Raw genomic sequence first — 57671 nt, 5'->3', positions numbered from 1 at the left:
TTCCATATTTTCTATTTGCTAATGGAAAAATTCCTAAGATATAATTACCGTTCTTTGGAGCCGGTATAGCTCAGTTGGTAGAGCAGCGCATTCGTAATGCGAAGGTCGGAGGTTCGACTCCTCTTACCGGCACCATTAATAACTTTTTCACCGTTATCTTTCAATCAAATAACCACGCCGAAGAAATCAATCTAGTGAACTCTCATTTTTCGCTCTCCTTCTCTATGGCGGCGCGAAGAACCTTTTCTCGGATTTTCATCGTTTTCCTCAACACAGACCTTCCTCTCCGATAAAATGGTCGGATAGTTCTGAAACCTTTGCGTCAATCTTATGCCGGCTAGTAACCCTGGACTTTACTAAAATATATTTCTCAAAATCTTTTAGCCGGATAGCCCAAACCCCTTATCCAGAGCCCGTTTTGGCCGTTTGAGGTTTAGTTTTATCTTTATTTCTAGGTATAATACTCATATCTAGTGAGGCTCCCTATGCTTTTTCAAACTCTTTCAAATGAACTTCACCCACTGTTAGTTCAGAAAACCAAAAATGCTTCTTACGTTCTCAGGTATAAAAATAAATGGGTAGACGGTGTTTCCAAGCGCATTAGCAGCGAAACAGTGGGAAGAATTCTTGATGAAAGTACGGGTGCCTTTGAATTTAGCGAAAAATTTCTCAACAAGAATCCTCAGTTCCGTGGCCTGAGCTTCTACTGGGATAAGGAACATTGCATTCTCACTTATCGAAACGCTCCGGGTCTCGGGCCTACCACTCAATCAAGGCTGAATGCAGGAGCCTCCTATTTGTTTTTAGAAATAGCAGAACAGGCAGGAATCCTCGAAGATCTCAAAACCGTCTGGGCAGAAAAAGCTGCCGATATTATTTCTCTAGCCATTTACTTTCTTGTTCACCCGCATCTTAATATCGACAGTTATTTTCATACAGCAGAACGGACTTTACTGCCTGGGCAGCCGCTCAGCGCCAAAGGTTGTACAGAGCTTTTTGACTCAATAACTTTCGACGAGTGTAATCAATATCTTAAATTGCGGGCCGCTAGGAGTTCCGAAACTAACAACCCCAATTACTGGGCCTATGACACAACTTCTATTTCTTCTTACTCCGAAACGATACCGCTTGTTAAATACGGCTTTAACAAAGAGCACAATCCTTTGCCGCAGATAGTGCTTGGCATTCTGATGGATTGCAATACCGGGGAACCTATTGACTATCAACTGCTTAATGGAGCTACGGCTGATGTATCCACTTTAAAAAAACTTTTTCTAGATCACTCGAACATTGATGTCGACACAATCAATTTAATCCTTGATAGAGGATTTGATAGTTTTGAGAACCTGAAGCTGCTATATCTTCGGCATACCAATTTCATCCTGGCCGTTAAGTCCAACAGCACAATCATTGCCGATACATTTAAAGCAAATTGGAAAACTCTAAAGGCTCGAAACCCTCTCGAATATATCCCGGAGTACGAATGCTTCGGAAGAGCATGCAAGGCGAACTATAACTTCCAATCCAAAGAGCTTGGTCAGATTGATTCGGAGGTCTACGTTCATATGTTTTACAGCCCGGATAAGGCCGTGAGTGAACTTCATCGAGACGATTTAATCCTTCATGGATGTTTAGAAGAAATTACCGAAAGAGAAAGAAAAAAGCGGATAAATAAGAAACTGGGCGACCCGAGTACTTCTTTAAAGGCGTACTTTAGGAGAGGAGAAAAAAGAAAATGGGAGCTTAAAAGTGAAGAATGGCTAAGCATTCAGCAAAATTCCGGTTTGTTCTACCTGGTATCAAATTCGATATCAAGTCCGCGAGAATGTCTGTTCAAGTACAGAAGCCGAGACGTTGCCGAAAAAGGCTTCAACAACTTTAAAGAACGATGTGCCGGGAGGAGAGCCAGATGTCAGGAACCTTCTTTACATGCCAAAATTTTTGTTATTTATCTAGCTGTGAGTTTGCGCATGATGCTTCGTCATCGTGTTAATCAGACAACAGAAGAAGAGTATCTTAAAACAGAGAAAATTCGGAACATTCCAGATAACAGCGTGCCGGAGATGATCGACGACCTTAACTATGTTGGAGTGACAAAGTGCATGAGAACTTCGCCGGTGAAATATTTCTGGGATCAACTCACTCCCAAGCAACGGGACTACTACAAATTTGCAAGAGTACCGTTGCCCGAGGGAACATTTGTCTTAGATAGTTTTATATCTAGGTAAGAAAAGTTCAGGAATATAGTCTAGGGCCAACAAAGTTTGGGATAAGGGGTTTGAGCGATCCGGCTAAAAGATTTTGAGAGATAGATCTAGTTTAGTAAAGTTCAGAAGCAATATTTCAGAATTTAGGCCTAAAGTCCATGCCATAAACTTTATTTTGATTTTCTTTTGTTTTCTTTGGGCGTCTTTGACTAATAAAAATCTCGATCGATATGAGAAAATCCTTGATTTTCAAGGATTTTACTGAAATTCTGTACTTTGTTTTAGTCTATTTGACGATCTTTTATTTTCGGTTCTGGTGCCCGGGGAGAGACTCGAACTCTCACGCTTGTTGGGCGAGGGATTTTGAATCCCTTGTGTCTACCATTTCACCACCCGGGCAACGATTCGAGAATTTTATCAACGTAAAGTTAAAATTGCAACTTATTTAGCTATTTTTTGTGTTTTTTGTTGTAAATACACAACTTCCCGTTTAAGTCACCTCAAGAACCCGCTTTTTTTTCTCTTTGTTATTCTGTCCATAGTTAGCACTTAAGAGACTCTAAGCTTCGAGAATATGGCAATTAATTGGACTAAATTTGAAGAAAAAAGATTGAACTTTCAGGGTGTCCTGAGGATCTTCATCCTAATTTTATCTCTGATTCTCATTGGCTCCATCTCTTACGATACCTTTGAGTTCAACGACCCCTTCTATGCAAGCCCAATCTATATGGAAATTCAGTTCTGGGTTTGTATCTTCTTTCTCATTGACTTGAGTATTGAGTTCTTTCTAACTAAACATAAGGGACGCTATCTTTTTCGGTACATTTTGCTTTTCTTAGTATGTATTCCGTATCTGACCGTCTTCTCCTGCTTTAACTGGCAAATCCCAAGCGAATTGTCTTATGTTTTTAGATTTATTCCTCTTATCCGCAGCGTTTATGCCTTAGTGATAGTTGTTGGATGGTTCACTTTCAGCAGAACATCAACAATCTTCGTCACTTACTTAGTCATTCTTGTGACCTGCGTATATCTGGGAAGTCTTGTGTTTTATGTTTGTGAAGTAAATATTAACCCTCTTGTCAAAAACTTTAGCGACGCTCTTTGGTGGGCAACGATGGAAGCAGTCACCGTCGGTTCCAATATTCAGGCCGTAACCCCTATCGGAAAAATTCTCTCGGTTTTTGAAGCTGTCTTCGGAATGCTGATGATCCCGATGTTCACCGTTTACGTAACTAATATCGTCGGTACATTCCAAAAAGTCACAACCGACGTCTCCGGTGAGGCTTATGTCAAACAGCTTGAGTCCACCCCATCTCAATCTGTATCAAACCAAAAGACTGACGACAAGCACAAAGACGATAAGGCAGATAAAGATAAGGCAAACTCAGAGCCGACAAAAGATAAAAAAGACAATGGCGAACAAACGCCAAAAAATTAAGCTCACTGCTATATAGGAAAGCGAGCCTGAAAGTCAAAGGTAACTATCTGGGAAATACCAAACGCATCTGATACCATTTGTCGCCGCCGTGGGTGGAAACTGAAACGCCTTCATCAACGAAGCCAAAACGAGAATAAAAATCTCTGAGTTTGTCCTTACATGTCAAAATAACGCCGGTCTTTCCCCTCTTCTTCGTATCCTCTAAAACTTTTTCCATAATTCTAGAAGCAACCTTTTGATGACGGAAAGCAGGATCTGTGACCACGCTGAACAATAAAAGCCATTTGCCGTCCGGATTATGAAAAGAAGTATCCGCAAACATATCGTCCACTAATATTTCCTGATCAGAAACTAAACCGCATATAAAACCTTTAGTTGAACCGCTCTCTTCCATCAGCCAAAAATAATCCGGATACACGGCGACTCTGGAACGAATTCTTTCTTCCGAAGCTGCTTCGGTTGCTGGATAGGACGCGCCTTCAATCCTGGCAAGCTCCGGAACATCATTAATTGTTGCGTGACGAATAAGCATTATTTCCTTCATTACACATTATTCAAAGAGTGAGGGAAATTATAGAGTACACAAAATAGTTACAACCGGTTTCGTATTGTTCACTAGTCTGCAACACTGACGCCTATTGATTTGTGAAGAACTTGGAAGGACATTTATACTTGCCAACGAAAAAGAGGTTTTTAATGTTTCAAAAGATTTGGCAAAAAATTGGAGAACCCCAGGAGAAAAAGGCTTTCGATAGCGTTCTGAGGACCATCAATACCATTTGTTTGGATAAGAGCGGAGATACCCGTTGGGAAGCTCTTTTAGATTTTCAAAAAATTTTGCTTCGGCCGGTTCAGAATTTGACTGTACGCTCCTGCTACCTCTTTGAAGATTCTGCAGAGTTCGTTCCATTTGATTTCAATACCACATTCGGCTTGAGTCAGACTATTTTGGAAGAAAACGGCGCCAAACTCAGCACGCCTCCTGATTCTTTATCTCTGCAAACTTGTGCCGATTTACTGTTCTTCTTGCCGCATCCAAGCTTAAATTTGCTGAAAATGCTTGGTGAAATCGGCAAAGACAACAGACCGCTTGGAAGTTTTCAGCAAACGGAAAAACAATCTATTCTCTGGATCCAGCCTTTAAATATCGGTTTTGCAGTTGGTGAAACATTGCCAATCTGTATTTCTGAATTAAACGAAAACACTTCTCTGCGCCCTCAGGAAGTCCTTGATATCCAATCTTGCCTAGAAAAAATTCGCTTTAACGGTGCTCACTGGGTCGACGAAAACAATGATGTCCTCGGCAAGCCGGTTTTTCCGGAATTCGGTTGGATTTGGGAGATCCATAGAAAAAGCTTGTTCGAATTTCAATAAACGTTCACAAAGAACCGGCACAAAATTCGCTTGAACTCCATGAGAGTCGTCGATTCCTTCTTTAAGTATTCAGTAATCGAGCGCACTGAAAAGAATCCATTGCCTTAATGGCAAACTGAGAGCCGCAAGCTCTCTGCCTACCGGGAGGAGCCGTCTCTAGCAGAGACAGCTGCCAAGATTCATTTCAACTTTTTCTTCTCAAGCCTTCAGAGCACCTTCTTAAGAATTACTCTCGACCTCTGAGAATCGAACGTTTTCCGGTACCTGTTGGTTTGGATACGATACCGGCTTCTTCCATCGCTTCGATAAGCTTAGCCGCGCGGTTATAGCCGACACCCAGCTTTCTCTGAAGATAAGAAATCGAGGCTTTGCCGTCCTCTAAGACAATCTGTACGGCCTGATCGTAGAAAGGATCTCCCTCTCCTCCAGGCGGTCTTGCCGCAATTTCATCCTCAGGCATTCCTTCTTCTTCCGGAGCGTCTGTCACGCCGTCGGTATATTCAGGCTCTCTTTGAGCTTTGATGAAGCTGGTTACGGCATCGATTTCTTTGTCTGTTACATTCGCACCATGCACTCTCTGCAGCGGCGTACTTGGATTCATATAGAACATATCGCCGCGGCCTAACAGTTCCTCTGCACCCGGTTCTCCGAGAATTGTCATGGAATCATAGCGGTTAGAAACCTGGAAGCTAATACGCGACGGACAGTTTGTTTTAATAATCGGCGTAACAATGTCGGTACTAGGCCTTTGGGTAGCCAAAATCAAATGCATACCCGCAGCTCTGGCCTTCTGGGTCAAGCGCATAATAGAACCTTCAACCTGCTTGCCGTTAGTCATCAGCAAATCAGCCAACTCATCGATGATAATGACGATGTAGTGCAGTTTCTTCAGAGGCTCAGGCTGCTCAGGCGTCAGGCTGAACGGATTGGGAATAAATGTACCGTCCTCTTTTGCCTGATCAATCTTTTCATTAAAGCTTGCAAAATTTCTTACGCCCACTGCCTTCATAAGCTTGTAACGCTTGTCCATCTCACGGACCGCCCAGTCCAGAGCGTGGGCAGCCTGGATCATGTCAGTAATAACCGGTGTAAGAAGATGCGGAATCTTTTCGTACGGCGCAAATTCAACTTCTTTCGGATCGATCAAAATCAGTTTCAGCTCGTCCGGCGTATTCTTAAACAGCATCGACAGAATCATGGCATTGATGCCGACGGATTTACCGGAACCTGTAGTACCGGCAATAAGCAAGTGAGGAGCTTTACCCAGGTCAATAGTAACCGGATCACCTTGTACGTTCTTACCCAGTGCAAGTGTTAAGTTAGATTTTCCAAGCTTAAAGGTGTTGCTGCCGATAATTTCACTGAGATAAATCATCTGCACGGCGCCGGGTGGATTCGGAACTTCCAAACCCAGACAGTCGACTTCACGCAAGTTCTCAATAACACGGATGCTCGGCTGTCCCAATCCTCGAGCCAAGTCTTTGGAGACCTTAACAAAACGGCTTGACTGGATGCCGACTCCGGGCTGCACCTTGAAGCGTGTAATGACGGGGCCTCGCATCGCAGATAATACTTTGGCTTTAATCTTGTAAGTAGCCAAGATATGTTCAATTCTGTCGGAGGTAAACGTAACTTCTTCCTCGCTGATTTGCGGGCGATCGTACGGCGGTACTTCCAGCAAATTGGAAGTCGGAAGAACAAAGTCTTCTTTTTGTTCTTGTTCGGGAGGAACCTGACCAGCCAGCAACGCGTCAGTATTTGGAGTCTCTTCGAACTGAAGTTTAGTTTGTTCGGGCTCCGGCGGAATTGGTTCAGTAACCGAGTGATGAGTAATGATGATCGGATCTTTTTTAATCTCTCTAATAGAGCTGCGCTCCACCTTATTAGGTATTGAGGGAACCGGAACTTTACGGGGTGCCACTTTCTTGGCCGGAGCGGTCTCACGATTGTGACTGAGTTTTTCCTCTCTGAGTTTGCGCTGAGCAATCCCCTCCTCTTCGTCCTCTTTTGTCTCTTGTGTCTTTCTAAGCCGCATCAAGACAGATTCGCACCCTTTTCCAATACTTTCCATCAGTTCTATCCAAGAAAAATTGAAAAAGATCCCAAAACTCAATACGGCTAAAACGGCAACGATGACTGTGCTGATATTGAGACCAACTGCAGTTAAAAAAACAGTCCCGACCGCACTTCCAATAGCGCCCCCTGAGGTCCCCGGTAAATCAGACGAAAAAGAATGAAGTCTCAAAAAGAATAAAGTGCTGCTCGCTACGATAAGCAGAAAAAAGGCAACGACCCGCAAGCCATTGGGATATTTATACGGATAAATACCGTTAAAAAACATTTGCCCTGAACGAATCAAGGTAAAGAGAGCCCCAGCAACAAGCAGCCAAGCTGACCAGCCGAACAACAAATATAGAAGATCGGCAACCCAAGCACCGGCAACTCCGAAAACATTGCTGATTCTGGAAAAACTGTTAGCCATGGAAAAGCCCGGATCCATTCCACTGAATGTCGCCAAAGACAGCGTAAGAAAAACTGTCCCGGCAAGAGATAGTACGAACAGGACGGAACCGTAAATTTTCGAAACATTTGAGGGTTCATCTTTACCTTTCCGGCGAAAAACCTCAATGCCTGAGGGCTGGAAACTCTGACTTATCGAATTACTCATTGCGTGCTACCTGCTGCCTGTCCATTTATTATTTCTATTGACAGTACTTATAATCTCTTTCCAATAAAGTTTATATCTTAAAGGAACAAATCAATGTCCACCATTGTTGAACACTCCAAAGTATTAGTTCTCGGTTCTGGTCCTGCCGGTTATACCGCTGCTATTTACGCAGCCAGAGCCAATTTGAAACCTACTCTCATTACAGGTATGGAACAGGGTGGCCAATTAATGACCACTACCGAAGTTGATAACTGGCCTGGAGATCCTGCAGGAGTTATGGGACCGGCCCTCATGCAAAGAATGCTTGAGCAAGCAGAAAGATTCGAAACAAAGATTGTTTTCGACGAAATTCACACCGCTCATCTCAACGAAACTCCAATTCGTTTGTCCGGCAATAATGGCGACTACACATGCGATGCTCTCATTATTGCAACCGGGGCCAGCGCTAAATACCTAGGTCTTCCAAGCGAAGAAACCTTCAAGGGTAAAGGTGTGTCCGCCTGCGCAACATGCGACGGTTTCTTCTACAGAAACCAAGAAGTTGCTATTGTCGGCGGCGGCGACTCTGCTATTAAAGAAGCTATCTACCTATCCGGTATTGCTTCCAAGGTTCATATGATCCACCGTCGCGATAAATATCGTGCAGAACCGATCATGGTCGACAGATTGAAGAAAGTAGCCGCTGAAGGCAAAATCGTCCTCCACGAATTCTGCACTCTCGATGAAATTTTGGGTGATGCTACAGGCGTTACTGCGGTCCGCATCAAGAATGTACAGACCGACAAGACTGAAGACATTCCGGTTATGGGCGTCTTTATCGCCATCGGTCATAAGCCAAACACTGACTTGTTCGAAGGTCAGTTAGAACTTCAAAACGGCTACATCGTAACTAAGGGAACTGCTACTAAGACTTCTCAGGCTACCAGCGTTCCCGGCGTCTTTGCTGCCGGCGACGTTCAAGACCAGACATACCGACAGGCCATTACTTCCGCAGCTTCCGGCTGCATGGCTGCCCTTGATGCCTTAAACTTCCTGGAATCTAACGGAAAGGCATAAAACAACCATGAAAGGTAAAGATCTCTCGTCCCTTCTTTCTTTGAAGGACGAACTGAAAAAGCAGGCTGAAGAAAAGGAGAGGCTTCGTCTCAAAGAAGAAAAACGTAAGAAAGAACGGCGTGCTCAGCAAGTGTTCTTTGAAAAGGAAATGTCAAAGTTGGGTGTTTCCAAACAGACTTACGCTAAAAACTTAGCCAACATTAATCTTCCGAAGCCTGCTCCTTTACCTTTACAGACTCACAAAGATAATCAGGCCGTGCTCGAAGACTCTTTGTCTGATCAAATTGGTATTGAACATCTCTTAGCCAGCGACGATCGAATTTCTTATTTCCAGAAGGGCGTTGCTCCAAATGTTCCGAAGCTTCTTCACCAAGGCAAATGGTCCATTAAAGGCTCACTTGACCTTCATGGCTATACCTCGGATGAAGCCAAACAGCTTTTAGTTTTATTTCTGAATGAACAGAGAAAGGCCGGCCATCGAGCCGTTCGAATCATTCATGGAAAAGGCTTCGGTTCCGTAGGAAGAAAACCTGTCTTAAAAGAGAAAGTTCCCGTCTGGCTCGTTCAGAAAAAAGAGGTTTTGGCTTTTGTGCAAGCCCCTGAACATGACGGAGGTGAAGGTGCGCTGCTTGTTTTGCTGTCCGCACCTTAATTCGTGAAAGATACTGAAAAGTCCGCGAGATGCGGGCTTTTCTTTTAGATGGCGGCGTTTCCTGTTTCACCTGTTCTTATGCGGATAACTTCTTCAACCGGCATCACGAAAATCTTGCCATCGCCAATCTTGTTGGTGCGGGCGGCCTTCATGATGGCGTCAATAGCTAAATCCACAAGAGCGTCATCAACTACACACTCAATCTTCATTTTCGGGAGAAAATCAACTACGTATTCTGCACCGCGGTAAAGCTCAGTATGACCTTTTTGTCTTCCGAAACCTTTAACTTCCGAAACTGTCATACCCTGAACGCCAATCTCTGCAAGGCTTTCACGTACTTCATCAAGTTTGAAAGGCTTAATAATGGCTACTACCTGTTTCACTGTGGACTCCTATTTGATTTCTAAATTTATTCTTCAAATTTATTGGTGATGGGATATCTCCAATCTCTCCCAAAAGCCATACCTGTCATTTTAGGACCAATTGGACCTTGACGACGCTTATATTCGGCTCTTTTCACCATCCTAATAATCTTTTTAGCGGTTTCTTCGTCAAATCCTTGTTGCATAATCTCCTGAAGAGACTTCTTTTCTTCCAGATAAAGCTTTAAAACCGCATCTAATGTCGGATAATCAGGAAGGCTGTCCTGATCCTTTTGGTTTTCTCTGAGCTCAGCCGAAGGGGCTCTCGTAAGAATATTCTCGGGAAATACCGGGTTCGGAGAAACCTTATTGATCCAATGGCAAATGGCATAGACCTCCGTTTTGTAGACGTCTTTAATCACGGAGAAGCCACCTGCTAAATCGCCGTAAAGGGTTGAGTAGCCTACGGCCATTTCACTCTTATTGCCCGTCGAAGCGAGCATTAAGCCTTTTTTATTTGAGATGGCCATCAAAATAACGGCTCTAATGCGGGCCTGAAGGTTCTCTTCGGTCAAGTCTCTGCCATATCCTTTGAACTCCTCTTTTAGAGCGTTCTCAAAAGCCATGTACATTGGTTCGACGGAAATAACGGAATACTTGACTCCTAAGCGAGAAGCTAATTCAGCTGCATCCGTTTTGCTCATATCCGAAGTAAATTGGGATGGCATCATTACGGCTTCAACCTTATCAGCACCTACCGCATCCACAGCAATTTTTAGGACCAAAGCCGAATCAATTCCTCCTGACAGCCCTAAAACAACACCCTTGAAGGAGTTATTTTCTATATAAGATTTAAAGCTCAAGACCAAGCCGGAATACAGATCAGCGATTCCTTGAGAAATCTCAAAGGAGGAGGCTTCTAAGAGTTCTCCGTGCTCCGCTTCCGCAAGCATAGAGGCAGCTTCAAAGCCGGACACTTCTCTGCCCTTACCGTCTTTGGTACGGGTAAAGGAAAAACCGTCGAAGATAATTTCATCCTGGGCACCGCATGCATTGACATATACGGCATCCATCCCTTGAGCGCAGACATTCTTTTCTACGCATTCAATTCTTTGCTCCCTTTTGTATTTCTCAAACGGAGAGGCATTGAGAATCAAAAGGACTTCACTTCCGGCTTTCTTTGCCAACTCCGGAGCTTCCGCATGCCAAATATCTTCACAGATATTGACTCCGAACCTGGTTCCCTTTACATCAAACACGAGAGGTTCGCTGTTTTTTCCTGCGGTAAAGTATCTTCTTTCGTCAAAAACACCGTAGTTAGGCAAATTGCGTTTTTTATAGCGGCCTAATAATTGTCCGTTCTTGATGAGGAAAGCTTCATTGAAAATTTTCTCTCCTTCCTGAACCGGAAGGCCGACTAAAAGATGGATATTCGGAAATTCTTTTGAGCTCTCAACTAATTGTTGTGCTGTTTCAAAACAAGAGAGGATAAAGCTCTTATGGAAAATGAGATCTTCCGGTGGATAGCCGCATAACGACAACTCTGGAGTTACAACGATATCGCAGTCTTTATGCGATAGACAAAAACTAAGAATTTTGTTTTTGTTCCCCTCAAAGTCTCCCAAGACGGAGTTCATTTGAAACAATGCAATGGAAGTTTTCATTTTCTCTTATCCAAAAGAATATCCGTTTATTGTAGAGACTGAGCCTTCTTCTCAGGATTTTTTAGTTGGAATCTTTCAAGAAGCTGTACCTGCAATAAGCTGGACTATATTATCTTTAGCTGAATCGTAAATCGTGACTTTCCCAGCACCTAGACTCTTGAGGCGTTCGGCTATCCGATGGTGAATTGTAAAATAAGCTGCATTTCTTAAAGAGTCTGCAAATTCTTGCCCCAAGCTTTCCCATAAATGGTTGACGGCATCCGTACTGGTAACCAAAACAATGAGAGCATCCGATGGAGACACTTTAGCTTTTTCTGAGGTCGAAAGCTGAAAAGGAACCCGTTCGTAAATTACCGCCTTACTTACTGAGACACCTCTTTCCTGTAAGGCCTCGAAGAGATATCCTCGGCCGGTTTGTCCCCGAACAATCACGACCCTTTCAGGCAAACCCATAGCCTCGAATACTTCGAACAGCCTTTCGCTGCCGCTCACATCCACACTTCCGGACGGAAAAATCACGGGTTTAATGGGTTTATAAAGCGCTTCGATTTTCTTAGCAGTGGGCTCTCCAACAGCCGCAAATTGAGTATCCTTGGGCAAATTTGGAAGTTGGTCATACAGGAATTGAGCCGCCGTCGGACTAACGACTACCAGGACAGCTCCTAAGTCTGCCCCGTTGAGAATAGTTTCCGTGTCAGGAGCGTAAGGTTTACGAAAAGAAAAAGCAGGCCAAACTAATAGCGCATCTTTTGACAAACCAGCCTTTTCCAGCTGTTTAGAAATCTCTTTTGAAGCATTTCCAGGTTTAGTCAAAATAACTTTCTTCATCGAGCATCTCCCAAAACAACTTCTAAGTCAATTGGATAATCGAGGATCTAGGTCAGCTTGTCTTTCGGTATCGGAATGCTGAGCCTGTTTCAGCGCTCTGCTTGCGTTTAATACACAACGGAACTTCCTTGGAGAGAAAGCATACAGAAAAGCCGACTTTAGAAAACTTTGAGAACAGCTCAGGCAAGTTCAGAACTTGGAAACTGAGATGTTCTCAATTCTTTAGAACAAGAAAGAACTCTTCGTCCTTCTATCGATCGAGAAGGAAAAAGCAATGTTATTTTTCTTCTAAAACTTCTTTCAAAAGTTCTTCAGCACCATTTTCTCTAAGGATGCGCAGTGCTTTCTGAGCATTCTTTTCCGGCTCATTTGCCGGACCGAAGACATCGGCCTTTATGTGTTCTCCGGTCTTGTGATTGCCCACCAAAGCGCGTAGGTGCATTTGGTCTCCATCGATTGTTGCATAGGCAGCCAAAGGAACCTGGCAGGAACCTCCCAAGGCACGAGAAACTTCTCTCTCAGCTCTGGTGCAAAGACGTGTTTCTTCGTTGTTAAGGAAGGAAATCAATTCAGCAGTTTCCTTGTCCCCTTTTCGGATTTCAATGCCGATAGCCCCTTGTCCGGGCGAAGGTAAAGATAATGGAGCAGGGATAATCGTCTTAATTCTGTCAGTCATGCCAAGGCGCTTGAGACCTGCCGTTGCCATAACAAGAGCATCAAATTCGCCGTTATCAAGTTTGGCAAGTCTAGTACCCACATTTCCTCTGATAGTTTTAACTTTCAAGTGAGGAAATCTAGCACGAATTATCAGCTCTCTTCTCAAACTGGCTGTGCCGACAACGGCGTTGTAAGGCATCTCTTCAAGGCTGTTATATTTCGAGGAGACGAATGCATCTCTCGGATCTTCTCTTTTAAGAACGGCTCCGAGTTCAAATTCTTCTGGAAGTACCATCGGTACGTCTTTCAAACTATGAACGGCAAGATCTGCCTTTTTCTCAAGCATTGCGACTTCAAGTTCTTTAACAAAGAGACCTTTGCCTCCGATCTTGGAAAGTGTCACATCGAGGATTTTGTCTCCTTTTGTGGTGATACCTAATAGTTCAACATCCAGATCAGGATATTTTTCTTTGAGAAGTGATTGAACAAACTTGGTCTGCCAAAGAGCCAATGGGCTCTCTCTAGTAGCAATAACGCATTTTTTTGAAGTCATATTTCTTTTCTCTTTCAAAGTTGACCAAGTCTAGCCAACCGATTTTAAATACCGCTTAATCTTTTTCGAAGATTGACAATAGTCCGCTCTTCGAAAAAGACCTGCACGGAGGCAGGCCTTAAGCTAGAAATGATTAAGCGAATTTCTTCTGCAGTGGTGGAACAATCTGTTTCTTACGGCTCAAAACACCATCCATCCACATATCAGCATCTGCGCCTAAAGTCTCCGCGATGGATGCTGCATCAGGTCCGACAACCATTAATCTGGAACCTTTCTTGAGAATGTCAGTGATGACCAAAACAACGTCATCTCTTCCTTCTTCTTTAGCCTTGTCCATTTCTTCAATGAGTTTAGCTTTAAGTTCCGGAGTGACCATATCTTCAGCAATGAGTTCCAACTGACCGATGCCAATCTTCTTTTCACCCATTTCGAAATCTTTGAAATCGCGGTTAAGAAGTGCCTTTGGAGTGTCATTGAGATTGCTCTTTGCCTTGAACATTTCCATGCCGAGAGCTTCAATATCTTCAACTTCAGCAATCTTAGCCAGCTCTTCAACGACTTTCTTATCCAAAGGAGTAGCTGTCGGGCTGTTAAAAATCAAAGTATCGGAGAGAATGGCGCACAACATTGCACCGGCGATGTTCTTCGGAAGCTCAACTCCATAGAAGTCATGCATGACTTTGAGGATAGTGTTGGAAGAACCAACCGGCCAAATCCAGCATTCCAAAGGAGAATCGGAACTTACATCACCAAGTTTATGATGGTCAACGATTCCAAGGAGCTTTCCTTCCTTAAAGTCTTCAGGAGCCTGTTTGAGGTCTGCGTAGTCAACCAAGAAGAAATCTTTTCCTGCAACGCTGGAAATGACTTCAGGGGCATCTAAATTAAACTTTTCTAATACGAAAGCTGTTTCAGGCGCAGGTTTTCCTTGAGCAACCGGCTTCACATCGTAGCCTCTGCCTTTGTAAAGATTAGCAGCAGCAATTGCACCGACGATTGAATCTGTATCAGGGTTCTTGTGGCCTAATACGTAGATAGGACAATTTTCACTTTGAATAGGGGCTGTAAAAGCTCCAGGAAATTTAGTTAATTCTGACATTGATATTTCCAAATTTATAGGTGTCTTATAGAGACAGACAATCTAAAAATTTTAGCAGAATTGGATATTTAGTTGAACAAAGGAAACGGCTCTTACGACTCTACTAATTGAGGTTACTGCTCTTGGAATCAAGAAGTCTCCTCTGCAAGAGCTCTTTCAAACCAAAAGCAGGCTTGTCCTTTAGGCTTCTGTTAGAAGAGTTATTTATACGTTTTAGGCATGAATAGTTATGAAAACAAATCATTGGATATTTTTCTCACCGTTCCATAAGATAAGTCCAAACAAGGACTGAAGATTTCATCTTCTTTCAAATGATTTGAATTCAGTTTGGAGATAAAACGGTAATTCAGCAAGCCTTCCTTCAGCTGCCTACTGTTTCACTATTCTCGTTCAGAAAATCTTCAACTTTTGAATAGAAGAGCCGTATCCTTTTTCATTTCCTTGAGGCCAAATCATTTTGGAAGGACGAATGTCATGAAAGAAAACCAGGGAATATCGCGTAGAACTTTACTCTTAGCCACTTGCACTCTCCCTATCTTAGAAAGGTCAGTATTTGCCGCAGATACTTCACATTCAAATACTCAAGACTTGCCTGTTGTGTACTTTGCAAAAAATGTCAGCTCAAACAACTTCATCGACATTTATGACCGATTAAGAAAGGATGCCGGAATTCCTGACCGTGGGGGCCTTACCGGAATCAAGCTTCACGGTGATGATGTCGACAATAATCGAGAACTATGGAAAGCGCTCCAAAAGCATATTCCTAACAGTAAGTTCGTAGAGTGCAACTATGCTTCTCTTTATCCGTCGGGAAGAGGCAATACCCCTGGAAATATTCGAGCCATTACCTCCCAAGGCATATCTCCTACTCAGCTTGATATCCTTGACCGTAACAGTGAATTTACTTTCGTTCCAATTGATGGCGGTAAAGAGCTGAAAGAGATCTCAGTCCCAACAGCACTTTTGAAAGAATACGGTTGCGTAGCCGTCACGGCTAACTTTAGGATTCCTAGCTTCGCCGGATTCTCCGGAGCATGCAAGAACGTAGGTATTGGTCTTGCAAGCGGAGAAGGAAAGACTCAAGTTCACAGTCATAGCGTTCAGCGCGATCCGGGCTTTTTTAGGAGGTTAGCGGATGCCTCCAAAGGCATTCATGATGCGATGGGGAACCGTCTTCTTTTCATCAATGTGTTATCCGACATTTCAGTACAACCTCTGGAAGGAACAAAGGTCAACAACGGCTCGCTCGGCATAATTGGTTCATTAGACCTTCTGGCGGCAGATGAGGCAGCTGTCGATCTCATTTACGGGCTAGCACCGGAAAAATATGACCGGTACTCAACAAAAGTCAAAATCGACAGAGGATTCCTCCAGCTGGAATACTTATCTTCAATTGGAGCAGGAAACAGAAAATATCTCGTTAAAGAAATCTAATTTTTTACTCTTATGACTGTGAGATTAATCTATGAAAAAATTATTAATTACCGCATTGTTAGGTTTAAGTACAGCGGTCTCTTATGCCGAAGGCAAAACTTTGATGATCTTCTATAGTTTCAGCGGAAATATTGAAAAGATTGCCGAAACTGTTAAGGCTGAAACAGGAGCTGATCTGGTTAAGGTCGAACCATTGCAAGAAGGACTTAATTATGCCGCCAATAACTACTCTCTCGGAAGTGATTTAATCGATAGAATTCGTCGAAATCCAAATGATTCGAAATCTTATCCGCCTATTGAACCTATAAAAATAGATTTTTCTTCCTATGACTTCGTCATTATAGGAACGCCTCTCTGGTGGAGTCAGATGGCCGCACCTATGCAAACTTTTTTGTATAACAACGCCAATGAGTTAGAAGGAAAAAAGTTGGGACTTATTGTCTCGAGTGCCAGCAGCGGAATATCCGGAGTTGAACGAGATGCTCACCGACTGATTCCAAAAGGTGACCTTCTTCCACGCAGTTTGTGGATCCGTTCCTCTCAAACATCGTCAGCTCCCAGACTAGTTTCAAATTGGCTAAAAGAAGTCGGATATACAGAAAAGAAGTAGATCAAAACCGAGATCCTCACAAAATTTCCGGCCTTTTTTCTTGTTATCTTTTCCACTGAGTAATATTCAAGAGTGCTGAGGAAAAGTGTGAGAGTGGTGGCCCCAACTGGACTTGAACCAGTGACCAATCGATTATGAGTCGACTGCTCTAACCAACTGAGCTATGGGGCCTGAGAAAAGTTGAGCTTTTCTCGAAAGAGCGTGAATTTTATCAGAAGTCACCGATTCATTCAAATCCAATATTCTGACTGATGGGACTGACTATGGATAACATTGAGTGAATCTTTCAAACCTATCTGTCAGAGAAATTCGACCTCCTCTTCTTTCACTGCCTGAGTAATACTCGAACCGCCGGCAACAAAAAACCGAGAGTTTGATGTCTCGGTTTTTTGTAGTTAAGAGCAATGATTATGAATCACTGCCGCCTTCTAAAAAGCTCTTGAGCTTTTCAGCACGACTTGGGTGACGAAGTTTGCGAAGTGCTTTAGCTTCAATCTGACGAATTCTTTCACGAGTAACGTCAAACTGTCTGCCAACTTCTTCGAGAGTGTGGTCAGTATTCATTTCAATACCGAAACGCATTCTCAAAACCTTGGCTTCTCTCGGAGTCAAAGAATCCAAAACCTCTTTGGTGATCTCCTGAAGGCTGGAATGCTGTGCTGCTTCGGCAGGAGCAACAGTACCAACGTCTTCAATGAAATCGCCAAGATGTGAATCCTCGTCATCACCAATCGGAGTTTCCATAGAAATTGGTTCCTTGGCGATCTTGAGGATCTTGCGGATCTTATCTTCCGGCATATCCATCTTCTCAGCCAGCACTGACGGATCCGGCTCAACGCCGGTTTCCTGCAGAATCTGACGAGAAATTCTGTTCATCTTGTTGATAGTCTCAATCATATGAACAGGAATACGAATGGTTCTAGCCTGATCGGCGATAGAACGAGTAATAGCCTGACGAATCCACCATGTAGCATAAGTAGAGAACTTATACCCGCGGCGGTATTCGAACTTGTCCACAGCCTTCATCAAACCAACGTTGCCTTCCTGAATCAAGTCCAAGAACTGAAGACCTCTATTGGTGTACTTCTTAGCAATAGAAATAACCAATCTAAGGTTAGCTTCCGTCATCTCTCTCTTGGCCTTTCTGGCTTTTGCTTCGCCAGTGGCCATTTGATTGTAGACATCCTTGAGATCCTTCAAAGGAAGGGTAACTTGGTTCTGCACGGTAGCCAGCTGGGACTGCAGCTGCTGGATTTCCGGAAGATTGCGCTGGAGCACTGATGCATAAGACTTACCGGAATTGGCTTCCGCAGTCGTCCACTCCAACTGAGTTTCTTTGCTGAAGAAGTTGTCAAGGAAGTAGTCTCGCGGCATCTTGGCTCTGTTAACCATAATGTCGTAAATACGAGATTCAACCTTTCTGACCCCTTCCACCTGTGTCTTCAGAAGAGTGCACAGACGTTCAACGGTGTTGGCCGTAAAACGTAAGGTAAGAAGTTCTTCCTGGATTTCATTCTGAGCTTTGATGTAAGCTTCGGAGCGATATCCGTCTTTCTGATAGGCTTCTTTAAGCTTCTCATACAAAGCGGTGCAGTGGTCAAGCTTCTCGAGAACTCGTGTCTTGAGTTCGTCGAGCTGACCTGCTGTCATACCGGAAGCACCGATATCGGTACTTTCGTCATCGTCTTCAGGCTGATTGATTACTTCATCATCAAGACCGTCAACCAAACCGTCTACGATCTCGTCAATCTGAATCTGACCGTCACGAACCTTTTGTCCGATTTCAAGAATTTCGGCAATGGTGGTCGGGCACCCGGAAATCGCATGAACCATGTGCTTAAGACCGTCCTCAATTCTCTTTGCGATTTCAATTTCGCCTTCACGAGTCAGCAATTCAACGGAACCCATTTCTCTCATGTAGAGACGGACCGGGTCGGTTGTTCTGCCGAATTCCGGGTCAACGGTAGCCAATGCAGCTTCTGCTTCTTCTTCAGCGGCATCGTCCGTTGCTGTCGGAACAGAATCGCCGATCAGCAAATCATCAGCAGTTGGTGCCTGTTCGTAAACCTGAATACCCAAGTCAGCCAGAGTGGAAACAATCTGGTCAATCTGTTCCGGTTCAACAATATTTTCCGGCATGTGGTCATTGACTTCAGAGTAAGTCAAATAACCTCTTTCTTTACCCATGCGGATAAGTGCACGAAGCTTGTTGAGTCTGTTTTCCTTACTGTCTTCGTCATGATGACTGAAGCTTCTGGAAATAGCCTCTTTCATGGCTTTGTCTTTGGCACCTTTTCCACGGCCGCGGCGTGATGTTGGAGGCACGTAAGCTTCTGCAATTGCCACCTCTTCATCATAGGCGTCGTCATCGGCTTCCCCAACTAAATCGTCTTCGTTGGATTTGGAAGCTCTGGAAGCCTTAGAAGCTTTGGCAGAATCAGCTTTCGGCTTTCTGCCTCGTGTAGATTTTTTAACTACCGGCTCTTCGGCGGCTTCAACTGCTTCCGCAGGCGATTCCTCTTTGACAGCTTTCTTGCGTCCGCGTGTGGACTTCTTCTCTGTTGCTTCTGCAGGAGCTGCTTCAGCTGTCTTTACTGCCGGCTTGCGGCCTCGAGTCTTCTTTGGAGCTGCTTCTGCAGCTGTCTCAGCCGCTGTTGTAGTTTCAGCTTCAGCGGTTTTTACTGCTCTCTTACGGGTAGGCTTTGCTGGTGTTGCTTCAACTGCTGCTGCGGTCTCTTCTTCCTTGACGGCTTTTTTGGTGGTTCTTCTTTTAGGTTTAGTTTCTGCAGCTGCTGCGGTTTTTACGGCCTTTGCAGCCTCAACTTTCTGTGCGTTGTCTTCAGCTGCTTTTGTTGTAGTTGATTTAGTAGAAGTAGATTTTTTGGCAGTCGCCATTCTTTCACCTTCAATTTGACTAATTGTCTTTGCTTAACAAGTTTCTTTTCTAAACGAACACTTGCAGCAATACCTTAATTCCATTCTTTGTCAAAGCTAATACGCATACCTGCTGCCTTTCTCGGCCTTTACTGCTTTGCTCAAGAACTTCCTTAAGGGTTAAAATGCCTCCGATCTTTCGCGATCTCCTGGGCGACAATACTCAGAGATTACCTCTGAAACTTTTGATTGTATCACAAATAAGAATTTATTTAGTAACAAAACATTTCTACTATTGCAAATCCTTGCTGATCTTTTTCGTTAAATCTTGGATTTGCGCTTTTAGGAGCTTGGCTTTGTTTTGATAAACCCTCAAAAGATCCTTATCCTCTTCCGTCAATTCACCCGAGAGCAAGTTCTTCTTTTCTTCCTCTATGTGCTCTAACTCGAATTTAAAGAATATGGTTTGAGTCTCTTTTTCCGCTGCAAAATAATTGGTGCCCAAATCTCTTCCGCGGATTAGTTCTTCTTGAATCAGTTCTTTGCCTTCTTCCAAAGAAACAATCGTCAAGATCAGAGATCTTGCGGCTTCAACAGTCTCTTCAAATTGAGGAGATAAAGGATCCGGGATAGAAATCAAAGAATTTTGAATTGAATAGCCGTCTTCGCTTTCTTTGAAAATGATCGCTATGAGACTAAGAATGGTTTGAGCCGTCTCGTTTTCTATAGTAGAAAACAATTCTGTTGCTGCTTTTTCATAAAGCACAGCCAGCTGAGGATAGAGCACAAAATTTCTCAGAACCGTTCTCAGAAGACGGTTCTTTTCCGGAGCTACTCTTCTTTTTTGGAATCCGTAGTTCGAGTGGGCGGCATTTTGAGGAATCCAAGGCTGGAAACCGCCTCGAAACCTTCTGTCCGGAGCCGAAGCTGCCGCAGGCAAAGAAACTCCCAGCTGTGCTGCAAGAACTCTTACATCATTGACTCCGGCAGCCTTAGCGATATTGCTTAATACCGCACTGCGGTACAAAGAATTAGATATCGAACGAACCAGGGGCGCAGCCGCTGATAAAAACTCGCTCTTATCCTCCGGAACTTTCAGATCAAGCCCCTCGGAGAGGTTATCAATTAAATACGATGATAACGGCTGAGCCTGAGAAAGCAATTTCTCAAATTCAGGGGCCCCATAATTCTTGACATAGCTGTCCGGATCCTCTCCTTCGGGAAGAAACAGAAAGGACGCTTTCTGCGCTTCTTTAAGTAAAGGCAGCGTCAGTTCCATCGCTCTTCGGGCGGCCTTTCTCCCGGCATTATCTCCATCGAAAGAAAAAATAACATGATCCGTGACCTTCAGCAGCCTTTCGACATGCTCCGAGCGAATAGCCGTTCCAAGCGGGGCACAAGCCTCTTTGAACCCGGCCTGAGAAAGTTGAATGACGTCCATTTGGCCTTCAACCACAATTGCACGATTCTTTTCGCGAATAAAGCGCTGAGCCTCGTACAGACCAAAGACTTCACTTCCTTTTTTAAAAATCGGAGTCTCTCCGGTATTGATGTATTTCGGCTCTTCGCTCGTCATGGTACGGGCACTGAAAGCAATAACTTGGCCGCGCACATTGCGGATCGGGAACATCAGCCGGTTACGGAAAAAATCGTACGGTTCGTTGCCGTTCTTTCCTTCTCTTTGCAGACCAGCTTCGATTAAATACTTGGTATTAGCCGAACCAAAGATTTCCGAAAGATTGCGCCAGTTGTCAGGAGCGAAACCAATCCCGAATTTTTCAATAGTTTCCGCCGTCAATCCGCGGTCTGTTATGTATTTAAGAGCTGACGGGTTAGTTTGAAGCTTCGAGCGGTAATATTCTTGAGCTTTACCCATGAGATCCACTAAGCGAGGAGCTTCCGGATTTCTCTTTACCGGATTACCTTCATAGCGGACTTGCAAACCGTTTTCTTGAGCAAGTTTCTCAACGGCCGAAGTAAAGTCCAAGCCCTCGTATTTCATCAGGAATGAAATGGCATTCCCGTGTTCTCCGCATCCGAAGCAGTGATAGAACTGTTTCTGCCTACTGACGGAAAAGCTGGAGGTTTTTTCGTTATGAAAAGGACAACATGCCCATCCGTTCTCGCCTTTTACTTTGAGAGTAATTCGGCGATTAATCGTATCAAAGATATCTACTCTTTCAAGCAAATCTTTTATAAACGATTGAGCAATGAACACGGTGCGTCCTCTGAAAGAAAAGCCTCGAAGGCTTTACCCAACGAGGCTTGTATAGGTGTAAGAAAGAAACTACTGAGCTAATTTCGCTTTGACTAAAGCGCTTACTTTACCCATATCAGCTTTTCCAGCTACTTTAGGTTTAATTAAGCCAATTGCCTTTCCCATAGCAGCCATACCGCTGAGTCCGTTTTCTTTGAGTACTTCATCTACAACAGCTGCGATTTCTTCATCACTCATCTGTTTAGGAAGATAAGCACTTAGAACTTCAATCTCAAAGGCTTCCTTATCTGCCAAATCATCTCTGCCGCCGGCTCTGTATTGCTCAACAGAATCACGTCTTTGTTTGATAAGTTTAGCGATAATTTGTTGGATAGCTGCATCATCAGCAACGATGCGTTCGTCAACTTCTTTCTGCTTAATAGCAGCCATCAGAAGACGGATCGTACTAAGACGTGCCGCTTCATGAGCACGCATAGCAGCTTTCATATCAGCTGTAATTTGATCTTTTAAACTCATCGTAGATCTGCGAAAAAAAGATTAGTAAAGCTTCTTAGGAAGCATCATGCTGCGGAGACGCTTGTAGTGACGCTTGATAGCAGCGGCCTTTTTGCGCTTGCGTTCTGCAGTTGGCTTTTCATAAAACTCACGGGCGCGGAGCTCTGTGAGCAAGCCGCTCTTTTCAATAGTGCGCTTGAAGCGGCGGAGGGCAACTTCAAACGGTTCGTTTTCTTTAACGCGAATAGTGGGCATCTAGCACCTAAACTAAAATTAATTAACTAAAAAGTGTACTTGTTTGAGTCAACTATAGAGATTCAAACTAACTTCTATATGACTCGAAAGTTTGCAATTGTAATCCAAATTCAGAATTTTTTCCTTTGATTCTTTTGAGAATATGTATTTTTTATGTAACGAAGAAGAAAATCACCTTTTGAGAACATTCCGCTCCTTGGACTTTTTTTAGGAGATTAGAATTGACTCTCTTCTTATAAGGCAAAAACATGATTATTTTAGGAATTGAATCCAGCTGTGATGAAACCGGGGTCGCGCTTTATGATTCCGAAAAAGGGCTGCTCGGCGCCGCTCTTCACTCACAAATTGATATGCACAAACTGTACGGAGGCGTCGTTCCCGAACTCGCCAGCCGTGACCATATCAGACGGATCATTCCTCTGCTTGATCAAGTTCTTTCCGAAGCAAATATCTCCAAAAAAGACATTGATGCGGTTGCGGTAACCGAAGGACCGGGACTTGCCGGCGCTCTTTTGGTGGGAACCTCCGTAGGCTACGCTATCGGATTGGCGTTAAATATTCCAGTCATCGGCGTCCACCATATGGAAGGGCATCTTTATTCTTGTCTGCTTGCCGGAGAAGATCTTAAATTCCCGTTTATTGCTCTGCTTGTCTCGGGAGGGCACACCCAAATTATGAAGGTTGCTTCTCCCGGTAAATATGAACTGCTTGGCGAAACATTAGATGATGCTGTCGGGGAGGCATTCGATAAAACCGCTCAGGCGCTTGGAGAATGCTATCCGGGAGGCCCAGCCGTGTCTCGCTTTGCGGAACAAGGGACTCCGGGTGCCATTAACCTTCCGCGTCCCCTGCTTCATGCGGACAACCTTGATTTCAGTTTTTCCGGCTTAAAAACTGCAGTGATGAATACCATCAGATTGGCTGAAGATCCGTCGGCCCAGTCTTTTAAAAATGACCTTGCCAGAGCCTTTGTAGATTCCGTCACAGAAGTTCTCGTCAAGAAAACCGTTAAAGCTCTTAAGAAAACAGGATACAAGTCTTTAGTCGTTGCGGGCGGCGTCAGTGCAAACAAACAACTGCGCGAAGGATTAATTAAAGCTTGCAAGAAAATTGGCGTTAAAGTCTATTTTCCTCCTCTGGCTTTATGCACGGATAACGGCGCCATGATTGCCGCTGCAGCAGCAAGCCATCTTCAAAATATCAAAACCCTCCCGAAGGAGGGCTTCTCAATTAAACCGAAGTGGCAGCTTGAAGGTTTCCAATGATTACTTCGGATTGGCGCAATTAACCGAAGTTGCGCCTAGAGCATCCACCAAAATCTTCGGATCGAGTTTGACGTTGAATCCTCTTCTGCCGCCGTTGATGTAAATGAAGGGCAAGCTGAGAATGCTTTCCTCTACATAGATTGGCATATTCTTTTTCGTTCCGAAGGGAGAGGTTCCTCCGACCTGATAGCCCGAATTTCTTTGGGCAACTTCCGGTTTGCAGGGCTGAATGTGCTTTTTACCGATTTCTCGGGCTAGGTTCTTTGTCGAGACTTCATAGTCTCCGTGCATCAAAACGACTAATGGTTTTTCGTGTTCATCCTGCATGATCAAGGTCTTGACGACATTATGTTCATCAACTCCGAAACATTGTGCAGCTTGGCTGGTACCGCCATGTTCAACGTATTCGTAAATCCCCTCTTCATAAGGGACTTTCTTTGCTTTAAGCCAGGCCGTAGCTGGAGTTTCAGATACTGTTTTCTTTTTAGTCATAATGAACTCAAATGTTTTTTGAACTGTGAAGTTATTCCTTTTCGCGTCTTTTACGCCAAATCACACCTTATTTTGAGATTTTGCTTCCTCAAGATCTTTTTTCCATAGGCCTTTTGGAAGCGGGAACTCTACGTTTTCCTCAACACCTTCCATTGCGATCACCTCACAAGGCTCAAACTCTTTGAGCCTCTCAATAATCTCTTCGACCAAAATCTCCGGGGCACTTGCACCGGCAGTAATTCCAATGCTTTCTATACCTTTAAGCCAAATCGGATCGATCTCAGAAGCGTCATCAAGCAAATAAGCCTTGGTGCCGACCCCTTCAGCTACTTCACGCAGACGATTGGAGTTCGAACTTGTTTTGCTTCCTACAACCAAAATCAGATCAGAACGCTTAGCCAGTTCTTTTACGGCATCTTGGCGGTTCTGAGTGGCATAGCAAATATCCGCTTTCTTGGGCTCTAGCACCCTCGGATATTTCCTCTTCAAGGCATTAATAACAACTTTAGAATCGTCGCAGGAAATAGTTGTCTGACTGACATAGGCAACTTTCTCAGGATTCTTGAGCTGAAGGTTTTCGACTTGTTCGGCTGACTCCACTACTTCGACATGCTGATCAACCTGACCTACGGTTCCTTCCACTTCCGGATGGCCGACGTGGCCGATCATGATGATTTCATAACCGGCTTTATGCATTTTTGAGACTTCTGCATGGACCTTTCTTACCAAGGGACAAGTGGCGTCGTAGATAACTAAATCTCGAGAAGCTGCCTTTTCCGCTACTTTTTTTGGAACCCCATGGGCAGAAAAAATTAAAACGGAGCCATCGGGTACTTCGTCAATTTCATTGACAAAAATCGACCCCTTTTGCTTTAGAGTATTAACGACATATTTGTTATGAACGATCTCATGGCGCACATAAATAGGAGCCCCATGGACTTCAAGTGCCCTTTCAACAATTTCTATGGCCCTTTCTACTCCGGCACAAAATCCGCGTGGCTGAGCTAGTATTATTTTCATCAACCTCTCCAAATGAACCTTTGATTTTAGTCGAGCGGCAGAATCTTATATTTTTTATGAAAAGAGACCGCACAGTTTCATTTGCAACATGATATTTCCGAAACTTTCCAAAGTCTGGCAGGGTGAGGACTCGCGAAGTTTAGAAATTTTTTCCTGAAGTTATGCAAAGTGAAAGAAAACAACGTATAATTTGGTGTTTTAGTCCCTAGCCTATTCACTTTTTGAATCTGCTGAGGGTAAGTTTTAAACAATTTTATTTCTGGAGAGTTAGCGATGGCACGAGTGTGTCAAGTCACCGGCAAAGCTCCAATGGTCGGCAACAATGTTTCGCACGCGAACAACAAAACAAAGCGTCGCTTCATGCCCAATTTGCAATATCGCCGTTTTTGGGTTGAAAGCGAAAACCGCTGGGTCCGTTTGCGCGTGACCAATGCAGCCCTGCGTACAATTGACAAGAACGGCATTGATGCTGTTTTAGCGGACCTTCGCGCCCGCGGCGAAATCTAATCTAAGGAGTTCACCATGGCGAAAGGTATTCGTGAAAAAATCAAATTGGTATCCAGCGCTGGAACCGGCCACTTCTATACAACCACTAAGAACAAACGTAATCAAAGTGGCAAAATGGAAATGAGCAAATACGACCCTGTTGCTCGCAAGCACGTGGTCTACAAAGAAACGAAGTTGAAGTAATTCAGCTAAGATTCTCAACAAAAAACCGAAGCGTCCGCTTCGGTTTTTTGTTGTCCGGAGAGCCTGAGACAAAATCGCTGCCTCTGCTCTTTTTTCCTGACCTACTTCGCAGCCTCTTCAGCCTTTTTCTCAGCCGGCTTTTCAGCCTCTGCATTTTCCGGAGTATTTTGGGTCAAACGTTTGCTTGGCTTTTCTGCTCTTTTCTTCTGAAGTACCGCACCGAAGAAACCATCAGTCTTATTCAAATGCGGAAGCATCACAAAATATTCTCCGAAGCGTTCCTTCTGATAAGGATTGATTTCTACTCCCTGCTTCTGAAGAATATCAAAAGCATCAAGCAGCTCGAAATCTTCATTCTCTTTCAGGAACTCTTCAATCACATCCTGATTCTCGCGCTTCAAAATAGAACAGGTGGAATAAACCAAACGACCGCCCGGTTTCAGCATCTTTGCTGCGCTGCGCAGGACCGACTTTTGAATATCATTAATTCTGTTCAGTTCTTCTTCGCCAAATCTCCATTTCAGATCAGGATTCCTTCTGTAGGTTCCGGTCCCTGAACATGGAGCATCGACAAGAACGCGATCCATCTTGCCGTAAAGACGTTTGATATGCTTGTCGTGTTCATCACGAATGACAACCGGATAAATATTGCTTAATCCGGCTCTTCTCATACGCGGGGCAAGACCGTTCAGACGCTTCTCATTGACATCAAAAGCATAGATTCGGCCTGAACTCTTCATAAGGGCGCCCAGAGCCAGTGTTTTACCGCCGGCACCGGCACAGAAGTCGCAAATCATTTCACCGCGTTTAGGTTGCATCAGGCGAGCAATCAGTTGACTGCCTTCATCCTGCACGTCAACCTTGCCTTCTTTGTAAATAGGCCATTGAGTCAGAGCAGGCTTAGTAAAGAGACGGACGCAGTCAGGACTGTATATGCCCTTTTCTGCTTTGACGCCGTGCTCTTCCAATTCCAGAATAACTTCATCCGGCGTACTCTTAAGGCTATTAACGCGCAAATCCAAAGGAGCGCCTTCCTGCATGGCTTCAAACAAAGCCTTATGGTCGGTGCACTGTACCACCGCCAAGTCATACAGCCATTTCGGCACTTCAGCTTGAATCTCTTTCGGAGCGTCAGAACTCTTAGGAGCAAGCATGTTTTTCAGAGTTTCTTTTTCTTTGCCTAAAATCTGATCATGGATAGCATCCAACCCATGCTGCAGAGCCAACGCAAGCAAACCGGTCAAACGCGGCGCTTTGTCAGGTCTTACCGGATTCATCCTCCAAGTGATCATAGAAAGATGACGCATGGTGTAATAGATGCCTTCAGCAATGAGCGTTCTTTCTCTCGGACCTAAATGCCGTGCATTCTTAAAGTAAATGCTCATCAGAACATCGGCCGGCCCGTCAAGCTTCAAAATAGTTCTTAAAGCTTTGCCCAGTTCATCGACCACTAAAGAAGTGATGCGGACTTGTCCTGGATGCTGCTTCTGCATTCTCGGATTCGGAGCCTTAGTTTTGTCATGCGTTTGACGCTCTTCCGGAGTCATCTTCGCCCAACGTTCTTTCGCCGCTTTTTGTCTGTCAGTTAATTTGCGTTTGGGTGCATCCTGACGCTTATAGCCGGGCTTTCTGGCTGATCTTGGTTTTTCTGTTGCCATTTTTAACTTAGAAAATTGCTAATTGCTCACTGGATTCAAGATCCATCTTGACTGTACCTTCTTCCAGTCGTACCTTTTGACAGGCTACCAGGCGGATTGCTCTTGGGTAGAGTATGTGCTCTTTTTTGAGTACTCTTTCAGCCAGCTTGTCAGGGGTATCTCCTGCTAAAACAGGAACGGCAGCCTGTCCGATTATTTCGCCGCCGTCGAGCACATCGGAAACAAAATGTACCGTTACTCCGTGGATGCGGACGCCCGCTTCCAGTGCTCTTTCATGGGTATGCAGACCGGGAAAAGACGGCAGAAGTGCCGGATGAATGTTGAGAATTCTTCCCGGATACTGACGGACAAAATACGGTGTCAAAACACGCATAAACCCGGCAAGAACAACCAAATCTCCGCGGAATGCTTCAATTTGCTTGACCAGATCTCTCTCGAAGCTTTCTCTGTCTTCATACTTCTTATGATCAACTACTGCGGTCGGAATGCCGACGCTTTGAGCAAATTCCAAACCGGCGGCATCAGGGCGGTTGGAAATGACGCCGACAATGCGAATACCCCAAATCTCAGCCCATTTTTCTTTTGCGCTTGTTTCATAAACTGCTTTAAAGTTGCTTCCGCGCCCGGAAATGAGAACGACGATGTTTTTCATAAAATTGAACACTGATAGTAGAAAGGCCTGTGGCCTTTGATAAGGTAATCTGATCGAGTATACACAATTAGAGGTTCTGAAACTCAGGCTCAAAATTGATGCGTTCCTATTTCCAAAGAAACTTCTTGTTAGAAAAGATTCTTACATCCAAAAATGAGAATCCAAATCGATGCTGGCATAATTGATCGTTACAGTTATTTTTTGAGATTTGAGGAAAATGAAAGTTTTTCGAGGACTGCCAAAACCAGAAGATAGATTGGACTGTGCCGTGGCCATCGGCAACTTTGACGGGGTACATCTCGGCCATCAGGCTTTAATTCGGGAAGTAGTTGAGGCTGCACATGCCAGACTGTTATGCCCGGCGATTCTGACTTTTGAACCTCATCCTCGGGAATTTTTTAATCCGGATGCCGCCCCCGCAAGAATCTTGAGCCTTCACGATAAAGTGGAAGCACTGAAGGGAAGCGGGATCGAACGAGTCTACATTCTTAAATTCGATGAAAAGCTGGCTTCCTTAAGTCCGTATGACTTCGTTAAAGACCTGCTAGTACAAGGTCTGCACGCTCGTTGGGTCACCGTAGGAGAAAACTTTCACTTCGGTGCTAAGAGAGCGGGAGATTTCCACACACTGGAAGATCTGGGAAAAGAATTTCATTTTGAAGTTCATCCTATGCCCATGATTTATCACGGGGAGGCGGCTATTTCCAGTTCCCGCATTCGTCAAGCCTTAGCCAGAGGCGACATTGCTTCGGCAAACTATATGCTTGGACGCCATTACAGTCTTTCCGGAAAAGTTCTTCACGGAAAACAGTTAGGCCGCAAGCTCGGTTTCCCAACGATTAATCAAAGAATTCTTCCACCGTACTCCAAAGCTCGCCCGGCAATCACCGGTGTCTACGCCGTAAAAGCTCACGGCATAGCTCCGCGCCCGATTGAAGGCGTCGCCTGTATCGGAAAAAGACCGACCGTCGATGATCACGGTGAGTATTTACTCGAAACTCATTTATTTAATTTCCATGAAGACCTCTATGACAAGATTGTCAATGTAGAATTCTTTGCGAAGATCCGAGATGAGAAGAAATTCAATTCTCTCGAAGAGTTGCGGGCAGCGATTGCTGATGACCAGAAAAAGGCAAAGCAAATTTTAGGCTTGTCCGTTTAGTTTTTTATTAACCTTGAAGAGCCCGAGGGGGCCAAGGAATTATGTCAAAAGCAAATAAACAGAATTCGGATGCGACCGAAGTAAAAAAATTTCCGTTAAATCTTCCTGATACTGAATTTCCGATGAGAGGCAACTTGCCCAAGCGTGAGCCTGAGTTCATCAAAGAATGGGAAGCTAAGGATGTTTACGGAAAAATCAGAGCTGCACGCAAAGGTGCGCCTAAATTTCTTCTCCACGACGGCCCTCCCTATGCAAACGGCAACATTCACGTCGGACACGCTGTCAATAAGGTCCTAAAGGACATCATCTGCAAAACCCGTACACTCCAGGGTTTTGATGCTCCTTACGTCCCGGGCTGGGACTGCCATGGCATGCCGATCGAAATTCAAATTGAAAAGACTTACGGCAAGAATCTTCCTAAAGAAGAAATCATGGCTAAATGCCGCGCCTACGCCAAAGAACAAATTAAGAACCAAATGGCAGGCTTCAAGCGCCTCGGCGTTCTCGGTGATTGGTCCGATCCATATTTGACCATGCGTCCGAAAACTGAAGCGGAAGAAATTCGCGCCCTCGGTATCATTTTGGAAAAAGGTTACGTCTACCGCGGCCTTAAACCGGTTAACTGGTGCTTCGATTGCAAGAGTGCCTTGGCTGAAGCTGAAGTTGAATATGCGGACAGAAGCAGCCCCGCCATTGATGTTGCTTTCCCCCTGGCTGACGAAGACAAAGCCAGAGCCGAAGAGCTTTTCAATGTCAAATTGACCAAGCCGACCGCAACCGTAATCTGGACAACCACTCCTTGGACAATCCCGGCAAACCAGGCTTTGAACTTCAGCCCGGATTTAGACTATGTTGTCGTTGAAACACCGCATAGAAACTTCATCCTTGCCGAAGGTCTGTATGAAGATGCCCTCAAACGTTATGGCTTAGAAGGAAAAGTTATCGGCAAAGCAAAAGGCTCCGATCTTTATCACCTTCGTTTCAAACATCCCCTTGCCGGTCTCGACAAAGGCTATGACAGATTTTCACCAGTCATCATCGCCGATTACGTTGATGCAACAGCCGGTACCGGTATCGTTCACAGTGCTCCTGCATACGGTGTGGACGACTACGTCTCCTGCAAGAAAGACGGATTAACCAACGACGAGATCCTCAATCCCGTTCAGGCAGACGGCGTCTATGCCTCTTGGCTGCCGATGTTTGCCGGCTTAAATGTTTGGAAAGCTCAGCCCAAGATTTTGGATGCATTGACCGTTGCCGGCAACCTCCTTAATCACGAGACTATCAGCCACAGCTACATGCACTGCTGGCGTCATAAGACACCGTTGATCTACAGAGCAACTAACCAGTGGTTTATCAGAATGGATGAGCCGGTCGCTGACTCTGAAGGGGTCTGCAAGCCTGTTGAAAAAGAACCTGTTCTTCGCAAAGTCGCCTTGGAAGCTGTTGAAGCCACGACTTTCTATCCTGAATGGGGAGAAGTCAGACTCCACAACATGATCGCCAACCGTCCTGACTGGTGTATCTCCAGACAAAGAACCTGGGGTGTTCCTCTGCCCTTCTTGATCAATAAAGAAACCGGCAAACTTCACCCGGATACATTAAAGATCTTGAGAGATGTTGCAGACAGAGTTGAAGAAGGCGGCATCGAAGTTTGGACCAAGCTGAAAGTCTCCGACCTCATCGATAAAGATGTTGATTTGTATGAAAAGTCTACTGACACATTAGATGTTTGGTTTGATTCCGGTACTACTCATATGACCGTCATGAGAGGATCTCACGCTGACAAGCTTGGCTATCCCGCTGACTTGTACCTCGAAGGCAGCGACCAGCACAGAGGATGGTTCCACTCTTCTCTTCTCACAGGCTGTGCCATCGATAAGAGGGCTCCGTACAAAGCTTTGCTCACACACGGCTTTACCGTAGACGAAGAAGGCCGCAAGATGAGCAAATCTTTGGGCAACGTCATTCTGCCTTCTGAAATTGCCGATAAATACGGTGCTGAAATTATCCGTTTATGGGTCGGCAGCTCCGACTACACAGGAGAAATTTCTCTCGGCCAGACAATTCTGAAAGGTACCGTAGATTCCTACCGTCGCTTCAGAAATACTATCCGCTTCCTCTTGGCCAACACCAACGACTTTGATATTGAAAAAGACGTCGTTCCGGTTGAAGAGTTAGCAGAACTGGATAGATGGGCTATCGCAAGAACTCAGCAGCTTCAAGACGAAGTTTTGACTAAGTACGATGCTTATGACTTCCATATGGTTTCCTCCATGCTGCAGCTTTTTGCCAGCGATGATTTGGGCGGTTTCTATTTAGATATTCTCAAGGATCGTTTGTATACAACAGCTGCCGATTCAAAGGCTCGCCGTTCAGCTCAGACCGCATTGTGGTATCTGACCAATGCGTTCTTGAAGATGATTGCTCCGATTCTTTCCTTCACCGCTGAAGAGGCATACTCCTACTTCAATCCTAAGAGCTCCGGAACCATCTTCACGGAAAAATTCGAAGCCCTTCCTGTCATCAGCGAATCCGTTGAACTGCTCAACAAATGGGCTGTCATCCGCGCTATCCGCTCCGATGTCCAGAAAGAAATTGAAGTTCTCAGAGCTGAAGGTAAAGTCGGTTCCTCATTACAAGCGGCCGTGGAACTGAAGGTACCGCAAACCGAATACGATATCCTCCAGACTTTAGGCGACGAACTTCGCTATGTCTTCATCACAAGTTCTGCAAAACTTGTCGGTGTCTCTGACAAACGCGAAATTATCGTTAAGCCAATGACCGAAAAGAAATGCGAACGCTGCTGGCAATATGTAGATAGCGTCGGGAAAGATTCGAATTATCCGACATTGTGCTGCCGCTGCGTAGGCAATCTATTCGGTGTTCCTGAAGAACGTAAATTTGCTTAATTGATGGCTTCAAAAAAAACTAATAATTGGAACTGGACCGCAGTATTCCTGTGGTCCCTCTTTGCTGCGCTGCTTATCGGACTTGATCAATGGACCAAGTACTGGATTCAGCATCGAATGATTGTCAGTGATTCCGAAAGAGTCACTGACTTCTTCAATCTCGTCGTTGCTTACAACACCGGCGCAGCGTTCTCCTTTCTTGCAGATGCCGGCGGATGGCAGCAGCCGATTTTCTTGGTTCTTGCTCTCGTTATTTCCGTCGTCATTCTGTGTCTTATCGCTAAGAACAGCTCAAAGCCCTTTTTGTGCTTCGGACTGTCTCTCGTTTTAGCCGGTGCCATCGGAAATGCCTACGACCGCATGAATTTAGGTTATGTCGTCGATTTTCTGGACTTCCATGCAGTTAACTATCATTGGCCCGCATTTAACGTTGCTGACATTTGTATTTGCGTCGGCGCTTTCATTGTCATTATTTGGGAATTTTTCCGTTCCAAATAATCTTTCCAAGGATGTCGTATGCACATTCTAAAAGGCAAAAAAATACTGCTTGGGATTACCGGAAGCATTGCTGCTTATAAAGCTTGTGAGCTCATCCGTCTGCTTGTCAAAAATCAGGCGGAAGTTCAGGTTGTGCTTACGGAGGCCGCCTCCCATTTCGTCGGCGAAGCCACCTTCGAGGCTCTTACCCGAAGAAAAGTTGCCAAAAATATGTGGGACTCTTCCAACAGCACAATAGCTCATATCGATCTTGTTGATTGGGCTGATCTCATTGTGGTAGCCCCCGCAACCGCCAACTTCATTGCAAAACTTCGGAACGGCATTTGCGATGATCTCCTCAGTTCTTTATGTGCCGCCCGCAAGACACCGATCATCGTTGCTCCTGCAATGAATTGCTTTATGTGGGACAACCCTGCAAATCTGGAGAACGTTGAAAAACTTCAAAGCTGGCCCGGCGTTTCATTCTCGGGTCCGGAAGCCGGCATCCAAGCTTGCGGAGATAACGGCAAAGGAAGACTCAAAGAGCCGGCAGGCATCGCTGAGGACATTATCCGGTCTTTTTATCCGAAACTTCTTTCGGGTAAAAAAGTATTGATTACGGCAGGACCGACTTTTGAAGCGCTAGATCCGGTCCGAGGAATTACCAATTCCTCCAGCGGAAAACAAGGTTACAGCATTGCATCTGCATGCAGCCGTTACGGCGCTGAAGTTCTATTGGTATCGGGGCCCGTGCATCAGCAGACGCCTGCAGGAGCTGTACGATTTAACGTCACGAGTGCCGAAGAGATGAAGAATTGCGTTATTCAGCTCTTAGAAGAGGAAAAACCGGACGTTTTCATTTCTGTTGCAGCTGTGGCCGACTATCGTCCCGCTCACTTTTCTGATAAGAAAATCAAAAAAGAAAACTCTTCGGATTCTTACTCCCTGGAGCTGACAAAGAATCCGGATATCCTTTCCTTAGTCGGCCATTTAGAAAGCAAGCCTCTTTGCATCGGCTTTGCGGCCGAAACCAATGATGTCATCGACAACGGCAGACTGAAGCTTCAGAGAAAAGGTGCAGACTTAATAGTCGCCAATCCTGCCAATGCGATTAATTCTGACTCCAATGACGCCGTGTTCATCACAAAGGACAGTCTAAAAACAGTCGGACCCGGAAGCAAAGAAGCATTAGCCGACACACTTGTATTAGAAATCAACAGACTCTTGAAGGATAGAAACTGTGAACGTTCAAATTAAATACTTAGATCCGCGGGCAAAAGAATTCAAACCCTCCTACGGGACTCCCGGATCTGCCGGAGTTGACTTAAGAGCCATGATTGATAAACCGATTGTGGTCGAGCCTGGAGAAACTTATCTCATCGGCACAGGAATCAGCATCTATCTGCGGGATCCAAACTATGCGGCTCTTGTTCTTCCGCGCTCAGGCCTCGGTCATAAGCACGGAATCGTTCTCGGAAACTTAGTCGGCTTAATTGACTCAGATTACCAGGGGGAACTGAAAGTATCCTGCTGGAATCGTTCGAGTGAAACTTTTACCGTTCAGCCTCTGGACAGGATTGCACAAATGATTATTGTGCCGGTTGTCCACGCTCAATTCGAAGAGGTTGAAGACTTCCAACAAACGGAACGAGGAACCGGAGGATTTGGTTCCTCGGGAATTGGTTAATTTCTTATCAAGAAAGCCGCATTCTGTGACTTCCTGCTTATTCATGCTACTTATTTTGCGGAACTTCTGCCGGAACCTCTTGGGCAGAATCGGCCGTTTCAGCTTTTGGAATAATCGGAGCCTGCTCGATATCTAAAGTCACTTTTTCCTGCGCATCCAATCCAATTTTGACCTTTCCGCCGCGACTTAGCTGACCGAAAAGCAGTTCATCGGCCAATGCTTTTCTCACCGTATTCTGAATCAAGCGGGACATCGGACGAGCTCCCATCTTCGGATCGAACCCTTTCTTAGCCAAGAATTCTTTAAGCTCTTCCGTAAATGTCGCCTCCACCTTCTTCATGTGAAGCTGAGTTTCAATTTCCAGAAGGAATTTATCAACCACTTTTCTTATTTCGTTTGTCCCCAGTGCTTTAAAGGAAACAATCGCATCTAAGCGGTTGCGAAATTCAGGCGTAAAAGTCTTATTAATCTCGATCTGCTCATCGCCGTAATGCGTTGAGTTAAGAAAGCCGATGGAAGATTTGCTCAAATCTCTGGCCCCGGCATTGGTCGTCAAGATCAAAATAACATTTCTAAAGTCTGCTGTTTTACCGTTGTTGTCCGTCAATGCGCCATGATCCATTACCTGAAGAAGGATGTTGTAAATATCCGGATGAGCTTTTTCAATCTCATCAAGAAGCAGAACGGAATGCGGATGCTTGCCGATTTCTTCAGTCAATAATCCGCCTTGATCAAAGCCCACGTACCCCGGAGGCGCACCAATCAAGCGCGACACGGAGAATTTCTCCATGTATTCACTCATATCAAAGCGAATCAGCTTGACCCCCATGGCTGAAGCCAGCTGTTTTGCTAATTCCGTTTTACCGACGCCTGTAGGCCCGGCAAACAAGAAAGCTCCGATTGGCCTATCCGTCTTGCCAAGACCGCTCCTAGAGAGTTTTATCGCGTCTGAAATAGCTTCAATAGCCGGATCCTGGCCGTAAATTACATTCTTCAATGTCTGAGCCAAAGTCTTCAATCGATTCTTGTCGTCTGAAGAAACGGTCTGGGGAGGTACCCTCGCCATCTTTGTAATGACTTCCTCAATATCCGCCTTGGTAACAATGTTGCTTTTGCCGTCCGAATGCAATCTCTTTCTTGCGCCGGCTTCATCGATTACATCGATGGCCTTATCCGGAAGTTTCTTGTCGGAGATAAAGCGATCGGAGAGTTCAACTGCAGCGACAATGGCCGAGTCTTTGTAAACCACATTGTGATGTTCCTCAAACTTGCCGCTCAAACCCTTAAGAATTTCAATTGTTTCCTTGACTGTCGGTTCAGTCACATCAATCTTCTGGAAACGTCTCATCAGAGCCGAGTCTTTGCTGAAGATTTTTCTGAGTTCGTCGTAAGTCGTGGCCCCAACAACACGAAGAGTTCCTTTTGCGAGATGAGGTTTCATCATGGTCGCGGCGTCCGATGCACTGCCCTCGGTAGTACCTGCACCTAAAATCTGATGGATTTCATCAATGAAAAGAATGGTTTTCGGCTTGGATTCAACTTCCTTGATGAGGTTTTTCATTCTTTCTTCGAAATCGCCGCGGTAATGAGCGCCGGCAAGCATGGAGCCGACATCCACGGAATAAACTTCGAAGTCGGATAAGAATTTAGGAACCTCGCCTTTTACGATCTTGTAGGCAAGTCCTTCTCCAATTGCAGTCTTACCGACACCGGCCTCACCGACAAGAATAGGATTATTCTTCCTTCTTCTTGCCAGAACCTGGATAACTCTTTCAATTTCTTCGCTTCTGCCAATCAACGGATCGATGCGCCCTTCTTTAACCTCATTGTTTAGATTCAAAGCATAGGTGTCTAAAGCGGATTTTCGTCTTTTACTTTCTCCCGCATCTTCCTCGGCCTCTTGTGCTCCGAGTTCTTCGCTCTCGGCCAAGATAGTTTCGATGTATTCGGAGAGAACGTTTCTATCGATACCGTGCTGATTAAGAAGATAGACCGCTTCGCTGTCCTTTTCCGCCAGCAAAGCATCGAGCAGATCTAAGCTGTCGACTTCTTCTCGGTTTTCCGACTGTGCTTGAATAATGGCACGCTGCAGAACTCGTGAGTACCCGACGGTCACGTCCGGGTTCTTATCCTTAGCAAGTTTATTTTGCTCAGCTATCTCTTTTGAAATAACTAGGTTAATTTCGTTTTCGAGTTCATGAGTATCAACTTCTTGTTCTTCCAAGAACTCCTCGACCTCTCCTCCCTGCAGAAGCCCCCATAGCAAATACTCAAGAGTTAGATACTCAACTCCGTCGCTTCTTCCTCGAAGGAAGACAATCATCATTAATTTTTGAACTTCTTTACTTAAACTACTCATTTTCTTCTATGGTTATCTTAAGCGGATAGCCTTCAGCTCTTGCCATTTCACGGGATTTCATCATTTTTGTTTCAGCTAAATCCTTGCTGTAAATCCCTGCAACACCGCGCCCTTCTTCATGCACTTTCAGCATGATCGTCATCGCGTCTTCCGTCGATTTTCCGAATACCTCTTTCAGGAGCATTACAACAAACTCCATTGTCGTTACATCGTCGTTATGGAGAATGACACTCCATCTATTCGGTCTCTTATAAGGCTTAACCTTCGGTTTTACCCTTGTTGACGATCCAGTTTGCGAGCAAGACATATCACTAATTTTTGTGGTTAGATAACAACAATTAAATGCGGACAAACCGCCAAAATACTTTTTCCTTGTCCGAACCCAACTATCAGACAATTTTGACTAAATAACCTCAGAGTAAGGGTTACAAAGCATTTTTTTCTGTAATAAAGATATGCACTTGTCCCAACTCATCTTGTCAATGATACTTTGTCCTCGTTGACAATTCTCCCGTATACATTAAAAATCTAGTTACTGTCAGTCTTTTCTCACAGACAGTAAGGCAGTACCGCAGTAGTAGTCAGGTTTCAACAAAGGGTCGTACCGGTTGTGAAAATCCAGCTTAACGAACTGTCAAAAACACATTCAGTGGCGGGTGAGCACCAGAGACAACGCCGTTAAATTTTTGGAGATATAAAAAATGGCAACAGGAACCGTAAAATGGTTTAACGACGTAAAAGGCTACGGATTCATCACTCCCGATGACGGCGGTGAAGATCTCTTCGCTCATTTCTCTGCAATCAAGATGGACGGCTTCAAGACCCTCAAAGAAGGTCAGAAAGTTACCTATGATTTGAAAGTCGGTGAAAAAGGCAAACAGGCTGACAACATCAAACCGGCTTAATTCAGAATATTAGCTATACAAACTCGGCTCAGACCGAGTTTTTCTTTTTTCTATGAAATACTGCTACCGCATTCTCTTAGCTCTGCTCCTGCCTCTGGCCGTAAATGCCGCGGAAATAAAAGAGATTCAAATCAACCAAAAAAACATTCAAGTGGAAATTGCCGACACGGACCAAGAAAGAGAACTTGGCCTGATGTACCGCAAGGCACTACCTGCTGAGGCCGGAATGCTCTTTAAATTCGACAATGCGATGCCGGTGTGCATGTGGATGAAAAACACCTACATTCCGCTCTCGGTCGCTTTTATTGACAGCAACGGGACAATAATCAATATCGAAAAAATGCACCCCCTGACAGAAAATATTCACTGCAGCAAAAGAGCAGCGAAATACGCTCTTGAAATGAATCAGGGCTGGTTCGAAAAAAACAAAATAAAGGAAGGCGACAAAGTCGCCAAACTTAATTAAAAAACGCAGGCTATAGACCTGCGGCATTCCTTCATCAAATCAGTTCAATTATTGAAGATTCTTTTCTACGAATTCCCAGTTAACGAGATGTTCAAGGAAGGTAGTAACAAACTGGGCTCTGACATTGTAGTAGTCCAGATAGTAAGCATGTTCCCAAACGTCGCAAACCATCAAAGGCTTAGATGGAGAGGAAATTGGGGAGCCTGCATTGCTGGTGTTAAGAATGTCTAAAGTACCGTTTTCTGTTTGAATCAGCCATGTCCAGCCGGAGCCGAAATTGCCGGCAGCACTCTTAATGAACTGTTCTTTGAATGCATCATAGTTTTCCCACTTGGCTTCGATAGCAGCCAAAACACGGCCGCTGGGAGCCCCGCCACCGTTAGGAGTTAAGCTGTTCCAGAAAAAAGTGTGGTTCCAATTTTGAGATGCGTTATTGAAAATTGGACCCTGTTGAGTAGTACGGATAATTTCCTCTAAAGGCATTGATTCGTAGTCTGTACCGGCAATCAATGTGTTGAGCGTGTCAACATAGCCTCTATGATGTTTCCCATAGTGGTAGCTCAAAGTCTTTTCGCTCATGTAAGGCTCAAGAGCATTCATCGCAAAAGGAAGAGGAGGAAGTGTAAATGCCATTTGGGGTCTCCTAGTGTTTATTATTTCTTGCGGTATTATGCATAGTTTTAAGTGTTTTTGCTAGTAATCCTCTCAACTCGAGCATTAATGGTTCGATCATAGAAGATCACTTGAATCTCTTGGCCTTCCTGCAGTTCTTCACCCCGTTTCACAACCTCATTTTTACGCTTAACAATAGCATATCCGAGTTGTAGCATTTTGTTAGGATCCAGTCCTGAAAGTTTCGTCTCCAGATTCATTAAACAATTCCGCCTTACCGTCAGTTTCATTTGGCCGTAAGCACGCATCGACTCGGCGGCGATTTTTATCGAATCATTCTTCAAAACCGGCCTTTGTTTGCGCAGACTCTGCAAACTGCAGAAAAGCCTTTGTCTCTGGAAAACAGCCTCTCTGTAAAACCCCTTAAACAGGACAAAAACATATTGTCTGGTTTCTTTTTTATCTTCGGCAATCTTTGCTTCAGGACTTTTTAATTGATAGAGTGCCGGAGTTTTTAGTTGAACAAAGAATCCTTCTTTCTGGACTTTAATCTTTTCTAATAAATGCTGGAGCTCTTTGGATCTGTCCTGAAACTGCACCTTATTCTTAAAACCGCAAATCTCGTAAAACAGTTCTTGACTTTGACGCTCCCTATGGTCTTGGAAATTCTTCGCGAGTCCTTGTGCTAAAAAAGCCAGTTTGTCTTTGTATCCCGCCAAAAGAATATCCAAAGGCGGAAGTTCAATTTTCAGCTGACGCTCCCTCGAAGCCAAACTTTGATTGACTAAATTAGAGATGCGAACCAACCAGAAAGAATATTGAGAGGCTTGCGGCAAAAAAGAAATTCTGCCTAGATTGTGAAGTTTTTGCTGCAAATTTGCCTGCGAAGCGAATAAAAAATTGCTTGCACTTCCTTTAAAGCCCAGAAGATCTTTTTTAAAACGATCCGAGTAATAGTTCAGAAAAACGTCGGGAGACTCAAAAAGTCTGGAGGCATAAGCCGTCTGGTTTTCAGAACGACTCAAAAAGTTCTCGATGTCTTTGTAGAGAGTCCGGCACAGTTTCTCCACACGCAGAAGAAGCTCTTCTTTGGGAGCAGCCGCAGCTACAGCGGCTGCCGTAGGATTCGGAGCCCAGATATCGGCTGCAAAGTCTGCAATGGTCTGGTCACTGTCGTGACCGATACCGGTGATCACCGGAATACTGCACTGACGAATGGCTCTGGCGACCTTCTCTTCGTTAAAGCACCATAAGTCTTCTATCGAACCTCCGCCGCGAACAAGAAGCAGAACATCAACTTCTTTTCTTTCTGACGCGATTCGAAGAGAACGAACTATACCCTCGGCAGCAGCCGCGCCTTGTACAAAGGTCGGATAAACAATGATGTCAACATATGGAGAATATCTCTTGAGTCGAGTAAGGACATCTTTTAAAGCAGCTGTTTGGAGTCCAGTGACGACTCCGACTGTTCTAGGTGCTAGGGAAACGGGCCGTTTCAACTCACGCTGAAAAAGTCCCTCATCAGCGAGCTTCTTCTTTAATGCAAGAAATTTTTCAAAGAGTTCTCCTTGCCCGCTTCTGACCATTCGGCGCACTTCCAGAGAGAGTTTTCCGGTTTTACCATAGAGGCTCAGATTACCTCCGACTTTAACCTTGTCGCCGATAGCCGGAGTGAAAGTTACCGTAAAATTTTTAGAGGCGAACATCATGCAGTTTAAAACTGCCTCTTCATCCTTGATAGCAAAATACCAATGCCCGCTGGCACGATTATTGTTAAAAGAGGAGATTTCTCCTTCGACAAGAAGAGTTCTCATCGACTTAACAGTCCAATCTATTTTCTGAACCGCTTCCGAGACGGTCATAATTCTCGGATCTTTTACTGTATTTACTATCTCACTCAATCTTCACTCCTTGATCTATGAATATTAAGCCAATTATTTTTTGTTCGTGAACAAAGAACATATTGAGCCGTTATTTTTTAACCTTATTCACATAATCCACAAAGTTATCCACAATTTTATTCACCACCGTTGAGAATGCCGATGAGTTTTCGTAACTTATTGAATTTAAACATAATTTTTGAATTAACAAAAATGGAAAAGCTAAAAAATCCTTTTAAATTCAAAATAGTTATGCACACTTTCCAGAAGTTATCCACAAAGTTATTAACAATGAAAATTTTGGAAGTAGGAGGTTATTTTTTCCTTACTCATTGATTTCACATCTCTTCGTTTTTTTGACACATCTCACACATTTTTTGTTCACAAAATTCGGAAATTAAGTTGAACGAAAAAAATAAACGGTTTTCTCTTTTACAATTAATTTTTTTGACTCTTAATGACTTCGATGAAAGTTCAACTTGAATCTTTCCTACATAAGCAATGGGATCGCCGAGGCTTAATTTCCTGGCTCCTTTTACCGTTTTCCGCCGTTTTTATGGGTGCGGCGAAATACAGAAAAAGCAAGACCGTTCCTGTGAAAATCAGAGTTCCGGTTGTTGTGGTAGGAAATATTTATGTCGGAGGTACAGGAAAAACACCGGTCACGATTGCATTAGTCAAAGAACTTCAGGAGAGAGGATGGAACCCCGGCGTAATCTCCCGCGGCTACAAAGGCAAAACCGATTCCCCCAAAGAAGTTTTAACAATCAGTGATCCGGATATTGTCGGAGACGAACCTCTTCTTATAAAAAAATCCACGAACGTTCCGACTTTTGTTTCTAAAAAGAGAGTTGCCGCTGCCGAGGCTCTTCTGAAGGCCTATCCTGAGGTCGATATTCTTATTAGTGACGATGGGCTGCAGCATTATGAACTTCAGCGTGACTTTGAAATTGCAGTTATCGGAGCCCGCGGCTTAGGCAACGGATGGGTCCTCCCGTCAGGTCCTCTAAGAGAGCCGCCCTCCCGGCTAAATGATGTTGATGCTCTGGTTCTTAACGCAACGGAGGATGTGATTTCTTCCACAACTCCGAGATATGTGGCAACCAGCGGATTTACCAACGCCATTCAATACGCAACCGGTGAAGTCATTTCTTTGGATACATTAAGCAAGATCCAAAGAAAGAAGCAATACTCAGCGGCAGCAGTAGCCGGCATCGCCGTACCGAAAAGATTCTTCTCCATGCTCAGAGCTCACGGTTTGGAAGTGGTAGGCATTCCTCTTCCGGATCATTACGATTACGACAAAAATCCCTTTAAGGACATCAACGCTGATCTCATCTTCATTACAGAAAAAGATGCGGTTAAGTGTAGGAAGCACGAAGACATTAAAAGAGACACTAGAATCTACGTCGTGCCTTTAGAAATAGTTTTAGATAAGTTCTTAATAGATTTCATTGAAGAAAAACTTTCTTCTTTGAAACCAGAGAAAAAAGCATAATGGATCCGAAATTAACACAAATACTTGTTTGTCCTTTCTGTAAGGGCCCTCTTTTATACGATAAAGAAAAGAAAGAACTATTTTGCAAACGCGATAAAAAAGCGTTCTCAGTTATCGATGAAATTCCCGACTTAGTGCCGGATGAAGCAAGAGACCTTTCCGATGAAGAGCTGGAGCAAAAACTGAAATGAGTTTTACCGTTATTATCCCGGCGCGACTGGCCAGCACAAGGCTTCCAAACAAGCCTCTGGCCTTAATCGACGGTATTCCAATGATTGTTAGAGTAGCTCAGCAGGCTGCGAAGTCTGCCGCCTCGCGCGTCATTGTCGCCTGTGATGACCCGACGGTTCAAAAGGCGTGCGAAGAACACGGCATCGAGGCACAATTGACCTCAAAAGACTGTGCCTGCGGTACCGATAGATTAAGCGAAGTCGTCAATAAACTTAATCTCGATGAAAACGAAATCATCGTCAATGTCCAAGGAGATGAGCCTCTTATTCCGGTTGACATCATAAATTTGGTTGCAGAAATTCTTAAAAAAGATTCAGGCTTAGCAATGGGAACGGCCGCCATTCGAATCCGCGATGCCGAAGAGTTTTTCAATCCGAATGTTGTCAAGGTTGAGCTCAACAAGAGAAATGAAGCTCTGATTTTCAGCCGGGCTCCAATCCCATGGAATCGAGATTTGTTTGCAAAATCCAAAGAATCGATTCCCGAAGACCTAGGACTGCGTCATGTCGGAATTTACAGCTATAGAGCTTCTTTCTTGAAGCAGTATCCGCACCTTTCGAAATCTCCCTTAGAGACTTTTGAAAGCTTGGAACAGTTGCGTGCTCTTTGGCACGGCTACAAGATCGGAGTTGAAATCTTTAACCGTGAAATTCCCCCGGGAGTAGATACTTTTGAAGATTTGGAAAGAGTCCGACTCTATTTCGGCAAGAAATAATGTCTGACACTAAATTATTTCTTCTATTCCCAAATTCTTTTAGAATTTAGCTTTTATATTTCAATAAGTGGAGTTGTCAAATGCGTTTGATTCTTCTCGGAGCTCCAGGTGCAGGCAAAGGCACTCAAGCAGCTCTCATCACTGCCCACTATAACATTCCTCAAATTTCTACCGGTGATATGCTGCGTGCCGCTGTCAAGGCAGGTACTCCTTTGGGTTTAGCCGCTAAGAAAATTATGGATGCCGGCGAACTCGTAAGCGATGACATTATCATCGGCCTGGTTAAGGAGCGTCTCCAGCAGCCTGACTGCAAGAACGGTTTCCTCTTCGATGGTTTCCCACGCACAATTCCTCAGGCAGAAGCTTTAAAAGAAGCCGGCATTCCAATTGACTACGTTTTGGAAATCGCCGTCCCTGATGAAGCAATTTTAGAAAGAATGAATGGCAGACGCGTTCATCTACCTTCCGGCAGAAGCTACCACATCAAGTTCAATCCTCCTAAAGTTGAAGGGAAGGACGATGTGACAGGCGAAGATTTGATCCAGAGAGACGACGATAAAGAAGAAACCGTTAAAAAACGTCTTCAGGTTTATCACAACCAGACGGAAGCTTTGGTTGATTTCTATCAGAAGCTCGCTGCTGAAGGTCAATCTAACACTAAATACGTTAAAGTTGACGGTATCGGCGATGTAAAAGAAGTTAACCGCCGCATCATTGACGCGTTGAGTAAGTAATTCAAATCAGTTTCGGCCTTGCTCTTTGCAAGGCCTTATTTTTTGGATTTTGGAATGACTAAAAATATCCTTGTAACCGGAGGAGCCGGATATATCGGATCCCACATGGTTGTCAGCCTGGTTGAAGCCGGCTACAACCCGATTATTTTTGATAACTTCAGTAACAGCAAACCGACGGTTCTGAACCGCATCGAAAAAATTACCGGTAAAAGACCTCTTCTTATTGAAGGCGATATCCGCTCTGAGAGCGACTTAGACAAAGTTTTTACGGAATACAAAATCGACTCCGTCATCAACTTCGCCGGTAAAAAGGCCGTAGGAGAATCCGAATCCGACCCTCTCCTGTATTTCTCCTACAACGTTGAAGGAACTATCGTGCTCCTTCGTGTTATGAAAAAACACGGAGTCAAGGAATTCATCTTCTCCTCCTCGGCCACTGTCTACGGCGATCCCGGCTACGATGAGTTCGACGAAACAACTCCTCTTGCCCCAATCAATAATTACGGTCTAAGCAAGTGGATGATTGAGGAAGTTCTTAGAAAAATATTCAGAGCGGAACCTAATTGGTCAATTGCCATCCTGAGATACTTCAATCCAGTCGGTGCTCATGAAAGTGGCCTAATCGGCGAAGATCCTAATGGCATTCCAAACAATCTCATGCCGTTTATTTCTCAAGTTGCCGTCGGCAAACGCAATCACTTAAATGTATTCGGCAACGACTATCCGACTGCAGACGGCACCGGATGCAGAGACTACATCCATGTAATGGACCTTGTAGACGGCCACTTACAAGCCTTGAAGGCACTTAAGCATCAACCACAGCTGCTTACCGTCAATCTCGGAACCGGAAGCTCTACAAGTGTTTTAGAGCTTGTACACGCTTTCGAAAAAGCAAGCGGCAAGAAAGTTCCCTACCAGATTTGTCCTCGCCGTGCAGGAGATAAAGCCGCCTACTGGACTAACCCCGCAAAAGCAAAGACAGTCCTAAACTGGGAAGCCAAACGAGGTATTGAAGAGATGTGTGCCGACACTTGGCGTTGGCAGAGCATGAATCCTAACGGATACGAAGATTAATCCGACACTTCGGACCAGCAAAAAGGGGCTGTTGCAAAATTCCCTCTTCCTAAGAGGGATTTTCACAGCCCTTCTTCTATTGACAAAAAGTATTCTATATAAGAATTATCCCGTTGATTTAAAAGCAAACAGAGGGAATCGAACCCCCTGCATGCTATGGTGAAGTGTTCTATACCAAAGACACTTACCATGGCCTATTTTACCGTTTCTGAGGACTTGCTTTTTTATGCCTGTCCCCTTCCGCTATCTGAGCGTAAAAAACTTGACGCATATTTGTTACTTTTAGAGAAATCATCTGCTGGAAAATACTTAAAGCAGATAAACTTCGATTCTGAGCCTGGCAGACCAAAAATCGACCAGTGCCGACTCTTTGCTGCGGTTCTATATTGCTTTGCCCTTGGTAAAGCCTCTCTCCGAGAAATGGAGACGGCCTGCTTCACGGATCTAAGAATCATTTACTTAATCGGGGACGTCCAGCCAAGTGCAGCGAGTTTCTCTCGGTTCGTCACAAGTTTAATTCCAAATATGCCTGCTATTTTTGCGACAATAATGAAGCGCATCTTTTCCGAATGCGGGAAAGATATGGACACGCTCTATTTGGACGGAAGCAAATTTGAAGCCAACGCTAACAAGTACAAATTTGTTTGGAAACCCACGACTCTTCATCTTCGACTAAGTGAGAAAGTGGCTAACCTATTGAAATTAATGCATCTAGAGGAAGGTCTGCCCAACGAAGGAGTTATTCCGGCAAAAACTATTATGAAAAAAATAGAAGATGCAGAAAAAATATCTTCAACCCTCATAGGTGGTGGTGAAAAGGCTCTTTTAAAAATGAAATCTCAGCTTTCTCAGTACCTAATAAAATCAATTGAGTACGAAGAGAAAAAAGCTATCTGCGGAGAATCTAGGAATTCTTACTACAAAACCGACCACGATGCTACTGCCATGTGCCTGAAGGAAGATTACTACAGTGGGTTAGGTAGCCAAATGCATGCTGCGTATAACACCCAAATCTTAGTGAGTAACGGTTTTATCGTTACGTACTACGTGTCACAAGACAGAACCGATGCGCGTACTCTTGCGCCGACATTAGACCAATTCTTCCAATGGTACGGAATTTATCCCAAAAGAGTTTGCGCAGACGCAGGCTATGGAAGTGTTAACAATTATGAATATTGTGAACAGAAAGGAATCCAAGCCTTCATCAAATACACAGCCTGGAACGGTGAAAAGACTGGAAGAAATCCTGCCACTTATGAGTACATCGATACGCAAACTATCCGGTGTTTGGGAGGGCGCGTGGGAGAAAGAATACAGTGTCCCGAGGGCTATTATTCCAAGGCGGACTATGCTTTCTTCCTGGTCAAAAGCTGCGCTAAATGTGACTTTGAGGGCTATTGCAAACGCTTCTTAAAAAGCAAATCGAAAAGAAGCCGGATTTTTGAAATTCAACCACGTTGGGTCCAGTTGAAGCAACAAGCTAGAGACAGACTTCTGTCTCCCGAAGGCATAGAAATCAGAGTTAATAGGAGTTGTCAGGTTGAAGGTGCCTTCGGAGTAATTAAGCAGAATATGGACTACAAAAGGTTCAGACGACGCTCGATGGGAAGGGTAACAGTCGAGTTCGCCTTGACTTGCCTAGGGATGAATATAAGAAAATATCTTAGGTTTGCAATGTCCGGCGTGCTCCCGTTTTATTGGGTTGCTCCTGAAAGTTTAAAGGCAGAAACTTTCAAAACTCCATCAGCAAAAAGAATAAAAAACCGAATGGAAAAGAAGCGAAAACTACAACCTAACGAGATAGCTAAAAAGGGGTATAGGAGAAAGGGGAAGTACTAACTCGAAAAACATCGAATTTTGCAACATCCCCTTTTTGTTTAAGGGTGAGGCCTCACGGATTAGGCTAATTTTTCAGAAATAAATTTCTTCACATCAGCAATCACTTTGCCCATGTTTTCCGGAGCGTTTCCGCCACCTTGAGCAAAGTCAGGGCGGCCGCCACCTTTACCGCCGAGCTCAGCAGCTGTGAAAGCAACGACTTCACCGGCTTTGATCTTGCCGACTAGATCCTTAGTAACACCGACTGCTACGCTGGCTTTACCCTCGTCAGACTTGAGAAGAACGATAATTGCGGATTTCAATGTATCTTTAAGTTTATCAATAGAATCACGGAGAGCCTTGGTTTCAACGCCCTTCATTTCAACCACCAAGAGCTTGGTTCCGTTCATCTCTTCCGCTTGAGAGGCAACGTTGGCAGAAGCGCTCTGTGCAAGCTTAGTCTTGAGTACGGCAAGTTCTTTTTCAAGAGCTTTGACATCTGCCAAGGTATCGTGGACCTTACCTAAAACTTCTCCGACAGGAGCTTTAAATTCAGCAGCAACTTCTTCCAACAACTTCTCTTGTGTCTGAGTAAATCTCAGGGCATTCATGCCGGTAACAGCTTCTATTCTGCGAATGCCTGCAGCCACAGCAGACTCACTGACAATCTTGAACATGCCTATATCACCTGTTCTCTGGACGTGCGTACCGCCGCAGAATTCGCAACTGGAACCGATGTTAAGGACACGGACGACTTCTCCGTATTTTTCTCCGAAGAGCATGACGGCTTCAGTCTTCTTAGCTTCGTCAATCGGCATGACTCGGGTCATTGTCTGGGTGTTTCTCAGAATTTCTTTGTTGACAATGTCTTCAACTTGGAAAATTTGTTCTTCAGTCATCGGCCCGTTGTGAACAAAGTCAAATCTTGTTCTTTCTCCGTTGACCATAGAGCCTCGCTGCTGAACATGAGAACCAAGCACTTCTCTCAATGCTTTGTGCATCAAGTGAGTGACGGAATGATTTCTTGCAGTAGCAGCACGAATATCTTCGTTTACTGTAGCTGTGAACAAATCGCCGAGCTTAACGCTGCCTTCTGCAACGTAACACATGTGCCCGAAGACGTCTGCCTTAATCTTGAATGTATCGTCAACTTTCAAGATTGTGGTCTTGTTCTTGAACTGGCCTTGATCGCCGACTTGGCCGCCGCTTTCTGCATAGAACGGGGTCTTGTCGAATACGACAACGACTTCATCGCCGGATTCTGCTTCATCAACGATTTCGCCGTCCTTGTAAATAGCTTCAACTTTACAGCCGTGAACTGTCAAAGTTTCGTAACCCAAGAAGTTAGTAGGAGCACCGGCGTAATCAAGACCTTGCGCCATCTTGAACTTGCCTTGTGAGCGAGCGAGTTCTCTTTGTTTGGCCATCGCCGCGTCAAAGCCTTCGATATCAACCGCTACGCCTCTTTCACGGCAAACGTCGGCTGTTAAGTCAACCGGAAAACCATAGGTGTCGTGAAGTTTGAATGCAACATCACCGCTGAGAACTTTTTCTCCGTTTGCCAAAGCTTCGTTAAGGATTTCAAGACCTTTAGCAAGAGTCTGAGAGAATCTGACTTCTTCCTGACGGAGAACTTCCTGAATGCGCGGATTGCTCAGTTCTGGGTACTGCTGCCCCATTTCCTTGGCGACAGCTTTCACCAAAGTATTGAAGAAAAGACTGCGGGCACCGAGCTTAAAACCGTGACGCATACCGCGGCGTGCAATACGACGCAGAACATAGCTTCTGCCTTCATTGCCTGGAAGAATTCCGTCAGCAATAATGAAAGAACATGCACGAATATGGTCGGCAATAACTTTCAAAGAAGGAGAGTTCGGATCAACGTTTTCTGCTCCGGCAGCTTCAACAGCTTCTTTAACGGCCTTCATTAAGTTCTGGAACAGATCAATTTCATAGTTGGAATGAACATGCTGCAAAACGGCGGAAATTCTTTCCAAGCCCATACCGGTATCGACGCTAGGTTTCGGAAGAAGATGCATTTCACCTTTGTCGTCACGGTTGTACTGCATGAAAACCAAGTTCCAGATTTCAATATATCTGTCACCGTCCTCGTCAGGACTTCCCGGAGGGCCTCCGGCAACTTCTTCTCCGTGGTCATAGAAAATTTCAGAGCATGGACCACACGGACCTGTGTCGCCCATCATCCAGAAATTGTCGGAAGCATATCTGGCACCTTTGTTGTCGCCGATTCTTACGATTCTTTCTGCCGGAACACCGACCTCTTTATTCCAAATGTCATAGGCTTCATCATCCTCGGCATATACCGTTACCCAAAGCTTTTCTTCCGGAAGCATGAAATGCTTGGTCAAAAGCTCCCAAGCGTTTTTGATGGCGTCGCGCTTGAAGTAATCGCCGAAGCTGAAATTACCCAACATTTCGAAGAATGTGTGGTGACGGGCTGTGTAGCCTACGTTCTCCAAGTCGTTGTGCTTGCCGCCGGCACGCACACATTTCTGAGAAGTAGTCGCACGTTTATAGGGACGCTTATCAAAACCTAAGAAAACATCCTTGAATTGATTCATGCCGGCATTGGTAAAGAGCAATGTCGGATCATCTCCAGGCACCACTGGGGTTGAAGCAACAATGGTGTGCCCTTTGGATTCCATGAACTTCAAAAAAGTTGAACGAATCTCTGAAGCTGTAAACATTTATTAATCTCAAAAATAAAAAGCCGGTTTTCCCAGCACAATAAACAAATTTTAACAGACCGCCTATTGAGTTAACTTTCAATTGGATTAGGAATATACGAGAAAAAAGCGGATCTAGCTTTCTAGTCCGCCTTTTGTCAGAAATCCTAAGAGATCTTTTAAACGATCTTAGAGTATCTTCTTACTCTTTCGTCCTCTCTGAGATATCTGTCGAAGTTCATAGCTACTGCTCTGACTAACAGTTTTCCTTTCGGTGTCACAACGATGCGATCCGGATAAAGCCCAACCAAACCTTCATTCGCGAAATGCTGAAGGTTCTTCAGTTCGAAAGCAAAGTACTCGTCAAACTTAACTTTGAATTTCTGTTCAATCTCTTCTTTTTGAACCATAAATTGACACATCAAATTCATGATGACCTGTGCTCTGAGTCTGTCATCTGCATCCAGCATGTAACCGCGAATGGTAGCAAGCTGACCGCTATTGATTCTTTCGTAATAAGTCGGGAGGTCTCTTGCGTTAGCCGCATAGCAGCCGGTCACTTTACTGATGGAGGAGACTCCGAGAGCGACCATATCGCATTCGGGCTTAGTGGAGTAGCCCTGGAAGTTTCTCTGCAAAGTACCGTTTTCCTGAGCTTGTGCCAAAGGATCGGAGACTTTTGCAAAATGATCCATACCGATATAGTGATAGCCGTTAGAAGTCAGGCGACGGATAGCATCAAGCATAATAGCAACCTTTTCCGGTGTGCTTGGCAAATCTTCGGCGTTGATTCTTCTTTGAGCTTTAAAGTGTTCCGGTAAATGAGCATAGTGATAAAGCGCGATGCGATCCGGAGAAAGCTCAAGTACCTTATCTAACGTCTTAGCGAAAGAATTTTCGCTTTGGAACGGGAGACCGTAAATCAGATCCATATTGATGGATTCGAAGCCGTTTGCTCTGGCAGCATCCATTGTAGCCTTTGTCATTTCAAAAGGCTGGACGCGATTGACGGCAATCTGAACTCTGTCATCGAAATCTTGCTGACCGACACTCATTCTGTTAAAGCCGGCTTTAGCCAATATTTCAACTTTTTCAGGGGCGCAACAGCGCGGATCAACTTCAATGGAAATTTCCGCGTCCTTTTCAAGCGGGAAACGGCTGGTAAGAGTTTCCATCACTTGAACGATTTCTTCATTGTTCAGGAATGTCGGAGAGCCGCCGCCGAAGTGGAGTTGTTCAACCGTACCGATACCTGTCAGAGAATCTTTAATAAGATCACATTCTTTACCTAAAGTTTCGATGTACTGTGCAGAGCGGGAATGATCTTTAGTAATCTCTTTGTTGCATCCGCAGTAGTAGCAGATATTGGAGCAGAACGGAATATGAACATACAAAGACAAAGCTGCCTCAAGAGATACCGTTCCGCGGTTTTTCAGAACTTCTTTGTAATCTTCCGGCCCGAACTCTTTTTTAAATCTGTCGGCTGTCGGATAAGAAGTGTATCGCGGGCCGGGAACGTCAAATCGCTGAAGAATATCGAGCTCCGGCAACTCAACACTGTTCTGTTTTGTTTCTGACATATCAACTGTCCTTTGTAATGAGAATTACTTGTTTCTTATAGTTTGTAAATCTTTTATACTCGATTGAGTCGTCTTTCTTTAAGCCGTCTTACCCTGGCAAACTCAATTCCAAGCTTGTAAATATGGGACTTAAAAATTTTAAACAATGCCCCTCCCCCTCCTGCAGTACGTGCGGGTTGAAAAACATTTGTCTTCCCAAAAAACTAGCTTCGGAAGAGCTGAAAGCATTTGGATTCATTATCCCTCATTCAAAAAAAGTCTTCAAAGGCGATAAGCTTTTCAGAAAAGCAGACTCATTTAAATACCTTTACTGCGTCAGGATTGGGTCTTTTAAAACCAGCGTAACTTCGCCCGAAGGTACCGAGCAGGTCACAGGATTTTATATGCCCGGGGAAGTCCTGGGTCTATGCGGCGTCTCCTCCAACAGCCACTATTGCGATGCTACGGCAATCGAGGATGCTGAGGTTTGCGTAATTCCTTATAAGAAATTCGAAGAGTTCTGCAATAAAGACAGCCAATTAAACAAAAACTTCCTGAGTGTTCTCAGTGCTGAAGTCGTTCGCGGGCATAAAAATTTGCTCTCCCTCGGTTCTCTTCGCGCTGACGAAAAACTCGCATCTTTCTTACTTGACTTATCACAGCGTTATGAAGCGAGAGGATACTCGAGAACCGAATTCATTCTAAGAATGACAAGAGGAGAAATCGGCAGTTTCTTGGGTCTTAAACTCGAAACAGTCAGCCGCGTTTTATCCAAGTTCGCCGATTCAAATCTCATCGAAATTCATCAGAAGAGAGTACATATTCTCAACCTCGCGGGTCTAAAGGCCATTCTCACTGAAGAATGCCGGCCAGAATGACTTTCCCTTATCACTCATCCTAGAAAATATCTCTTAAGGCATACTGAAACACAAAACCGGCTGAGGTTACAGAATTTCCCGTATATCGCATTTTTTCGTCTTGTTTTGTAACCATTTGATTCTTTGAAGCTAGAATTACTATTGGGAAGTGTCCTCGGACAACTTCATGACAAATATTCTAAGGAGAAGACTTTGACAACATCATCTTTCACCAGACGAAGCCTTTGTGCCGCAGCCGTCAGCGTTGCCACCATTGTTGCCCTTCCCTCACTGTCCTGGGCCGACGATCCCATCCGCATCGTTGTTCCTTACCCGCCTGGAGGTCCTCTCGACGTAACTGCACGTGCTATCGCTGAAGAAGCCCGCGCCGATTTAGGAAACATTATTGTTGAAAACAAACCGGGTGCAGGCGGAAATATCGGAGTGGAATATGTCTCTAAACAAAAACCGGACGGAAAGATTTTTGTAATGGGCGCATTAGCAACACATGCCGTCAACCCTAACCTCTTCAGCAAGATTCCTTACGACCCGATCAAGGACTTCACACCGCTTACATTAGTTGCTCAGACTCCTAACGTATTGGTGATTACTCCGGAATTTTCTCAAAAGACGGGCATCAAAGACCTCAAGGGCTTGATTGATTACGCGAAGAAAAATCCCGACGCCCTTAACTACGCTTCCGGCGGCAACGGATCTGCCGGTCATATGTCAGGCGAACTCTTAAAGACTTCTTCCGGATTGAAGATCATGCATATCCCGTTCAAGGGAGCTGCCGCTGCACAAATGAGCGTGCTCTCCGGGCAATGTGACTTAATTTTTGATAATCTTGCATCTTCTGCAGCCAACATTAAAGCAGGAAAACTTATCCCATTAGCCGTAACTACACAGTTCCGCGCTCCGGAACTGCCTAACGTTCCAACAATGGCAGAGGCCGGTGTTCCGGGATTCGACATTTCTACTTGGTATGCTTTCTTCGGTCCGGCCAATATGGATAAATCGGTCCAAGACAAACTCAACAAGGCTTTAGTGAAAGCCATCAAGTCTCAAGCTATGGCTGTGAGATTTGAAAAAATGGGAGCGGTTGCTAAACCCGGCACTTCCGCTGACCTAGACGCTTTTGTAAAAGCTGAATTGGCAAAATATAAGAAAATCGTCGAAGCGAGCGGTGCAAAAGTTGACTAGTTGTTTTTAGCTGTACACACGGGAGCTTTGCTCCCGTATTTTTAAACTATGATTAAAGATCAAAGAGATTTTTGGGCAGGTGTTTTATTTGCAGCATTTGGTGCTTTTTTTTGTTTTTATGCGGTAGCTAATTATCCGCTCGGAACGGCTTCACGTATGGGACCTGGGTATTTCCCCATGCTCCTCGGCGGCTTTTTGCTGTTTCTCGGCGTGCTCATCAGTCTCAAATCTTTCTTCTTCCCCCCTCATGACGGAACCGGTATCGGGCCGTTCGACTGGCGTGTCGTTTTCGTCATTCTTGGATCGGTATTAATTTTTGCTTTGCTTCTGCGGCCTGCCGGTTTAATTCCGGCTACGGCTGTGATGGTATTTGTTTCTACCTTTGCTAACCGAAGCTATAAGGTTATTCAAGGCATCGTACTCTCTATCATTCTGAGCGTCGTCGTCTGGCTTATTTTCGTCCTCGGTTTAGATTTAACCGTGCCTGTTTGGCCCTCCTTTTTGAGTAAGTAGGAGGCACAAATGGATTTATTAAATAATTTGGCACTTGGCTTCAGTACGGCCTTTTCTCTTACCAACTTGCTGTACTGCTTTATCGGCGTTACTCTGGGTACGCTCATTGGAGTACTCCCTGGTCTTGGCCCAGTGGCCACCTTGGCCATGCTTTTGCCGATCACCTATTCTCTCGATCCGACGGCAGCTCTCATTATGCTTGCCGGCATCTACTACGGTTCTCAGTACGGAGGCTCTACCACGGCCATCCTTGTGAACCTTCCCGGCGAGTCAGCCTCAGTCGTAACTTGCTTAGACGGCTATCAAATGGCAAGAAAAGGCAAAGCAGGCACTGCCTTAGGTCTTGCCGCCATCGGCTCTTTCATTGCCGGCTGTTTTGCTACTGTCTTGGTCGCTGCTTTCGCTCCTCCGTTGATTGAACTTGCATTCAAGTTCGGGCCCGCTGAATATTTCAGTTTGATGGTTTTAGGTCTTGTAGGCGCCGTAGTTCTGGCTAACGGCTCCATTTTGAAAGCCTTTGCCATGATCATTCTCGGCTTGCTCCTCGGCATCATTGGTGCGGATGTCAACTCTGGAGCCTTCCGATTTGATTTCGGCATTTCTGAATTGCAGGACGGCATCGACTTTGTGGCTATTTCCATGGGCTTGTTCGGCTTTACGGAAATTATGGTGAATCTGCAGAAAGGAGAAGCCAGAGAATCTTTAACGGAGAAAGTCGGCTCTATCTGGCCCTCTAAAAAAGAATTTTTAAAGGCCATACCCTCCATCTCTCGCGGAACTTTGCTGGGTTCTTTCCTTGGCATTCTGCCGGGTGGCGGAGCCTTGTTGGCTTCATTTGCTTCTTACTCTTTGGAAAAGAAACTCGGCGGTACAAATGCTAAACCTCCTTTCGGAGAGGGAAACCTCAATGGCGTTGCCGGTCCGGAATCCGCCAATAATGCAGGTGCCCAAACCAGCTTTATTCCGATGCTGACCCTGGGTATCCCAAGCAATGCCACTATGGCATTGATGATCGGTGCTTTGATGATTCACAACATCACACCGGGACCTCAGGTTATGTCGACGAACCCAACTCTTTTCTGGGGACTTGTAGCCTCCATGTGGATCGGCAACCTGATGCTCGTCATATTGAATCTTCCTTTGATCGGCATCTGGGTTCAGCTCCTAAGAGTTCCTTACTCTTGGCTTTATCCCGCCATTCTGACCTTCTGCTGCATCGGTGTCTATTCCATCAACAACAACCCCTTTGATGTATATATCACCATCCTTTGCGGTGCTTTAGGCTATCTCTTCTACAAGCTGCGCTGTGAACCGGCCCCGCTGATTTTAGGATTTATCTTGGGCCCAATGATGGAAGAAAATCTCAGAAGAGCTCTCTTGTTATCTCGCGGAGACCCCTCCACTTTCTTAACACGTCCTATTTCATTGGTCCTGTTAATGATGGCTTTATTCCTGCTTCTGCTGGTGCTCTTGCCTGCCATTAACAAGACTCGGGAAATAGCCTTCCAAGAAGATTAATCGTCAGGACCGCCTGCGGGCGGCTTCCCTTTGCTTTATTTTCAGCATTGGAACGAAAAATCTTTACTATTTCCCATTCCACGGTGATTAGGAGGCGACAAAAGAAAGTAGAATAGAAAGACTAAGTTCCTTAATTTTTACAAAAAGAATATGTCCGATAAGAAACCTGCGGCTGGTAGCAGTCACATTACCAACTTTCTTAAAAATATAATCATTGATGACTTAGAGAAAGGCACCAACGATCCACGACACTGGAGCGGTAGGCCAGGAACCTATACAGAACAAATGGAAGGCCCCGTCGATGAAGCCAAAATCAGACTCCGTTTTCCTCCGGAACCAAACGGTTATCTGCATATCGGACATGCTAAAAGTATTTGCTTGAACTTCGGACTTGCAAAGGAGTTCGATGGTCGATGCCATATGCGTTTTGACGACACCAACCCTGTAAAAGAAGATCAAGAATACGTTGATTCCATTCTTGGTTCCGTCAATTGGCTTGGATTCAATTGGAAAGATGACAAAGAATGCAATTACTACTTCGCATCCGACTACTTCGACTATATGTATGACATTGCCGAGCATCTTATTAAAACCGGTGATGCCTACGTTGATGAACAATCTGCTGAGGAAATGAAAGAAAACCGCGGTTCCCTTCATGCTCCCGGCAAGAACTCTCCCTATCGAGACCGTCCTGTCGAAGAAAACTTGCGTTTGTTCCGTGAAATGAAAGAAGGCAAGCATCCCGAAGGAAGCATGGTTCTTCGAAGCAAAGTCGACATGGGCTCCCGCAATGTAAATTTGCGAGATCCGGCTATCTACAGAATCCGCTTTGCAGACCATCACAGAACCGGTGACAAATGGTGTATCTATCCGATGTACACCTTTGCTCATCCTCTGGAAGACGTTCTTGAAAATATTACTCACTCTATCTGCACGCTGGAGTTCGAAGATCAGCGTGCCTTCTATAACTGGGCGACTGAACGTTCTATTCCGGTAACCCGTGCACCTTTATTTGCACTTGCCGTTGAATTTTTAAACGACCTCATTAATGCTCCGGAGGAAAAGAAAGAAAAATTCATTAAAGCTGCCGTCAAATTCAAATGGAAGCTTGGTCAGAACCGAGAAGAGCAGGAAGTTCTCACCCTTCTTAATCAGATTAAAGAAAAATTAGCCTCAGAACCTGTCGAATACGACGCCGTCCTCGGCAGCGAAGTGATCGGTAAAATTGCAAGAGCTCCAGCACACTTCACGCCACTGCTTTCCGATGTCTTAAGCGCGGTTGTTAAACCTAACTATTTCCTTCTTCCGCATCAGTATGAATTCAACCGACTGAATCTAACTTACGTGGTAATGAGTAAAAGAAAACTCATTGCCTTGGTAAAAGAAGGTTTAGTTGACGGTTGGGATGACCCAAGAATGCCGACTTTAGTCGGCTTAAGAAGACGCGGGTACACCGCTGAAGCTATGCAGCTTTTCTGTGACCGTATCGGCGTATCCAAACAAACCGGCGGCTGGATTGATTATTCCGTTCTCGAGGGCTGTCTCAGAGAAGTTCTTGATTCTTCCGCAGATAGAAGAATCGCCGTTCAGAAACCTCTGAAGCTCATCATCGACAATTACCCGGAAGATCAGATGGAACAGATCGAAACACCAAACCATCCGCAGTACCCGGAACGCGGTTCCAGGACCTTAGGCTTCTCTAAGGAGTTGTGGATTGAAGAAGACGACTTCTCGGAAAATCCTCCGAAGGGCTACCGTAGACTGACTTTGGCCACCGAAGAAAAACCGGCAGCGCCTGTCAGACTTAGACATGCTTACGTTGTTGAAGCTACTCACGTTGATCGTGACGAAAACGGCAAGGTTATAGCTGTTCACGCTAAGTACTACCCTGAAACCAAGAGCGGCTCTGAAGGAGCAAACAATATCAAAACCAAAGCAGCTATTCACTGGCTTTCGCAGAAAGACTCTCTGCCTGCAGAAATCCGTCTCTACGACAGGCTCTTCTCTTTAGAACATCCTGATGAAGGCGGCAAAGATTTCCGCGAACTCCTGACACCGGACAGCAAGACCATTCTGAAGTCTTACGTAGAAACTTCTTTGAAGAATGCCAAACCGGAAGACAAGTTCCAGTTTGAAAGAAATGGATACTATGTTGCAGATCAAAAAGACTTTACACCTGGCAATTTAGTGTTTAATTTATCAGTACCTCTTAAAGATAGTTTCAACAAAAAATAAATCTTCTTAGATGCACTTTTGGCCGCTTTCGAGCGGCCTTTTTATTAAGATTTTGAAAAGATTCAGGTTCTATATTTTGAATTGAATAGTTCTATTTTCTACGGTGCTTTATGAAAAACTTCTCTCGACGCTCATTTCTTGCCGTATCAGTAGCCGTTGCGGCGGCCGCTCTTCCTGTGGCTTCTTCTGCCTCTCCGGCCAAAGTTCCCGTTATTTGGGACGGTCAAAAAATGTGGGATTCTTTCCTTAAAGACGGTACGGGCTTTTCTTCTCCGGACGGTGAAGGTAAACCGCTTGCATTAGTAGCTTTTGATACTCAGTGCCCGGATTGCATGACGCTGCAAAAGA

The 57671-nt window shown here is 44.7% G+C and carries 50 protein-coding genes and 3 tRNA genes (1 of these 53 cut by a window edge); 30 read left to right on the top strand and 23 right to left on the bottom strand.

Annotated elements, in window-relative coordinates; all coding sequences use genetic code 11:
• The first annotated feature begins 59 nt into the window (after positions 1-59).
• Positions 60-135, top strand: a tRNA-Thr gene (locus ADH67_RS01200).
• A 350-nt stretch (positions 136-485) separates the two neighbouring features.
• A complete protein-coding gene (locus ADH67_RS01195) occupies positions 486-2228 on the top strand; it encodes an IS1634 family transposase (RefSeq protein WP_066590886.1) in 1743 nt (580 codons plus the stop codon).
• A 293-nt stretch (positions 2229-2521) separates the two neighbouring features.
• On the opposite strand, the gene ADH67_RS01190 is transcribed toward ADH67_RS01195, so the two are convergent.
• Positions 2522-2606 (bottom strand) — tRNA-Leu (locus tag ADH67_RS01190).
• A gap of 175 nt (positions 2607-2781) precedes the next feature.
• On the opposite strand from ADH67_RS01190, the gene ADH67_RS01185 reads away from it, so the two are divergent.
• Positions 2782-3645: a potassium channel family protein gene (locus ADH67_RS01185; protein ID WP_066590885.1), complete on the top strand. Its 864-nt coding sequence runs from the start codon at positions 2782-2784 to the stop codon at positions 3643-3645.
• Positions 3646-3688: 43 nt separating this feature from the next.
• Here ADH67_RS01185 and ADH67_RS01180 read toward each other — a convergent pair whose 3' ends face one another.
• Positions 3689-4177: a GNAT family N-acetyltransferase gene (locus tag ADH67_RS01180; protein ID WP_066590884.1), complete on the bottom strand. Its 489-nt coding sequence runs from the start codon at positions 4175-4177 to the stop codon at positions 3689-3691.
• A 164-nt stretch (positions 4178-4341) separates the two neighbouring features.
• Here ADH67_RS01180 and ADH67_RS01175 point away from each other — a divergent pair, with 164 nt between their 5' ends.
• Positions 4342-5019, top strand: a complete 678-nt coding sequence (locus tag ADH67_RS01175; protein ID WP_089275688.1) for a DUF6710 family protein — start codon at positions 4342-4344, stop codon at positions 5017-5019.
• Between the two features lie 226 nt (positions 5020-5245).
• Here ADH67_RS01175 and ADH67_RS01170 read toward each other — a convergent pair whose 3' ends face one another.
• Positions 5246-7687, bottom strand: coding sequence for a DNA translocase FtsK (locus ADH67_RS01170; RefSeq protein ID WP_066590882.1), 2442 nt, complete (start codon positions 7685-7687; stop codon positions 5246-5248).
• A gap of 93 nt (positions 7688-7780) precedes the next feature.
• Here ADH67_RS01170 and trxB point away from each other — a divergent pair, with 93 nt between their 5' ends.
• Complete coding sequence (gene trxB, locus ADH67_RS01165; RefSeq protein WP_066590880.1) at positions 7781-8743, top strand: thioredoxin-disulfide reductase; 963 nt, start codon at positions 7781-7783, stop codon at positions 8741-8743.
• Between the two features lie 7 nt (positions 8744-8750).
• Positions 8751-9395 carry a Smr/MutS family protein gene (locus ADH67_RS01160; protein WP_066590878.1) on the top strand — a complete coding sequence of 215 codons (645 nt, stop codon included), beginning with the start codon at positions 8751-8753 and terminating at the stop codon, positions 9393-9395.
• A gap of 44 nt (positions 9396-9439) precedes the next feature.
• Here ADH67_RS01160 and ADH67_RS01155 read toward each other — a convergent pair whose 3' ends face one another.
• The 5 genes from ADH67_RS01155 to ADH67_RS01135 all read right to left on the bottom strand — a co-directional run bounded on the left by ADH67_RS01155 (position 9440) and on the right by ADH67_RS01135 (position 14558).
• Positions 9440-9778, bottom strand: coding sequence for a P-II family nitrogen regulator (locus ADH67_RS01155; RefSeq protein WP_066590876.1), 339 nt, complete (start codon positions 9776-9778; stop codon positions 9440-9442).
• A 26-nt stretch (positions 9779-9804) separates the two neighbouring features.
• Positions 9805-11421: an NAD+ synthase gene (locus ADH67_RS01150; protein WP_066590875.1), complete on the bottom strand. Its 1617-nt coding sequence runs from the start codon at positions 11419-11421 to the stop codon at positions 9805-9807.
• Positions 11422-11496: 75 nt separating this feature from the next.
• Complete coding sequence (locus tag ADH67_RS01145; protein ID WP_066590874.1) at positions 11497-12249, bottom strand: uroporphyrinogen-III synthase; 753 nt, start codon at positions 12247-12249, stop codon at positions 11497-11499.
• A gap of 277 nt (positions 12250-12526) precedes the next feature.
• The gene (hemC, locus tag ADH67_RS01140) at positions 12527-13459 is read right to left on the bottom strand and encodes a hydroxymethylbilane synthase (RefSeq protein ID WP_066590873.1); all 933 of its coding nucleotides are present in this window, start codon (positions 13457-13459) and stop codon (positions 12527-12529) included.
• Positions 13460-13592: 133 nt separating this feature from the next.
• Positions 13593-14558 carry a manganese-dependent inorganic pyrophosphatase gene (locus ADH67_RS01135; protein WP_084081393.1) on the bottom strand — a complete coding sequence of 322 codons (966 nt, stop codon included), beginning with the start codon at positions 14556-14558 and terminating at the stop codon, positions 13593-13595.
• A gap of 474 nt (positions 14559-15032) precedes the next feature.
• Between ADH67_RS01135 and ADH67_RS01130 the strand changes: the two genes are divergently transcribed.
• Together ADH67_RS01130 and ADH67_RS01125 are read left to right on the top strand one after the other, a co-directional pair.
• Positions 15033-15992 (top strand): DUF362 domain-containing protein, encoded by a 960-nt coding sequence (locus tag ADH67_RS01130; RefSeq protein ID WP_066590872.1) that lies wholly within the window; start codon positions 15033-15035, stop codon positions 15990-15992.
• Positions 15993-16023: 31 nt separating this feature from the next.
• The gene (locus ADH67_RS01125) at positions 16024-16602 is read left to right on the top strand and encodes a flavodoxin family protein (RefSeq protein WP_066590871.1); all 579 of its coding nucleotides are present in this window, start codon (positions 16024-16026) and stop codon (positions 16600-16602) included.
• A 94-nt stretch (positions 16603-16696) separates the two neighbouring features.
• On the opposite strand, the gene ADH67_RS01120 is transcribed toward ADH67_RS01125, so the two are convergent.
• The 5 genes from ADH67_RS01120 to rpsU form a co-directional block, all read right to left on the bottom strand.
• Positions 16697-16773, bottom strand: a tRNA-Ile gene (locus ADH67_RS01120).
• Between the two features lie 237 nt (positions 16774-17010).
• Positions 17011-19497, bottom strand: a complete 2487-nt coding sequence (rpoD, locus tag ADH67_RS01115) for an RNA polymerase sigma factor RpoD (RefSeq protein WP_066590869.1) — start codon at positions 19495-19497, stop codon at positions 17011-17013.
• 271 nt (positions 19498-19768) lie between these two features.
• Positions 19769-21694: a DNA primase gene (gene dnaG, locus ADH67_RS01110; protein ID WP_236578438.1), complete on the bottom strand. Its 1926-nt coding sequence runs from the start codon at positions 21692-21694 to the stop codon at positions 19769-19771.
• Positions 21695-21763: 69 nt separating this feature from the next.
• Positions 21764-22210 carry a GatB/YqeY domain-containing protein gene (locus tag ADH67_RS01105; RefSeq protein ID WP_066590867.1) on the bottom strand — a complete coding sequence of 149 codons (447 nt, stop codon included), beginning with the start codon at positions 22208-22210 and terminating at the stop codon, positions 21764-21766.
• A 21-nt stretch (positions 22211-22231) separates the two neighbouring features.
• Positions 22232-22444, bottom strand: a complete 213-nt coding sequence (rpsU, locus tag ADH67_RS01100) for a 30S ribosomal protein S21 (RefSeq protein WP_008811706.1) — start codon at positions 22442-22444, stop codon at positions 22232-22234.
• Between the two features lie 248 nt (positions 22445-22692).
• On the opposite strand from rpsU, the gene tsaD reads away from it, so the two are divergent.
• Complete coding sequence (gene tsaD, locus ADH67_RS01095; RefSeq protein WP_066590865.1) at positions 22693-23709, top strand: tRNA (adenosine(37)-N6)-threonylcarbamoyltransferase complex transferase subunit TsaD; 1017 nt, start codon at positions 22693-22695, stop codon at positions 23707-23709.
• Here tsaD and ybaK read toward each other — a convergent pair whose 3' ends face one another.
• Both ybaK and ispH read right to left on the bottom strand, forming a co-directional pair.
• Positions 23710-24201, bottom strand: a complete 492-nt coding sequence (gene ybaK, locus ADH67_RS01090) for a Cys-tRNA(Pro) deacylase (RefSeq protein WP_066590863.1) — start codon at positions 24199-24201, stop codon at positions 23710-23712.
• Positions 24202-24261: 60 nt separating this feature from the next.
• Positions 24262-25221, bottom strand: coding sequence for a 4-hydroxy-3-methylbut-2-enyl diphosphate reductase (gene ispH, locus ADH67_RS01085; protein ID WP_066590861.1), 960 nt, complete (start codon positions 25219-25221; stop codon positions 24262-24264).
• A 273-nt stretch (positions 25222-25494) separates the two neighbouring features.
• Here ispH and rpmB point away from each other — a divergent pair, with 273 nt between their 5' ends.
• Both rpmB and rpmG read left to right on the top strand, forming a co-directional pair.
• The gene (rpmB, locus tag ADH67_RS01080) at positions 25495-25728 is read left to right on the top strand and encodes a 50S ribosomal protein L28 (protein WP_066590859.1); all 234 of its coding nucleotides are present in this window, start codon (positions 25495-25497) and stop codon (positions 25726-25728) included.
• Between the two features lie 15 nt (positions 25729-25743).
• Positions 25744-25911 carry a 50S ribosomal protein L33 gene (gene rpmG / locus ADH67_RS01075; protein ID WP_066590853.1) on the top strand — a complete coding sequence of 56 codons (168 nt, stop codon included), beginning with the start codon at positions 25744-25746 and terminating at the stop codon, positions 25909-25911.
• Between the two features lie 101 nt (positions 25912-26012).
• On the opposite strand, the gene ADH67_RS01070 is transcribed toward rpmG, so the two are convergent.
• Together ADH67_RS01070 and purN are read right to left on the bottom strand one after the other, a co-directional pair.
• Positions 26013-27569, bottom strand: coding sequence for an RsmB/NOP family class I SAM-dependent RNA methyltransferase (locus ADH67_RS01070; RefSeq protein WP_084081392.1), 1557 nt, complete (start codon positions 27567-27569; stop codon positions 26013-26015).
• 7 nt (positions 27570-27576) lie between these two features.
• Positions 27577-28221: a phosphoribosylglycinamide formyltransferase gene (gene purN / locus ADH67_RS01065; protein WP_066590851.1), complete on the bottom strand. Its 645-nt coding sequence runs from the start codon at positions 28219-28221 to the stop codon at positions 27577-27579.
• Between the two features lie 217 nt (positions 28222-28438).
• Between purN and ADH67_RS01060 the strand changes: the two genes are divergently transcribed.
• Genes ADH67_RS01060 through dut form a run of 5 tightly spaced genes read left to right on the top strand, consistent with a single transcriptional unit; the run spans position 28439 to position 34459 of the window.
• Positions 28439-29383 carry a bifunctional riboflavin kinase/FAD synthetase gene (locus ADH67_RS01060; protein ID WP_066590846.1) on the top strand — a complete coding sequence of 315 codons (945 nt, stop codon included), beginning with the start codon at positions 28439-28441 and terminating at the stop codon, positions 29381-29383.
• 41 nt (positions 29384-29424) lie between these two features.
• Complete coding sequence (ileS, locus tag ADH67_RS01055; protein WP_066590843.1) at positions 29425-32295, top strand: isoleucine--tRNA ligase; 2871 nt, start codon at positions 29425-29427, stop codon at positions 32293-32295.
• Positions 32296-32298: 3 nt separating this feature from the next.
• Positions 32299-32793, top strand: a complete 495-nt coding sequence (gene lspA, locus ADH67_RS01050; RefSeq protein ID WP_066590841.1) for a signal peptidase II — start codon at positions 32299-32301, stop codon at positions 32791-32793.
• Between the two features lie 18 nt (positions 32794-32811).
• Positions 32812-34029 carry a bifunctional phosphopantothenoylcysteine decarboxylase/phosphopantothenate--cysteine ligase CoaBC gene (gene coaBC / locus ADH67_RS01045; protein WP_066590840.1) on the top strand — a complete coding sequence of 406 codons (1218 nt, stop codon included), beginning with the start codon at positions 32812-32814 and terminating at the stop codon, positions 34027-34029.
• Positions 34013-34459: a dUTP diphosphatase gene (dut, locus tag ADH67_RS01040; protein WP_066590839.1), complete on the top strand. Its 447-nt coding sequence runs from the start codon at positions 34013-34015 to the stop codon at positions 34457-34459. The genes coaBC and dut overlap by 17 nt, the downstream gene beginning before the upstream one ends.
• A 46-nt stretch (positions 34460-34505) precedes the next feature.
• Here dut and ADH67_RS01035 read toward each other — a convergent pair whose 3' ends face one another.
• Both ADH67_RS01035 and ADH67_RS01030 read right to left on the bottom strand, forming a co-directional pair.
• Positions 34506-36818 (bottom strand): AAA family ATPase, encoded by a 2313-nt coding sequence (locus ADH67_RS01035; protein ID WP_066590837.1) that lies wholly within the window; start codon positions 36816-36818, stop codon positions 34506-34508.
• Positions 36811-37125 (bottom strand): ATP-dependent Clp protease adaptor ClpS, encoded by a 315-nt coding sequence (locus ADH67_RS01030; protein ID WP_066590835.1) that lies wholly within the window; start codon positions 37123-37125, stop codon positions 36811-36813. The genes ADH67_RS01035 and ADH67_RS01030 overlap by 8 nt, the downstream gene beginning before the upstream one ends.
• A gap of 394 nt (positions 37126-37519) precedes the next feature.
• Between ADH67_RS01030 and ADH67_RS01025 the strand changes: the two genes are divergently transcribed.
• Positions 37520-37723, top strand: a complete 204-nt coding sequence (locus ADH67_RS01025) for a cold-shock protein (protein ID WP_066590833.1) — start codon at positions 37520-37522, stop codon at positions 37721-37723.
• A 52-nt stretch (positions 37724-37775) separates the two neighbouring features.
• Entirely contained in the window at positions 37776-38189 is a 414-nt protein-coding gene (locus tag ADH67_RS01020; RefSeq protein ID WP_066590832.1) for a DUF192 domain-containing protein, read from the top strand.
• A 48-nt stretch (positions 38190-38237) separates the two neighbouring features.
• Here the strand turns inward: ADH67_RS01020 and ADH67_RS01015 are convergent, their stop codons facing one another.
• Positions 38238-38822: a superoxide dismutase gene (locus ADH67_RS01015; RefSeq protein ID WP_066590831.1), complete on the bottom strand. Its 585-nt coding sequence runs from the start codon at positions 38820-38822 to the stop codon at positions 38238-38240.
• A 47-nt stretch (positions 38823-38869) separates the two neighbouring features.
• Positions 38870-40702: an exodeoxyribonuclease VII large subunit gene (gene xseA / locus ADH67_RS01010; protein ID WP_066590830.1), complete on the bottom strand. Its 1833-nt coding sequence runs from the start codon at positions 40700-40702 to the stop codon at positions 38870-38872.
• 436 nt (positions 40703-41138) lie between these two features.
• On the opposite strand from xseA, the gene lpxK reads away from it, so the two are divergent.
• The 6 genes from lpxK to ADH67_RS00980 all read left to right on the top strand — a co-directional run bounded on the left by lpxK (position 41139) and on the right by ADH67_RS00980 (position 46772).
• Positions 41139-42179: a tetraacyldisaccharide 4'-kinase gene (gene lpxK, locus ADH67_RS01005; protein ID WP_236578436.1), complete on the top strand. Its 1041-nt coding sequence runs from the start codon at positions 41139-41141 to the stop codon at positions 42177-42179.
• Complete coding sequence (locus ADH67_RS01000) at positions 42179-42370, top strand: Trm112 family protein (RefSeq protein ID WP_066590826.1); 192 nt, start codon at positions 42179-42181, stop codon at positions 42368-42370. Before lpxK ends, ADH67_RS01000 begins: the two co-directional genes overlap by 1 nt.
• Positions 42367-43125: a 3-deoxy-manno-octulosonate cytidylyltransferase gene (gene kdsB, locus ADH67_RS00995; RefSeq protein ID WP_066590825.1), complete on the top strand. Its 759-nt coding sequence runs from the start codon at positions 42367-42369 to the stop codon at positions 43123-43125. The genes ADH67_RS01000 and kdsB overlap by 4 nt, the downstream gene beginning before the upstream one ends.
• A gap of 80 nt (positions 43126-43205) precedes the next feature.
• A complete protein-coding gene (gene adk, locus ADH67_RS00990) occupies positions 43206-43859 on the top strand; it encodes an adenylate kinase (RefSeq protein WP_066590823.1) in 654 nt (217 codons plus the stop codon).
• A 54-nt stretch (positions 43860-43913) separates the two neighbouring features.
• Positions 43914-44933 (top strand): UDP-glucose 4-epimerase GalE, encoded by a 1020-nt coding sequence (gene galE, locus ADH67_RS00985; RefSeq protein WP_066590821.1) that lies wholly within the window; start codon positions 43914-43916, stop codon positions 44931-44933.
• A gap of 189 nt (positions 44934-45122) precedes the next feature.
• Complete coding sequence (locus tag ADH67_RS00980; protein ID WP_089275682.1) at positions 45123-46772, top strand: transposase; 1650 nt, start codon at positions 45123-45125, stop codon at positions 46770-46772.
• 59 nt (positions 46773-46831) lie between these two features.
• On the opposite strand, the gene alaS is transcribed toward ADH67_RS00980, so the two are convergent.
• Complete coding sequence (gene alaS, locus ADH67_RS00975; RefSeq protein WP_066590816.1) at positions 46832-49459, bottom strand: alanine--tRNA ligase; 2628 nt, start codon at positions 49457-49459, stop codon at positions 46832-46834.
• Between the two features lie 158 nt (positions 49460-49617).
• Positions 49618-51018: an oxygen-independent coproporphyrinogen III oxidase gene (gene hemN / locus ADH67_RS00970; RefSeq protein ID WP_066590814.1), complete on the bottom strand. Its 1401-nt coding sequence runs from the start codon at positions 51016-51018 to the stop codon at positions 49618-49620.
• 176 nt (positions 51019-51194) lie between these two features.
• Between hemN and ADH67_RS00965 the strand changes: the two genes are divergently transcribed.
• The 6 genes from ADH67_RS00965 to ADH67_RS00940 form a co-directional block, all read left to right on the top strand.
• Positions 51195-51875 (top strand): helix-turn-helix domain-containing protein, encoded by a 681-nt coding sequence (locus tag ADH67_RS00965; RefSeq protein ID WP_236578434.1) that lies wholly within the window; start codon positions 51195-51197, stop codon positions 51873-51875.
• 192 nt (positions 51876-52067) lie between these two features.
• A complete protein-coding gene (locus ADH67_RS00960; protein ID WP_066590810.1) occupies positions 52068-53057 on the top strand; it encodes a Bug family tripartite tricarboxylate transporter substrate binding protein in 990 nt (329 codons plus the stop codon).
• A 48-nt stretch (positions 53058-53105) separates the two neighbouring features.
• Complete coding sequence (locus ADH67_RS00955) at positions 53106-53570, top strand: tripartite tricarboxylate transporter TctB family protein (protein WP_066590808.1); 465 nt, start codon at positions 53106-53108, stop codon at positions 53568-53570.
• Positions 53571-53579: 9 nt separating this feature from the next.
• Positions 53580-55088: a tripartite tricarboxylate transporter permease gene (locus tag ADH67_RS00950; RefSeq protein ID WP_066590806.1), complete on the top strand. Its 1509-nt coding sequence runs from the start codon at positions 53580-53582 to the stop codon at positions 55086-55088.
• 150 nt (positions 55089-55238) lie between these two features.
• On the top strand, positions 55239-57323 hold the full coding sequence (locus tag ADH67_RS00945) for a glutamine--tRNA ligase (protein WP_066590805.1): 2085 nt from the start codon (positions 55239-55241) through the stop codon (positions 57321-57323).
• 110 nt (positions 57324-57433) lie between these two features.
• On the top strand, positions 57434-57671 hold the 5' end (the start) of the coding sequence (locus tag ADH67_RS00940) for a thioredoxin fold domain-containing protein (protein ID WP_066590804.1). Its footprint extends 365 nt past the window's final position; 238 of the gene's 603 nt are visible here — the first part of the coding sequence; it begins with the start codon at positions 57434-57436; the stop codon falls past the right edge of the window.

This window comes from Turicimonas muris, assembly GCF_002221595.1.
In the GTDB taxonomy this organism is placed as follows: domain Bacteria; phylum Pseudomonadota; class Gammaproteobacteria; order Burkholderiales; family Burkholderiaceae_F; genus Turicimonas; species Turicimonas muris.
Note: the sequence above shows the minus strand (reverse complement) of the source record. Positions and strands in the feature narration are given on the sequence as shown.

What these genes read in the sequence shown, in the direction of transcription:
- ADH67_RS01195 (WP_066590886.1), top strand. Translation starts at nt 486, where the DNA reads ATGCTTTTTCAAACTCTTTCAAATGAACTTCACCCACTGTTAGTTCAG.
- ADH67_RS01185 (WP_066590885.1), top strand. Translation starts at nt 2,782, where the DNA reads ATGGCAATTAATTGGACTAAATTTGAAGAAAAAAGATTGAACTTTCAG.
- ADH67_RS01180 (WP_066590884.1), bottom strand. Translation starts at nt 4,177, where the DNA reads ATGCTTATTCGTCACGCAACAATTAATGATGTTCCGGAGCTTGCCAGG.
- ADH67_RS01175 (WP_089275688.1), top strand. Translation starts at nt 4,342, where the DNA reads ATGTTTCAAAAGATTTGGCAAAAAATTGGAGAACCCCAGGAGAAAAAG.
- ADH67_RS01170 (WP_066590882.1), bottom strand. Translation starts at nt 7,687, where the DNA reads ATGAGTAATTCGATAAGTCAGAGTTTCCAGCCCTCAGGCATTGAGGTT.
- trxB (WP_066590880.1), top strand. Translation starts at nt 7,781, where the DNA reads ATGTCCACCATTGTTGAACACTCCAAAGTATTAGTTCTCGGTTCTGGT.
- ADH67_RS01160 (WP_066590878.1), top strand. Translation starts at nt 8,751, where the DNA reads ATGAAAGGTAAAGATCTCTCGTCCCTTCTTTCTTTGAAGGACGAACTG.
- ADH67_RS01150 (WP_066590875.1), bottom strand. Translation starts at nt 11,421, where the DNA reads ATGAAAACTTCCATTGCATTGTTTCAAATGAACTCCGTCTTGGGAGAC.
- ADH67_RS01145 (WP_066590874.1), bottom strand. Translation starts at nt 12,249, where the DNA reads ATGAAGAAAGTTATTTTGACTAAACCTGGAAATGCTTCAAAAGAGATT.
- hemC (WP_066590873.1), bottom strand. Translation starts at nt 13,459, where the DNA reads ATGACTTCAAAAAAATGCGTTATTGCTACTAGAGAGAGCCCATTGGCT.
- ADH67_RS01135 (WP_084081393.1), bottom strand. Translation starts at nt 14,558, where the DNA reads ATGTCAGAATTAACTAAATTTCCTGGAGCTTTTACAGCCCCTATTCAA.
- ADH67_RS01130 (WP_066590872.1), top strand. Translation starts at nt 15,033, where the DNA reads ATGAAAGAAAACCAGGGAATATCGCGTAGAACTTTACTCTTAGCCACT.
- ADH67_RS01125 (WP_066590871.1), top strand. Translation starts at nt 16,024, where the DNA reads ATGAAAAAATTATTAATTACCGCATTGTTAGGTTTAAGTACAGCGGTC.
- rpoD (WP_066590869.1), bottom strand. Translation starts at nt 19,497, where the DNA reads ATGGCGACTGCCAAAAAATCTACTTCTACTAAATCAACTACAACAAAA.
- ADH67_RS01105 (WP_066590867.1), bottom strand. Translation starts at nt 22,210, where the DNA reads ATGAGTTTAAAAGATCAAATTACAGCTGATATGAAAGCTGCTATGCGT.
- rpsU (WP_008811706.1), bottom strand. Translation starts at nt 22,444, where the DNA reads ATGCCCACTATTCGCGTTAAAGAAAACGAACCGTTTGAAGTTGCCCTC.
- tsaD (WP_066590865.1), top strand. Translation starts at nt 22,693, where the DNA reads ATGATTATTTTAGGAATTGAATCCAGCTGTGATGAAACCGGGGTCGCG.
- ybaK (WP_066590863.1), bottom strand. Translation starts at nt 24,201, where the DNA reads ATGACTAAAAAGAAAACAGTATCTGAAACTCCAGCTACGGCCTGGCTT.
- ispH (WP_066590861.1), bottom strand. Translation starts at nt 25,221, where the DNA reads ATGAAAATAATACTAGCTCAGCCACGCGGATTTTGTGCCGGAGTAGAA.
- rpmB (WP_066590859.1), top strand. Translation starts at nt 25,495, where the DNA reads ATGGCACGAGTGTGTCAAGTCACCGGCAAAGCTCCAATGGTCGGCAAC.
- rpmG (WP_066590853.1), top strand. Translation starts at nt 25,744, where the DNA reads ATGGCGAAAGGTATTCGTGAAAAAATCAAATTGGTATCCAGCGCTGGA.
- ADH67_RS01070 (WP_084081392.1), bottom strand. Translation starts at nt 27,569, where the DNA reads ATGGCAACAGAAAAACCAAGATCAGCCAGAAAGCCCGGCTATAAGCGT.
- purN (WP_066590851.1), bottom strand. Translation starts at nt 28,221, where the DNA reads ATGAAAAACATCGTCGTTCTCATTTCCGGGCGCGGAAGCAACTTTAAA.
- ADH67_RS01060 (WP_066590846.1), top strand. Translation starts at nt 28,439, where the DNA reads ATGAAAGTTTTTCGAGGACTGCCAAAACCAGAAGATAGATTGGACTGT.
- ileS (WP_066590843.1), top strand. Translation starts at nt 29,425, where the DNA reads ATGTCAAAAGCAAATAAACAGAATTCGGATGCGACCGAAGTAAAAAAA.
- lspA (WP_066590841.1), top strand. Translation starts at nt 32,299, where the DNA reads ATGGCTTCAAAAAAAACTAATAATTGGAACTGGACCGCAGTATTCCTG.
- coaBC (WP_066590840.1), top strand. Translation starts at nt 32,812, where the DNA reads ATGCACATTCTAAAAGGCAAAAAAATACTGCTTGGGATTACCGGAAGC.
- ADH67_RS01035 (WP_066590837.1), bottom strand. Translation starts at nt 36,818, where the DNA reads ATGAGTAGTTTAAGTAAAGAAGTTCAAAAATTAATGATGATTGTCTTC.
- ADH67_RS01030 (WP_066590835.1), bottom strand. Translation starts at nt 37,125, where the DNA reads ATGTCTTGCTCGCAAACTGGATCGTCAACAAGGGTAAAACCGAAGGTT.
- ADH67_RS01025 (WP_066590833.1), top strand. Translation starts at nt 37,520, where the DNA reads ATGGCAACAGGAACCGTAAAATGGTTTAACGACGTAAAAGGCTACGGA.
- ADH67_RS01020 (WP_066590832.1), top strand. Translation starts at nt 37,776, where the DNA reads ATGAAATACTGCTACCGCATTCTCTTAGCTCTGCTCCTGCCTCTGGCC.
- ADH67_RS01015 (WP_066590831.1), bottom strand. Translation starts at nt 38,822, where the DNA reads ATGGCATTTACACTTCCTCCTCTTCCTTTTGCGATGAATGCTCTTGAG.
- lpxK (WP_236578436.1), top strand. Translation starts at nt 41,139, where the DNA reads ATGACTTCGATGAAAGTTCAACTTGAATCTTTCCTACATAAGCAATGG.
- ADH67_RS01000 (WP_066590826.1), top strand. Translation starts at nt 42,179, where the DNA reads ATGGATCCGAAATTAACACAAATACTTGTTTGTCCTTTCTGTAAGGGC.
- kdsB (WP_066590825.1), top strand. Translation starts at nt 42,367, where the DNA reads ATGAGTTTTACCGTTATTATCCCGGCGCGACTGGCCAGCACAAGGCTT.
- adk (WP_066590823.1), top strand. Translation starts at nt 43,206, where the DNA reads ATGCGTTTGATTCTTCTCGGAGCTCCAGGTGCAGGCAAAGGCACTCAA.
- galE (WP_066590821.1), top strand. Translation starts at nt 43,914, where the DNA reads ATGACTAAAAATATCCTTGTAACCGGAGGAGCCGGATATATCGGATCC.
- ADH67_RS00980 (WP_089275682.1), top strand. Translation starts at nt 45,123, where the DNA reads ATGGCCTATTTTACCGTTTCTGAGGACTTGCTTTTTTATGCCTGTCCC.
- alaS (WP_066590816.1), bottom strand. Translation starts at nt 49,459, where the DNA reads ATGTTTACAGCTTCAGAGATTCGTTCAACTTTTTTGAAGTTCATGGAA.
- hemN (WP_066590814.1), bottom strand. Translation starts at nt 51,018, where the DNA reads ATGTCAGAAACAAAACAGAACAGTGTTGAGTTGCCGGAGCTCGATATT.
- ADH67_RS00955 (WP_066590808.1), top strand. Translation starts at nt 53,106, where the DNA reads ATGATTAAAGATCAAAGAGATTTTTGGGCAGGTGTTTTATTTGCAGCA.
- ADH67_RS00950 (WP_066590806.1), top strand. Translation starts at nt 53,580, where the DNA reads ATGGATTTATTAAATAATTTGGCACTTGGCTTCAGTACGGCCTTTTCT.
- ADH67_RS00945 (WP_066590805.1), top strand. Translation starts at nt 55,239, where the DNA reads ATGTCCGATAAGAAACCTGCGGCTGGTAGCAGTCACATTACCAACTTT.